Raw genomic sequence first — 42,187 nt, 5'->3', positions numbered from 1 at the left:
TTCCGGCTCCGGGCACCATCTTTTCTTTGGTTTTCTATATCAAGCTGTAATTACTTTTTTAAAGTGCCTGCTGGCCGTTAGAAGCCGACAAAAGCCCTCTTGCTATAAATCAATGCAATAAATATAAATTTATGTGACTGTCATCTTAAGCATTTTCCTTTGCTGGTTCGATTTTAAAGGATTAGGTCGTTTTCGCTAAACGGACTTATTTAAAAATCGGGGTAAAACCAATGAGCCCTCAAAATGTTTTCTCACATATCAATGGACCGGTCGTTTTCTTTGTATGGAACCCTTATGAGGATTGGTCTGTCCGTTATGTCTCAGATAATGTTCAGTGTTTTGGTTACCGCTCCGCTGATTTCATAAATGGCGCAGTTAAGTATTCAGATCTAATTCACCCTGATGATTTACTCAGGGTAAAAGAAGGTAATAAACGTCTTCTTCAGGAAGGTGGTCAGAGCTTTGAGCAGGAGTATCGCGTAAAAAATCAAACGGGTGAGTATTGCTGGGTTGTTGATAGGAGCGTACTGATTGATTTACATGGAGATGAGCCTTGCTGGATTCATGGGTATATTGTTGATGTTACAGAGCAAAAAGCGTCTGGGCTAAATAACTATGCGGCTGAAGATATTTATAAACTGCTTTTTGAGCGTAGCAAAGCTGTTCAGCTCATCATTGATTTTGATACTAGGTTCATCATTGATGCTAATGCAGCAGCGCTGGCATATTATGGTTATAGCTTAGGTGAATTAAAAAACTTAAAAATCACAGACATAAACACATTATCTGCTGATCGGTTTCAAATTGAAGTAGAAAACGCCAAGCGTGATAAGAAGAGCTTTTTTGATTTTCAACATCAGTTAAAAAACGGTGAAATACGTGATGTAGCTGTGCTCTGTGGTTCGTTTAGGTCCAAAGGTAAAGAGTTTTTACATTCAATCGTTAATGATGTTACCGCTCAAAAAAAGGCTGAACGTGAGTTGCAACAAAGCGAGGCTATGCTTCGCTCATTCATCTCCACTACAACCGATGGGTTTATCACGCTTGATAGATCTCTTTTTATTACTGATACCAATCAAGCGTTTTGCAAAATGCTGGGTTATTCTGGCGGCCGTCTTCTCGGTAGATCTATTTATTCCCTTCTCTCGTTCCCAGATACTCGTTTGATTAATACCTTATCGGCGACGTTGCACTCGAATAATAACTGGAGTTTGGGGGCTGCTCTAAAGAGAAAAGGTGGTGGGGTTGTTTACGTGCAGTTTTCAGGAGGAACTATTGTTGATGGTTCGGGTGTTTTTGCATTTATTACAGATATATCTGTGCAAAAAAAATCTGAGATGGCACTGAAAAAACTTTCGTTAGCCGTTGAGCATGCGGGCAGCTCAATCATGATAACCAACAAGCAGGGAGTGGTTGAGTATGTGAACCCAAGTTTTTGTCAAACGACGGGTTACGAATCATCCGAAGTAATAGGGAAAACACCCTCGCTTATTAGTACTGGGCATACGCCCTCTCAAACGCATCGTGACTTGTGGGAAACTATTTTGTCGGGAGATGATTGGCGAGGAGAGACTTACAACAGAACAAAAACAGGAGAGTGCTATTGGTCTTTCATGTCAATCTCGTCAATTTGCGATGAATACGGTGAAATTACTCATTTTGTTAGTGTGAGTGAAGACATGACGGAGCAGAAAGAGGTACAACATAAGCTTGAGCAATTGGCGTTGTATGACCCTTTAACGGGGTTGGCAAATCGTAGATTGTTTTATGATCGCTTAGCGCAGGCTAGAGCTGTTTGTTTACGCTCTTCTGCATCAGTACTGACTTTAATTATGTTAGATCTTGATAAATTCAAATTAATTAATGACACCCTAGGGCATGATGCTGGCGATGAACTGCTGAAAACTATCTCTAAAAGATTGGAGTTATGTGTACGAAAAACCGATACGGTTGCACGTATAGGAGGCGATGAGTTTACGATTATTATACAAAGTGCGAACGGACGCGAGTGTATAAAAAAAATCGCAAATCAGATTTTGCAGTCGATTAGAGCGCCGGTGCTCATCGCTAATCAGCATGTAGAGGTTACTTGTAGCTTAGGAATTAGTTTGTTCTCGCTAGAGAGAGGGGACTCAGGGGATGTTATTAAAAATGCTGATCTTGCTTTGTATAAGGCTAAAAAAGAAGGCGGTGATAATTATCAGGTTTTTTTGAATGAGTTTGAATGCGATGGTGTTGGAAGTGGCGACTAAAATATCCTGAGTTATTTTGCGGGATGATTCATGAAGTAGTGAAGATGAGTAGGCTGGCTCTATTATTATTTTAGTTGCCATAGAGGTGTGATTGTTACAGGTTTTATCATTGATTGGTGGGTATCGAACTTAATAAGATACGTCTTTTTGCTATTGGGCGGGCTCTAAAAGCCCTGTTAGAGCGGAACTTTTCTATCCTGCTGGTTTCTTTAGTAATGCAGGTGTGTCGTATATTGTGCATTTGCGTAATATATTTGCAGTCAAGGGTGGGATTTGTTTCCTGGTGCTGGCGCAATTTGGTAAAGTAGCCGTCCTGAATTCTTCACTTGTTGAATAATTGCTCTGTGGCCCTGATTGACGGCAAATGCTGCGGAGTATAGTAATGTGCCGATTTTGTAAATTAGGATTGCTGAATGGCAGATGTTTGTTTTCAGATGAAAGGCACCGCGGTAACAGCGGTTGTGATGGATCTTTATCATTACTCTTCGGTTGAATTTTTTGAGCAGTTGAAGCAAAAAATTGATTCAGCTCCACAGTTTTTTAATGCATCTCCGCTGGTTCTTAACTTATCTCAATACGATGGTGTTTTGCAGGCTGAGCAACTCGTTCAGGTTGTATCATCGTGTAGGGAGTTAGGGTTGCAGCCTATGGCGTGCAAAGCAGTACCTGATAAGTTGCTAAGTGCTGTGCGGCAAATAGGGATGGCTTCATTGCCTGCATCAAATGCAAGATCTACTGAAATCCAATCTAAGCCTGTTGAAAAAGCAGAGGTTTTGTTGGAGCCCGTTGCGTTTCGGCCTAGTAAAGTTATTACTAAACCCGTTCGGTCGGGTCAGCAGGTGTACGCTGAAGGGGCTGACTTGATACTAATGGCCGCGGTGAGTGAAGGGGCAGAGGTACTGGCTGACGGGCATATCCATGTTTACGGACCCTTACGAGGCCGGGCGTTAGCGGGTGTGAAAGGAGACGCGGAGGCGCGTATTTTTTGTCGTCAGATGGAAGCTGAATTAGTGTCTGTTGCAGGATATTTTATATTAAACGATAAGCTTCGTGAGCAATGTTGGAAACAACCCGCGCATGTGTTTTTAGAAGGTGAGTCCATTCAGGTTGCAGCTATATAGAAAAATGCTGTGGTATGGATCCGCTAAATCAGGTAATTAAGGAATAAAAGTGGCTAAAATTATTGTAGTGACCTCCGGTAAAGGTGGAGTAGGAAAAACAACGACAAGTGCTGCTATTGCTACCGGATTAGCTCTGCGTGGCTTTAAAACGGTTGTAATCGATTTTGATGTGGGTTTGCGTAACCTAGATCTAATCATGGGGTGTGAGCGACGAGTCGTTTATGACTTTGTTAATGTTATCAATAAAGAAGCAAGCTTAAATCAAGCGCTGATCAAAGATAAGCGCACACCAGGTCTGTTTATTTTGCCAGCATCGCAAACGCGTGATAAGGACGCTTTGTCGATGGAGGGTGTGCAGGACGTTTTAAATGAATTAGCTAAAGATTTTGAGTATATCATTTGCGACTCTCCCGCAGGTATTGAGCAAGGTGCTCAGATGGCGTTGTATTTTGCTGACGAAGCAATCGTTGTCACTAATCCTGAGGTGTCGTCTGTACGTGACTCTGACCGTATTCTAGGTATTTTGCAGAGTAAGTCTTTAAAAGCTGAGCAAGGTGGTACGGTTAAAGAGCATTTGCTATTAACCCGATATAATCCTGAGCGTGTTGCAGCAGCGGAAATGTTAAGCGTTGCTGATGTCGAAGATATTTTGGCGGTTCCTTTGTTGGGTGTTATTCCTGAGTCTGAAGCTGTACTTAAAGCTTCTAACCAAGGGGCTCCTGTTATCTTGGATCAAGACTCAGAAGCAGGCCAGGCGTACCTAGATGCAGTATCTCGTTTGCTAGGCGAAGAAGTGGAACATCGCTTTCTTGAGGTGCAGAAAATAGGCTTTCTAAAGCGTTTGTTAGGAGGTAAAAAGTGAGTATTTTTAACTATTTTCTGAAAAAAGAGAAAAAGACATCAGCATCGGTCGCAAAGGAGCGTCTTCAGATTATTGTTGCGCATGAGCGAACTAAGCGTCAGCAGCCTGATTATTTGCCGTTAATGCAGCAGGAAATAATTGATGTGATTCGTAAATATGTGAATATTGAAAAAGATCAGGTTTCAGTGCAATTGGATAATAGTGATGATTGTTCGGTGCTGGAGTTGAATATCACATTGCCGGAGTAGTGGCTACTTTGTAGTTGCTTGGTGAAAATATAAGCAGTGACGAAATTTTCAGTAGTGTTGATGCTACTGTTAATTTCGCTGTTTAAGCGTAGGAGAAAGTAGTGACTCAGTTTCGTCCTTGTATCGATTTGCATCAGGGTAAGGTTAAACAAATTGTTGGTGGGAGTCTGAATGAAGAGGGGGCCACAACAAATTTTGTAAGTGCTTATGATGCTGCATATTATGCGCGTTTATATCGAGAGCATAATCTTACAGGCGGACATGTTATTGCTCTCGGTTCTGGCAATAAGGAGCAGGCATTATTGGCGCTGAGTGCCTGGCCTAATGGGTTGCAGTTTGGCGGTGGTGTGAATAAAGAAAATGCTGCCGAATTTCTTAACGCAGGTGCTTCTCATGTAATTGTGACCTCGTACCTTTTTGATAAAGGGCGTTTTTCTTGGGAGCGTCTTGAAGAAATTAAAGCTGAAACAGGGACACATAAACTTGTTTTGGATTTGAGTTGTCGGCGTACAAATTCTGGCTGGAATATAGCAACGGATCGCTGGCAAACGGTGACAGAAACAAGCATAAACCTTGATACATTACGTGAGTTAGAAAAGCATTGTGCTGAGTTTTTAATTCACGCTGCTGATGTTGAAGGTTTACAGGCAGGTATCGATAAAGACTTGGTAAGGTTGCTTGGTGAAATAGCTACTATTCCCGTTACTTACGCAGGTGGAGCGCGTTCTATGGAGGACTTGCAGCAAGTTAGTTCTTTATCCGACGGGAAGGTTGATTTGACAATTGGTAGTGCGCTGGATGTATTCGGTGGTTCTGGTGTTACGTTAAAATCGTGTATTGATTGGAATAAAAACACTAAGCCCTAAAGTTGTACTGTTAGCCTAGACTAGCTGGTTTTTCTGCAGCACTCGATAAATCTTTCGGCTGGTCTTGGCTAGTTTGTCAATATCTCCTAGGCCTGGCTTTTCTCCTTGTTGTAGTCGCTGCTCCCACTCTCCAATTTCTATATCGAGAAAATCAATTAACTTTTTCGAACACCCTGTACAAATGCCAGAACACAAGTCGCTAACAGGAAGCTCAAAAGGAATAGTGAAGCGTACTTCTTCAATGAGTGCTTCCATGGCGGTTGTTGCGTTCGGTTTCATTAGTTTCTCCATATTTCGCTGTGCTTATTTTAAAGTATTTGTTCGTATCAACATTGATATAAAGCAGTTTTAGAAAAGGATTTTTTATTTATTCCTATTTGGAATCCAAACTATAAAAATTATGAATTTGTATAATTTATGGTGCTCTATTACGATAGCAGTATATTAAAGTTGCACGTTAAGAAAAGAGCATGCACAACTGAGTTCTAGTTAGCCTTTAGCTGATTTAGAAGAGATTATAGCCAGATACAGGAGAGGGTTCTGATGGCAGGTAAGACATTATATGACAAGTTATGGGATCAGCATCTTGTTCGTCAAAATGAAGACGGTAGTGCGTTAATTTATATCGATCGCCAGATCCTTCACGAAGTCACATCGCCTCAAGCATTTGAAGGCTTGCGTATTGCAGGAAGAAAGCTGTGGCGTATTGACGCTAACTTGGCTACGCCAGATCATAACGTACCCACGACAGAGCGGTCAGGAGGCGTTGATTTGATTGTCGATCCAGTGTCACGCATTCAAGTACAAACGCTGGATGACAACTGTGATGATTTTGGTGTTGTCGAATTTAAAATGAATGATAACCGCCAAGGTATTGTTCATGTGGTTGGCCCTGAACAAGGGATGACTCTTCCGGGCTCTACTGTTGTTTGTGGAGACTCTCATACTTCGACGCATGGTGCGTTTGGCGCTTTAGCGCATGGGATAGGTACGTCTGAAGTTGAGCATGTAATGGCAACACAGTGCCTCATTGCTAAAAAAATGAAAAACATGTTGGTACGCGTAGACGGTGAGCTGGGTGTAGGCGTAACAGCAAAAGATGTTGTCTTGCATATCATCGGTGTTATCGGAACAGCGGGTGGTAATGGTTCTGCGATTGAGTTTGGTGGCGAGGCAATTCGTAGTATCTCGATGGAAGGTCGGATGACGATATGCAATATGGCGATTGAGGCAGGTGCAAGAGTAGGCATTGTGGCTGTTGATCAAACGACAATTGATTACTTTAAAGGGCGTCCGTTCTCGCCGACAGATGCTCAATGGGATGCAGCAGCGTCCGCATGGAAAACGCTCGTATCAGATGATGATGCAGAGTTTGATAAAGTCGTTGTTATCAAAGCAGAAGAGATTATTCCTCAGGTAACGTGGGGAACATCTCCTGAAATGGTTGTCAGCGTGAGTGATACAGTGCCTAACCCTGATAAGGAACTCGACCCAACTAAAGCTGATGGTATTCGTCGTGCCTTGCAATATATGGGACTGAATGCGGACCAGAAAATAACAGATATTCAGTTGAATCGTGTTTTTATTGGTTCTTGTACAAATTCTCGTATTGAAGATTTACGAGCAGCGGCGGCTGTTGTGAAAGGACGTCAGGTTGCTTCAACAATCAAGCAAGCGCTCGTTGTTCCTGGTTCTGGCTTGGTTAAAGCGCAAGCAGAGAAAGAAGGATTGGATAAAATATTTGTAGAAGCTGGTTTGGAATGGCGTGAGCCAGGCTGTTCTATGTGTTTGGCAATGAACCCTGATAAGTTGGGGAGTGGTGAGCACTGTGCGTCTACTAGTAACCGTAACTTTGAAGGGCGCCAAGGTTTTGGTGGGCGTACGCACCTTGTGAGTCCTGCAATGGCAGCAGCGGCGGCTGTTACTGGACACTTTGTTGATGTTCGTGAGTTGATGAGCAATTAAGGTCGCAGTGGCTTACTAGAGAAGGAAGAATATAATGAAAAGTTTTACTAAAGTAACGGGTGTAGCTGCGCCATTGGATCGTGCCAACGTTGATACGGATATGATCATTCCTAAGCAGTTTTTGAAATCCATCAAACGTTCAGGTTTTGGTCCAAACTTGTTTGATGAGTTACGCTATTTAGATGAAGGGCAGCCAGATCAGGATTGCGTAGGTAGGCCGTTAAATACTGAATTTGTATTGAATCTAGATCGATACCAAGGCGCAACTGTGTTACTAGCACGTGAAAATTTTGGCTGTGGTTCAAGCCGCGAGCATGCGCCATGGGCATTGGATGATTTTGGCATTCGCTGCGTTATAGCGCCTAGTTTTGCTGATATATTTTATAATAATTGCTTTAAAAATGGCTTGTTACCTATCATTCTTAGTGATGGGCAGGTTGATCAGTTATTTGTCGAAGTAGAAGCTGTTGAAGGGTATCAGTTGGCCGTTGATCTGAAAAATCAAAAGGTGATTACACCAAGCGGTGCTGAAATGGAATTTGAAGTGGACGCTTTTCGTAAGCATTGTTTGCTAAACGGTTTGGATGATATTGGCTTGACGCTTGAAAATGCAGCAGATATCAAAGCGTACGAAACGCGACGTCGCCAGGAAGCACCATGGCTGTTTGACGCCATCAAGTAATAGAAGTAGATAAGTTAAGGATTTTGCAATGAGTAAAAGTGTTCTGATTCTGCCAGGTGATGGCATTGGCCCTGAAATTGTAGAGCAGGCAAAACGTGTTTTAGAACTGGTGAATGTTAAGTTTTCACTTGGTCTTGAGTTTTCTGAAGCGCTCATAGGTGGTGCGGCTATTGATGCAGATGGTGTTCCTTTACCTGAATCAACGTTGGATGCAGCTAAAAAAGCTGATGCTATTCTTCTTGGTGCTGTTGGTGGGCCAAAATGGGATGCTATCCCTGATTTTCAAATTCGCCCAGAAAAAGGTTTGTTGGGCATTCGTTCCAATTTGGGTTTATTCGGGAATCTGCGCCCCGCGATTCTTTACCCTCAATTGGCGCATGCTTCTTCGCTGAAGCCTGAAATTGTATCAGGCTTGGATATTTTGATTGTTCGTGAGCTGACAGGGGGGATTTATTTTGGCCAGCCTCGCGGCGTACGTATCAAAGAAGGTGGCGTTCGTGAGGGATATAATACTTATGTGTACGATGAAAATGAAATTCGTCGTATTGGTCGAGTAGCATTTGAAGCAGCACGTCAGCGCGACAAGAAGTTGTGTTCTGTTGATAAAGCCAATGTGCTAGAAGTGACTGTGCTTTGGCGTGAGATTATGGAAGAGCTCTCTAAGGAATATCCGGATGTTGAGCTAAGTCATATGTACGTAGACAATGCGGCAATGCAGTTGGTTCGCGCACCAAAACAGTTCGATGTTATGGTTACGGGTAATATGTTTGGTGATATATTGTCAGACGCAGCTGCAATGTTGACTGGATCCATCGGCATGTTGCCTTCTGCTTCTTTGGATGTGGATGGTAAGGGAATGTATGAGCCATGCCATGGCTCTGCCCCGGATATTGCAGGCCAAGGTAAAGCAAACCCATTGGCAACGATTCTTTCTGCCGCTATGATGTTACGTTATTCACTCGATCAAGGTGATGCTGCAGATAAAATCGAGGCTGCTGTTAGTCAGGTTTTAGATCAGAATTTACGTACTGCAGATATAATGTCTGATGGCATGACCGCTGTTAGCACTGCTCAGATGGGTGATGCGGTTGTTGCTGCGCTTAACGGATAGTTTTTAACGTTGACAAGAGTGTGACGTGTAGTGGTCGACTTCCTCGGAAGTCGGCTTTTGTGTTTATGTACTTTGTTTATTTAATTGGGGATACCAATGAAACGTGTAGGTTTTGTCGGTTGGCGCGGAATGGTTGGTTCTGTGCTGATGCAACGCATGATGGAAGAGCGTGATTTCGATTTTATCGATGAGCCCGTCTTTTTTACTACTTCTCAAGTCGGTGGAGCGGGCCCGGATGTCGGTAAACCGATTCCGGCACTTAAAGACGCTACTGATATTGAAGAACTAAAAACGATGGACGCTATTATTTCCTGTCAGGGCGGCGACTACACGAAAGAAGTGTTCTCAAAGCTACGTGAATCGGGTTGGCAGGGTTACTGGATTGATGCAGCTTCTTCATTGCGCATGGCTGATGACAGTATCATTGTATTAGACCCTGTGAATCGCCAAGTTATCGATAAAGGGTTGGCTGCAGGTGTTAAGAATTTCATAGGTGGTAACTGTACTGTCTCTTTGATGCTGATGGGCTTGGGTGGTTTATTTAAGTCTGGTCAGATTGAATGGCTAACGTCTATGACCTATCAAGCAGCTTCCGGTGGTGGAGCGCGCCACATGCGTGAGTTGATCAGCCAGATGGGAGTGATTCATAACTCTGTTGCAGATCAAGTAAACGTCAATGGTGCCATTTTAGATATTGATAAGCGTGTTGCTGAAACTATTCGTGGCACAAGCATGCCCGTAGACAACTTTGGTGTGCCGCTAGCTGGCAGTTTGATTCCTTGGATCGATGTGGCGTTGGAAAACGGACAAAGCAAAGAAGAATGGAAGGGGTTTGTTGAAACCAACAAAATTCTTGGCCGTTCTGAAAGCCCTATTCCAATTGATGGAACGTGTGTACGTATAGGTGCGATGCGCTGCCACAGCCAAGCATTTACTATTAAGCTAAAGCAAAATATCCCGATGGATGAAGTTGAGGCAATGATTGCTGAAGCAAATGATTGGGTGAAAGTTGTACCTAATTCGCGTGATATTACAGCAGCGGAGTTAACGCCCGCGAAAGTAACCGGCACATTGAGTGTTCCTGTCGGCCGTTTGCGTAAGATGAATATGGGTGGCCAATATTTGAATGCGTTCAGTGTCGGTGATCAGCTGTTATGGGGAGCGGCAGAGCCGTTACGTCGTATGTTGCGGATCTTGCTTGAACAAGCCTGATAATATTTTGTTTAGTTTATAGTAGCCCGACATTGTTCGGGCTGTTTTGTTTTGAGGGTAAGATGGATAGACAGTTTAATATCGCAGTAGTGGGTGCAACGGGGCTGGTAGGTGAGAATATCCTGAGCATACTTGAAGAGAGAGCTTTTCCAATAGGCGATCTATATCTTTTAGCGAGCGAGCGTACTATTGGTACGAAAATATCGTTTAAAGGAGAAACTGTAAAAGTCCAAAATATTGTTGATTTTGATTTCAGCCAAGTACAAATCGCTTTTTTTGCCGCTCCTGAAGATATCGCCACTCAGTATGCGCCAATTGCTGCTGATGCGGGTTGTGTTGTTATCGATACTAGCGCTGCTTTTTGTAATGATCCTGATGTTCCATTGGTGGTTCCTGAAGTTAACGCCTATAGAATTGCTGATTTTTCCATTCGGAACATGATCAGTATTCCAGATGCTTCGATTACACAGATGTTGATGGTTTTGGCACCAATTCATCGTTCTGTTGGTATTGAAAGTATCACGGTGTCTACGTACCAAGCTGTTTCTGGTGCGGGTCGAAAAGGCGTGGGCGAGTTAGCAAAGCAAACAACGCAATTACTGAATGCAAGGGAGATTGAAGCACATGTATTCAGCAAGCAAATTGCATTCAATGTAATTCCACAAACGAGCGGTTTTCTGGAAAACGGCTATACTCAGGAAGAGATGAACTTAGTATGGGGGGCGCAAAAAATTCTTGATGATGCTTCCGTTCGAGTTAACCCTACCTGTGTTCGTGTTCCTGTATTCTTTGGCCATAGTGAATCTGTCTCAATAGAGACACAAGCTTATATCAGTGCTGAAGAAGTGGTAGAAACGTTACAAGCAATAGAAGGTATTGAAGTAATTGGTCGAAATTCTGAAGTGGATTTTGCTTCGCCAGTGACGGACGCTGCTGGTAGTGATGCTGTATATGTGAGTCGCATCAGAGAAGACTTATATGGGCATCAGAGTTTAAGTTTATGGATTACGGCCGATAATGTTAAAAAAGGTTCTGCTTTGAATGCAGTACAAGTTGCTGAATTAGTAGTAAATGACTACCTATAAAGGCACTAAATAAGAGGTATAACTGAGAAATATGGGTGTAAATGAAAAAAATACACTCTTATTGCCTCAGTTTCTTGACCGATTGCTACTTTTTAACAATACTTTGAACAAACATCGGATCGGCAACTTGCTGATTATGCAAGAAATAATCGGTAAGTAACTTAAGGAAAATAAAATGCTGCGCAAACTTGCTTTAAGTCTGGCTGTTGCAGGTGCTCTTGTATCAACGCAGGTAAACGCGTTAGGGCTTGGTGATATTAAGATTAAATCAGCTCTAAATGAGCCTCTAAGTGCAGAGATAAAACTGCATCAGATACGAGATTTAAACCCTTTACAGATACGGCCAAGAATGGCCAACCAGGATGAATTTGCACTAGCAGGCCTAAGCCAGCAAAGGGCTCTGTCTGATATTCGCTTTCAGGTGAAAGTTAACCCAAACGGTACCGGTGTTATACTTTTAACCTCCAGAGAGCCGGTAAAAGAGCCGTTTATAAATTTTTTGGTGGAAGTTAATTGGCCTAGCGGTAGGTTGGTAAGAGAATACACACTTTTATTAGACCCTCCTGTTTTTGATCCATCGCCCACTCAGAAAATAGTAGCGCCGGCAGTATCTACTCCAATAAATACGCGTTCGAGCACGCAGGTAAATACGCCTTCAACTCGCCAAACGGAAAGCGCTTCCAACATTCGATCGCGAGCGGACAAGAAAACCCAAGCATATGTAGATGTACAGGATACTTTGTGGGGATTAGCGATTGAAAATCGTGTTGCTCCAGATGTGTCGTCTTACCAAATGATGGTGGCGATGCATAAAAAGAACCCTCAAGCGTTTCCTGATGGAAATATCAACAACCTGAAAGCGGGTGTTGTTATTAATCTCCCTACAGAAGCTGAGGCGCGTGCTGTCAGTTCCGCGCAAGCGGCAGTAGAGGTTCATCGGCAAACAGCCTTGTGGAAGCAAGGAGGGGCTCCTGCACAGGATAAAGCTCCCATTGATGGATCGAAAAAAAGTTTAAAGAGTGAAGCCGCAGAGTCTCAAGAAACTAACGATGCAGATGCTGGTCAGTTAAAAGTTGTGACGCCTGCTGAGTCAGTAAATAAAGATGATGCGGCAGTCGATGGTCAAAATAGTCAAACTAAAGATCTCGATAAGCAACAGCTTATTGAGAAAAATGAGTCATTAGAAAACCAGCTGGCTGTTTCGATGGAGTCAATAGACCGACTGGAACGGGACAACGTAGATCTAAATGATAAATTGGATGCTATTCAGGAGCAATTAGACTCATTACAGAGGCTGATTCAGCTGAAAGATCAGCAACTAGCTACATTGCAAAGTGAAGTTAGTAAACCCCCTTTACCTGTTACGCCACCACCACCGCCACCACCAGAAAAAAGCCTCATAGACAAAATACTTCAGGCGCCTGAGTACCTTGCGGGTATTGGTGGAGGGCTTATCGCTGTGCTTGCTGGCTTGTGGTTAATGATGCGGCGCAAGAAAAAAGCAGAAGATGCGGTTGAGGAAGAAGAGTTTTTCAATGCTGTTGATCTTGATGAGAGTAGTGATCTTGATGAAGAGTCTCAGCTTGCTGAACTCGAAGAGGCTTCAGATGATTTGGCTGAAGCAGCTGCTGAAGCTGCCTCCGACGAGCGTAGTGAGAATGTCGCTTCAGGTGAGTTTGATTTAAATGATGATCTTGATGATCTTGATGATCTGAATTTAGATATGGATCTAGATTTAGATGATTCGTTTGATGATGATCTTGATGTAATGGCAATAGAAGATGCTATTGACGACAACTCTGCTGATTCAGATGAGAGTGATATAGATGATGGTGATGATTTGTTGGGCTCAATTTTGGATGAGTCTGATGATGATGAGTTTGATCTTGGGTTAGATGAGTTGGCTGATATGGATAGCGCCACTGATCTTGACTTGGAAGAGCAAGAGCCCGCAGAGTCTTCAAGCGATGATGAATTTGAATTAGGCGAGCTTTCGGATAGTGCGTTAGCGGCTGACACTGCTTTAGATGACTTGTTAGCTGAAGATAGTGCTGAGGAAGAGGCGATAGAGAAAGCCCGTTCAGGCCTAGGAATGGTTGATTCAGTTTCACAAGATGATGAAATTGACGAAACGCTCGAGTCGTTGGGGCTAGGTGAGTTGGATGATGAGCTGGTAACTGCTGATGAGCCAGCTGACGAAGAAGATGATGATCTTGAGTTCAATCTAAGTGATGTTGAGCCGGACGAGCCAAGCCAAGAAATGAAAGATCTAGAAAGTGAGCTAGATGAGCTTGATTTTGAATTAGATAATCTTGACCTAGATATGTCTGAAGAGACAGCAAAATCGGGTGCGGCGCTTGAGTTAAATGAGAGCGATTTGGATCTTGAGACTGACTTGATGGCAGATTTAGATTCTCTTCTAGAAGACGACGCCCAGGAAGAAGTCGCGGATACATCAAGCAGTAACGACAGTGGTATTGCTGAAACACTGGCCTCTTTGGATGAAGAGTCAGCAAGTGTTGATGATTTAGATGACTTCGGTGATTTAGATGATGTATTAGGATTTGAGGAAGAGGATGTTGTTGGTGAAGAGCCTATAGTTGAAGAGGCGGCGACACTTCTTGATCAAGATATTGTTGAAGCTGATGACTTTTCAGAGGATGCCGCTGATTTATTGGATGATTTAGAACCGCAGGAATCAGATTCCTCTGAGTCTAATGATGAGCCGATGGACTTGGCTGGGTTTGATCTAGATGATCTTAGTGGCGATGATTCGTTAAATGAATTGCCGGGCACGCCTTCTGATGAAGAAGTTACTCGTGAATTAACCTCAAATATTGAACATGATTTAGATGCTGAGCTTGATGATGAGCTAGAAGCGCTGCTCAATAGTACTGATAATGACATTGCTCTTGAAGAATCCTTGTCTGATGATGAACCGTCTCTTGATGCCTTAGGCTTCTTGGATGGGGCTGATGAAGTTGAAACAAAACTTGATTTGGCTAGAGCTTACATTGATATGGATGATGTTGAAGGTGCTAAAGATATCCTTGAAGAGATAGCTCAAGAAGGTAATGACTCGCAGAAAGCTGAAGCTACAGAGTTGTTAGGGGGGCTTGTTTGACGCAAGACGCCATACAGCTAAACAGTGAAAAAGGGGCGGCTTCGGTCGCCCCTTATCGGTATGCGCTTTGTGTAGAGTACGCGGGAGCCGGTTACAATGGTTGGCAGATTCAAAAGAATGATGAGGTTCCTACTATTCAGGGGCATATTCAAAAAGCGCTTTCTGTTGTTGCTAATGAACCTGTATCTGTAGTTTGTGCAGGTAGAACAGATACGGGTGTAAGCGGTACTTATCAAATAATCCATTTTGATACTCACGCTAAACGAGAACAGCGTGCATGGGTATTGGGTGGAAATAGCAACTTGCCTGATGATATTGCTATTCGTTGGGCTGTTCCTGTTGATGACACATTTCATGCGCGGTTTAGCGCTCAGGAGCGGCGCTATCGTTATTTAATCTACAGCACTAGAATCAAGCCTGCATTGCTCTCCAAAGGTGTTACATGGACTTATAAGCCATTAGATATTGATAGAATGCGGGAAGCCGGTGCCTATTTGGTGGGTCGGCATGACTTTTCTTCGTATCGAGCCGTTGCGTGCCAAGCAAATAGCCCGGTAAGAGATGTAAAAGCATTAAATGTTTATCGCTCAGGTAAGCTAATTGTTATTGATGTACAGGCAAATGCGTTTTTGCATCATATGATTAGAAATATAGCTGGCGTGCTTATGAGTATTGGAGCCGGTGAGGCCGAGCCTATATGGGCGCAGCAAGTTTTGGAAGCAAGAAATCGTTGTGCAGGAGGAATAACTGCACCTCCATCAGGTTTATATTTTGTTGATGTGCAATACCCGCAAAGCTATTCATTACCTAAATCTGAACTAGGTCCCTATTTCCTTAATATTACTGGCTAACGTTGAGCCGCTAGTTCTGTTAGAATTCCCTCTTTGCCTAATCATATATCGACTAAATCATGGCAGCACGCGTAAAAATTTGCGGCATCACTCGAATCGAAGACGCGCTAATAGCGATAGCCGCTGGAGCGCATTCTTTGGGCTTTGTTTTTTATAAGCCTAGTCCACGATATGTTGAGCCTTCTGTTGCTGCGAATATCATTTCACTACTTCCGCCTTTTATCACGAGTACTGCGCTTTTTGTTGATGAAGAGCCGGTCGTTATTAACGAAACACTATTGCTTTCAAAAGTCGATCTCCTACAGTTTCACGGTAAAGAAACGCCAGAATTTTGTGAACAGTTTGATCGCCCATATATAAAAGCACTACGAATGAAACCGGGTCTTGATTTAATGCATCAAGCTGAGATTTACTCTTCGTCCCGTGCTATTTTGCTTGATGCATATAAGGCGGGGGTGCCGGGAGGGACGGGTGAATCTTTTGAGTGGGATCGTATACCTCGGTCCATGCGTTCTAGTATTATTTTAGCGGGTGGTTTGTCTGCCGATAATGTTGCACAAGCAATAGAACAAGTAAAACCCTACGCTGTTGATGTGAGTGGCGGGGTAGAAGAGTCAGCGGGTCTTAAAGACGCGAATAAAATTAATTGTTTTTTTAAAGAGGTGGCACGTGCCAACAACAACTGAGCTGGCTGCTTTAATGCAGTTGCCTGATGAGAAAGGCCACTTTGGGCCTTACGGTGGTCGTTTTGTATCCGAAACACTAATGGGGGCTCTTCAGGATCTTGAAAGAGTATATGAAAAACTGTCGGCGGATGCGGATTTCCAAAAAGAGTTTGATTACGATTTAGCTCATTATGTTGGTCGTCCATCGCCGTTGTATTTTGCCGAGCGTTTGACGCAAGAAGTAGGTGGCGCAAAAATCTACTTAAAGCGTGAGGATTTAAACCACACTGGTGCGCATAAAATTAATAATACGATTGGCCAAGCTTTGTTAGCCAAATTTATGGGCAAGCCGCGTATTATCGCTGAAACAGGTGCCGGGCAGCATGGTGTGGCTTCTGCTACCGTTGCGGCTCGTCTTGGTCTTGAGTGTAAAGTCTACATGGGTGTAGATGATGTTCATCGTCAGTCGTTGAACGTATATCGTATGAAATTGTTGGGTGCAGAGGTCGTTGCTGTTAAGTCAGGAACGCGCACGCTTAAAGATGCTATGAATGAAGCGATGCGTGATTGGGTAACCAATGTCGATAATACTTTCTACATTATAGGTACAGCAGCAGGTCCGCATCCTTATCCTAAATTGGTACGTGACTTTCAATGTGTTATTGGACGCGAAGCGCGCCAGCAATGTTTTGAGCACGAAGGGCGTTTGCCTGACGCTCTTGTTGCTTGTGTTGGTGGTGGTTCCAATGCAATTGGTTTGTTCTATCCGTTTATAGAAGACGCCGATGTGCGGATGATCGGTGTTGAGGCAGGTGGTTACGGTGTCGAAACTGGGCAGCACGCAGCACCTTTATGTGCGGGTCGTCCGGGAGTATTGCATGGGAATCGAAGCTATTTAATGTCAGATGATGCTGGGCAAATTTTGGGTACGCACTCTGTCTCGGCGGGTTTAGATTACCCAGGTGTTGGCCCTGAGCATGCATGGCTGAAAGATTCAGGGCGTGCAGAGTATGCCGCGATTACCGATGATGAAGCATTGGATGCTTTTCGCATGTTAACAAGAGTTGAAGGTATCATGCCTGCTTTAGAGTCCAGTCATGCTGTTGCTCATGCAATGAAAGTCGCTAAAGAGATGGATAAAGATCAGATAGTTGTGGTCAACCTATCAGGTCGTGGTGATAAAGATATTCATACCGTTGCTGGTATTGATGGTATTGAAATTTAGTAGCTAAGGAGATTTTGAGAATGGGTCGTATTAATCAATGTTTCGAATCTCTTAAAGCGGATGGCAGAAAAGCGCTCATTCCGTTTGTGACTGCAGGAGATCCTCAGCCGTCAGTTACTGTGCCATTGATGCATGCTATGGTCGATGCTGGCGCAGATATCATCGAGCTAGGAGTGCCTTTTTCGGATCCTATGGCTGATGGGCCTGTTATCCAGTTGGCATGCGAGCGAGCATTAAGTCATGGTACACGTCTCCTCGATATATTGGAGATGGTTAAAGAGTTTCGTGTGATAGATAAGAAAACACCTGTTGTATTAATGGGTTACCTAAATCCAATAGAAACGCTTGGATACGAAAGCTTTGCTAAGCAATCTAGTGACGCAGGTGTTGATGGTGTATTGACAGTAGATCTCCCACCGGAGGAATCTGTTGAATTTGCTGGCATCATGAAAAAATATGCGCTAGATGTGATTTATTTGTTAGCGCCAACAACAGAAGAGAGTCGTGTTCAGCAAGTTTGTGAGTTTGGATCAGGTTATGTCTATTACGTGTCAGTTAAAGGCGTAACTGGTTCAGCGGCATTGGATGTTAATGAAGTTGCCAGCAAACTTGAAGTGATACGTCGCCATACTGATATGCCAGTAGGTGTCGGCTTTGGCATTCGTGACGGGGAGTCTGCTGCTGCAGTTTCTAACGTTGCTGATGGGGTTATAGTAGGAAGCGTATTGGTTAATGCGATCGCTGAAAATGTATCCCAGCCAGAACAGATTTCTATTGATGTCGCTGCTATCATTGCGCAAATGCGCAGTGCTATGGATGCCTGAGAATAACGAATTATCATACTGGATTTAGATAAGAATGAGTAACTGGTTAGATAAAATTGTCCCGTCGCTCGCCCGTTCTGAAAATAAAAGAGCGAGTGTTCCTGAAGGTCTTTGGAAGAAATGCCCTAAATGTGAGGCTGTTTTGTATCTTCCGGAGTTAGAAAAAAACCTTAATGTTTGCACTAAATGCGATCATCACATGCGCTTAGCTGCACGTCAGCGTTTGGAGTTTTTTTTAGATAAAGATTCCTATACAGAGCTGGCTGCAGAAGTAGAGCCAGTTGATCGTTTGAAGTTTAAAGATACAAAAAAATATAAAGACCGACTATCAGCAGCGCAAAAAGCCACTGGCGAAAAAGATGCGTTGGTTGCTATGCGTGGCTCCTTGTTATCTATGCCTGTTGTTGCTGTTGCTTTTGACTTCCGTTTCATGGGTGGCTCAATGGGTGCTGTTGTTGGTGAGCGTTTCGTGCGTGCTGTTAATATAGCGCTTGAAGAAAATATTCCACTTATATGCTTTTCGGCGTCTGGTGGTGCTCGAATGCAAGAAGCGCTGATCTCTTTAATGCAGATGGCTAAAACGAGTGCAGCATTACAGAAAATGCGCCAAGCAGGTATTCCTTATATATCAGTGCTTACTGATCCTGTTTACGGTGGCGTTTCTGCTAGTTTAGCAATGTTAGGAGACCTGAATATTGCTGAGCCAAAAGCGTTAGTTGGATTTGCTGGTCCACGTGTTATTGAGCAAACCGTACGAGAGAAGTTACCAGAAGGCTTTCAAAGAGCTGAGTTCCTACTGGAGCACGGCCAGGTTGATATGATTGTTTCACGTTTAGAAATGCGCGAACGCTTGTACTCAATCTTGTCAATGTTTATGCATCGTTTTGTAGAACCGGCTGTTGAAGAAGTGGCTATGGTGGAAACAGTAGAGCTTTCGGAAGAGCATGTAGATACTTCTGATGAAGAGCGCTCTGATAAAGACTCCAGCTCATAAACTAGATAGTTTAGGCCGGTCTTGCCGGCCTTTCTTTTGGTAAACTATTTTAATGAATAGATCAGAATTCTCACTTGAACAATGGCTAAGTTGGATGGAGCAAAGCCACCCGGTAGCCATTGATCTTGGTCTTGGGCGGGTGCAAGCCGTATTTAATAGATTGTCATTAAATTTTGATAATGTGCATGTTGTTACGGTAGCTGGCACTAATGGTAAAGGCTCCACTGTTGCTATCTTGGATGCTATTTATCGCCAATCAGGGTATAGAACAGTCTGTTATACATCTCCTCATTTACAAATATATAATGAACGAGTCCGCTTAAACGGGCTGTTAGTAGATGACCGCACTTTAGTTGATGCTTTCAATGCAATTGATGTGGCATGTGAAGATGTTTCTTTAACATATTTTGAAATGGGAACGCTTGCTGCCTTATGGATTGTGGCAGAACAGCAGCCTGATGTAGCGCTATTAGAAGTGGGTCTGGGGGGGCGTTTAGATGCCATCAATGTAGTGGATGCTGATGTATCAGTCATCACCACCATTGATGTAGATCATGTTGACTGGCTTGGTAGTGATCGTGAAAAAATTGGTTGGGAAAAGGCCGGTGTTTTTAGAAAAGATAAACCTGCGGTATGCGGTGAGTTAAATCCTCCTCTCTCTATAGAAAATTATGCCTTAGAGCTCGGTAGTCGTTTACGACAAGTTAACAAATCTTTTGAATATCAGGTACAAGGTAATCACTGGACTTGGCGCGGATGTGATATTAACGATGAGTCTTTGTTTTTCGATGACCTGCCGTTGCCTCGTTTACCTCTACAAAATGCTGCCACTGCTATACAGACAGTTTTAATGTCTGATTTAAAATGCACTCCTGCAAATATCGCGATGGGATTGCGAGATGCGAAAGTTTCAGGCCGTATGGAATCTGCTGAATATCAAGGTCGTCATTTTATTCTTGATGTAGCGCATAATCCACAATCAGCTACCTACTTAGCGGAGCAGTTAATAGCGCTTGAAAACAATAACGTTCAGTTAGTTTTAGGTATGTTAGCGGATAAAGACTGTGCTGCTGTTATCAAGGCGTTATCACCTGTTGTGGCATGTTGGCATTTAGTCACTTTAGATGTTCCAAGAGGGCAAACAGCTGAACAGCTAAGTGTTCACGTCTCTAGTATGAGTGACGCAACTATTATTTGCCATGATACGGTTGCATCGGCTATTGATACACTGATAGGCAATGAGGGCGACACCAACTTGATTGTAGTTGCTGGCTCTTTTTATACAGTAGGGGATGCTTATCCCGTTCTTCAGAGAGAACTGCTTTAATGGACGATAGTGTGAAAAGGCGGCTGTTAGGCTTGTCTGTGATTGTGCTCGCTGCTGTAATTCTTTTTCCTTTATTTCTTACCGGTGAAGGGTATAGGGAAAGGCATTTAGAAAGCCGCATACCTGTAGCACCTGATATGCCTGAAATTGTAGATATGAAGCCACAAACTCAGTTGCTTCCGGACACGTCAAAACTTGCTCCGGTACAGGGTTCTCCCGAGAAGGTTGTGGTATTAGTAGAAGATGTTCCTGAAAAAGAAGTGCAGGTTAAAGAGAAACGGCCAGTAGTCAGTACGAGTAATGATAAGCCTCAATTGGATGAGCAAAATGTACCGGTTGCTTGGACGTTACAGCTTGCTAGTTTTAAGGACGAATCAAATGCGCGAGCTCTACGTAAACAGCTAGTTGAAGCTGGGCACAAAGTTTATACGAGAAAGAATGCGAATCTCTTTAAAGTTTATGTAGGACCGGATATGCAGCGTGAACGTCTGGAGAAGCTCAAAGAGTTGCTTCAAAATGACTTCGGCCTTGATGGAATAATTTTCAGATTCACGACTCAGTGATTGGGTTCATCTTAACCCTCTGTTAGAATGCGCGCAAATTGGATAGGTAATATGAAAAATGAACTGGGCTGACTGGGTAATCCTCGGAATTGTAGGGATTTCAGGACTCTTTAGTATCAGGCGTGGCTTTGTAAAAGAAGCATTGTCGTTACTAACATGGGTCACTGCATTTGTGATTGCGCGGCTTTTCACTGATGCTTTAGCGACTGTTTTGACTGACTATATTCAAACACCATCATTTCGTATTGTATCCGCGTTTGCCATACTGTTTATATTGACGTTGATTGTTGGCGCTTTAGTCAGCAATTTGGTTGGTTTACTGGTTGAGGCGACGGGGTTAAGCGGTACTGATAGAATCCTAGGTATGGGCTTTGGATTAGCGCGAGGTGCCATAGTGGTTGTTGTGCTTGTTGCTTTGCTGGGAGAGACGCCGGCAGTGCAAGATGCTTGGTGGAAGGAATCGCAGTTGATTCCTCATTTTGCTTTAATGGAAACATGGTCCAAAGAGGTTGCAACTGAGGTTGGTCAATTGATTTGGAACGCAGGACGTTAATAAGACAGTGGTCTACATTTAAGATCAAATAGTTTTTTCTGATTCCTCTTGAGGTAGTGTACATGTGCGGTATTGTTGGGCTAGTAGCCAAATCCCTTGTTAATCAGACAATTTTTGATGCGCTGACTGTGCTTCAACACCGCGGACAGGATGCCGCTGGTATGGTGACCTGCGAAGGAAACCGATTTTTCCTACGTAAGGATAACGGATTGGTTAATGAGGTGTTTCGCACACGTCATATGAAACGTTTAATGGGCAATGTGGGTATCGGGCATGTTCGCTACCCAACAGCAGGCAGCTCAAGTGCTGCTGAGGCCCAGCCGTTCTACGTTAACTCTCCCTATGGCATCGCTTTGGCTCACAATGGCAATTTGACCAATGCTGAAGAACTTGTCGAGCAAATGTTTCGTGAAGATTTACGTCACATCAACACAACTTCTGACTCTGAAGTATTGCTTAATGTGTTTGCACATGAATTGCAGCACCAGAGAAAATTAAAGCCGGAACCTGAAGATATTTTCGAAGCAGTTTCTAAGGTACATAAGCGAGTAAAAGGTGGTTATGCCGTTGTTGCGGTTATTACTGGCTATGGTGTAGTGGCGTTTCGTGACCCCAATGGCATTCGCCCACTTATTTATGGAACGCGATCAACACCCGACGGTGAAGAATGTATGGTCGCTTCTGAAAGTGTTGCATTGGATATTGCAGGCTTTACCCGTGTTCGCGATATTGAACCAGGTGAAGCAATATTCATTGATATGGATGGTAATGTTTTCACAAAGCAATGCGCAGAAGACACTAAGATTACTCCCTGTTTGTTTGAATTTGTTTATTTAGCTAGACCAGACTCTATTATTGATAACGTTAATGTCCACCAAGCGCGTATGCGCATGGGCATTAAGCTTGCTGAAAAAGTTAAAAGCTTACGACCCGACCACGATATTGATGTGATTATGCCAATACCTGACACTAGCCGTACCTCTGCTCTTGAGATGGCAAAGCATTTGAATGTTACATTCCGTGAGGGTTTTATTAAGAACCGATATATTGGTCGTACCTTTATAATGCCTGGGCAAACGCAGCGTAATAATTCAGTTCGTCGTAAACTTAATCCGATCGAGCTTGAGTTTAAGGATAAAGTTGTCATGTTGGTCGATGACTCGATTGTTCGTGGAACGACATCAAAACAGATAGTTCAGATGGCAAGAGATGTGGGTGCTCGTAAAGTATATTTTGCTTCAGCAGCGCCTCCCGTTCGTTTTCCAAATGTGTATGGTATTGATATGCCATCCCCAGAAGAATTTATCGCCCACAACCGGTCGGTTGATGAAATCGGCGAGGCTATAGGTGCCGATTGGATGATCTTTCAGGAACTGGATGATCTCAAGGATTCTGTATCAGAAGGTAATTCAGATACTATCAGTGACTTCGATTCATCAGTATTTGATGGTTACTACGTAACAGGTGATATTGATACGCCTTACTTGGAGCGCTTAGATCAGAAGCGCAAAGATGCAGCTAAAATAGTACCTGAAACGGTCGATCATGAAGATGAAGCTCCTGCTGATCTTCATACTGAAATTTCATAAGAGTGATCTCTAAAATGTCTAAACCAGGTTTTGAGCGAGAAGAAAGAATTCAGTTCGCACTGCCAGATGCAGGGCTTTCAACCTTGGCTATTAGGGCGGGACAAACGCGGACGTCAGAGGGTGAGCATAGCGATGTTATTTTCCCTACATCCAGTTTTGTTTACTCAAGTGCGCGAGAAGCGGCTGCGCGTTTTAGTGGTGATGAAGAAGGCAATATTTATTCACGCTTTACTAACCCAACCGTTAATGCTTTTGAAAAGCGAATGGCTGCGTTAGAAGGCGCTGAAAGAGCAGTAGCAACGTCATCAGGCATGGCTGCCATTCTGAGTATTGGGTTGTCTCTTTTACAGCAGGGCGATCATGTTGTCTGCTCACGCAGCGTCTTTGGTTCAACTATTTCGCTATTTGAGAAATATCTTATTCGTGCTGGCATTACCACTAGTTTTGTTGATCCTAAAGATTTAAGTGCATGGGAAGCAGCGATACAGCCAAATACACGTTTGTTGTTTTTAGAGACACCTTCAAACCCACTTGGAGAGTTAACGGACATCCAAGCTTTAGCTGATATTGCACATAATAATAATGCCTTAGTCGCAGTTGATAACTGTTTCTTGACGCCTATCTTCCAGCAGCCGTTAAAGTCTGGTGCTGATATCGTTATCCACTCGGCGACTAAGTATTTAGATGGCCAAGGACGATGTGTTGGAGGTGTTGTTGTTGGATCAGATGCTCTTATGGAAGAGGTTTTTGGTTTTATCCGCACTGGCGGAGCATGCATGAGTCCATTCAATGCTTGGGTGTTCCACAAAGGATTGGAAACCTTGAAAGTCCGTTTGGAAGCTCATGCAAAAAGTGCGCTAGAGTTAGCCACTTGGTTGCAACAGCAGCCAGGGGTTGAGCGAGTTTATTACACTGGTTTAGAGAGTCACGCTCAACATACGTTGGCAATAAAGCAGCAGACCGGTTTTGGTGGTGTGCTATCGTTTGAGGTAAGCGGTGGGCAAGACGCTGCATGGCGTTTTATTGATTCTACGAAATTAGTATCGATTACGGGTAATTTTGGTGATGTGAAATCTACGATTACACATCCGGCAACGACAACTCATGGACGAATGACTGATGAGGCGAAAGCCGATGCAGGTATTAAGAAAAACTTAATCCGTTTATCGGTAGGCCTCGAAGATATCGAAGACATTCGCACTGATATGCAGAGAGGTTTAGATTCGCTCTGATTATTGAGTTTGGGCACTATAGATTGCTTCAATACGATGTAAAGAGCCTGTCGGTCTTGACCAGCTGCTTATTAAATTGTAGTGATCTACTGTAAAACTCAGGGTGTCAAATACTCGACGGCTTTCGAGTAGATTTAATACTAAATGCTCGTCACTCTTGTGAGTGTAAGCCAGTGTAATATGAGGTTTAAAAGGTCTCCCTTCAAAGCCCATATCAATGTCGTGTAACGCACTTAGAATTTTTTGGTGGAGTAACACTACTGGTTCCTCAGGGTTAATACCTAGCCAGATGTCCCCGCTACGAAAACTTCCAAACCGATCACAATGTAATGTAAACGGTTCAAAGGAGATGTTTTCTAGTTGCTGGTTTAGTGCCGGAAGCCACTTCTTTTTGATTGACCCTAAGAATGCCAAGGTGATATGAAGCCTTTCTGGTGGCGCCCATTTTACACCGTGGAAATTACAATACAGCTGAGATATCTGCTGTTGAACGGTGTCGGGTAGGTCTATAGCAATAAAAAGACGCATCCGATATCCCTTAATTATATAGTGAATAAAGCATAGACATGAACGCTGATAAAGTGAATACGCAGACGGGTAAAATCATACTTGCTCCCATGGAAGGGGTTGTAGATGCGACCATGCGCCATCTTATAACTCAGTTAGGTGGGGTTGATCTGTGCGTTACGGAATTCATACGTATTACCGGTTATGTTTTGCCTGAGAAAGAGTTTTTGAAATCGGCACCTGAGTTGGCTAATCAAGGAAAAACACCTGCTGGCGTGCCGGTTGTTGTGCAGTTATTAGGAAGTGAACCTGAGTTGTTAGCGATGAATGCTGTTAGTGCTGCGAAAATGGGTGCTCCAGCCATTGATTTGAATTTTGGTTGTCCATCAAAAACGGTTAATAAACATCGCGGTGGTGCGGTGCTGCTCGATGAACCAGCCTTAATACATAAGATAGTGAAAATGGTCAGGCAAGCGGTGCCCGATGATGTCCCTGTGACAGCAAAAATGCGGCTAGGAAACTTGGATAAGTCACTAGCAATTGATAACGCCATTGCTATCCAAGAAGCAGGTGCTGATAGTTTGGCCGTTCATGCAAGGACCAAGGTGGAGGGGTATAAACCACCTGCTCATTGGGAGTGGATAGGGCGAATAAAAGAGAGTGTGAATTTACACGTTGTTGCTAATGGTGAAGTTTGGAACTGCGAAGACTATCAACGCTGTAAAGACCTCAGTGGTTGTGACGATGTGATGATTGGTCGAGGCCTTATTGCACGCCCCGAGTTAGGTCTAATGATCAAAAGTTATCAGCTTGGCCAAAGCGGGGGGGCAGCAGCATGGTCACAGATCATTATGCTCTTACTGGAGTATTTTTCATTTGTTGAGCAAAAACTACCCCCTAAATATGTGCATGGTCGTATAAAGCAATGGCTGCATATGATGCGCCCTCAGCGTGAGGAGGCGGAAAAATTGTTTTTTAGCGTGAAAACTATTAATGATCTTGGTGATTTACGTGCTTGCCTAGAGCGCGAGCTTTAATTTTCATCAATGAAAATGGGTTGGCGTTTAGGGCCCCAATTACCTGGGTTTTTTCCAAAAATACCCGGAATGACTGTTTCGCATTGACCGCATTTGCCATCATGGATATACCAGCTGTCTAGCTGGTATCCATTACGCTCAATCAACAAGGTTTTGCAGTTGTGGCAATAAGTAGAACTGGCTTGCACGTGTTGTATGTTTCCAATGTATACATAACGAATCTGGTTTTGTAGAGCGATGCTGCGCGCTCTTAATAATGTTGCTAGTGGTGTAGCTGGAATATTTTGCATTTTCCAGTCAGGGTGAAATGCTGAAAAATGTAATGGTACGTCTTGTCCTAAGTTCTTACTTACCCAACTACATAACGCTTCAATCTCTTCGTTAGAGTCATTTTTGTTTGGTATTAACAGCGTTGTGATTTCAAACCAAATAGAGGTTTCGTGCTTAAGGTACATCAGTGTATCTAGTATCGTACTGAGTTTCCCGCCGCAAATGTGCCGGTAGAAATGATCGGTAAATGCTTTTAAATCAATGTTTACTGCATCAAAAGATGAAAAGAAGCGAGGACGAGCGGCATCGCTTATATATCCAGCGGTGACTGCAATACTCTTTATATCTGCCGCTCTACATGCGGCGGCGACATCTTCAGCGTACTCTAAAAAGATGACAGGGTCATTATAAGTAAAAGCAACAGCGCGACACTTATTGTCCGTGGCCGCTGTGGCAAGTTGTTTGGGAGTGGCGTTATTGCAAAGGAGATCCATGCCTCTTGCTTTGCTAATATCCCAATTCTGGCAAAATTTGCACGCTAGGTTACATCCGGCTGTTCCAAAAGACAGAACGGGTGTGCCCGGTAGGTAGTGATTTAGTGGTTTCTTTTCGATGGGGTCAATGCAGAAGCCACTAGATCTACCATAGGTGTGTAGTTGCATCAGTCCGTTTACATTGCCACGAACATAACACACGCCTCTTTGCCCATCTTTCAATGTGCAGTGATGAGGGCATAGGTCGCACTGAATGCGTTTGTTATCCAGTGGATGCCAGAAAAGAGTCTCTCTTTGATCTGGATTCATAAGCAATGCAGGTTTAGTATCTAAAGTGTACTGATAAGAGTATCCATAAACGCCAATATAAAACATATTGGTCGGGGAGGGTAGCGTATGAAGATTCGACCTGCCGCTGTTGCCGGGCTTTTCTATCCCGAAGATAAAGCTGCTTTATGCAGTGTGCTTGCTGATTTAATGCCGGACAACCCGCTGGAAAATGTGCCGCTCTATCAGCGACAGAGCCCTATGGCATTGATTGTGCCTCATGCAGGTTATATCTATTCTGGTGCCGTTGCAGCACTTGGATATAGGCTTCTTAAGAAATGCTCAAGTTTTAATAGTATCTATTTATTTGGCCCTAACCACCGAGTCCCTTTAGAGGGGTGTGCCGTTCCCCTAAGTGATTATTTCTCCACGCCATTAGGTAATGTTGACGTTAACCGCAAGGCTATTAAAGCGCTTTTGGAGTACTCGATAGTAATCGAATCAGATGTGGTTCATGCTCAGGAGCATTGCTTAGAAGTTCAACTGCCTTTCCTTCAGTATCTGCAAATTAATGGCCCGGTAGTGCCTGTTATTGTAGGGGAATGTGCCGTTTCTGATATTGCTTGTATTATCGAGCCTTTATTGATTGATCCAACTACATTGGTGGTTGTCAGTACTGATCTCAGTCATTTTCACTCTTACAAAAATGCACAGAAAGTTGATGCGCATACCGATCTTAAAATAATGAATGCTGACCATGATTTAAAACCTACCGAGGCATGTGGATGTAACGCGTTAAATGGCTTGCTTCTGGCGATAAAGCATCAGAATCTCACTATCAAAAAATTATCTCAATGTAATAGTGGTGATACGGCGGGAGCTAAAGATCGCGTCGTTGGATATGCAGGTTATGGTATTTTTTAATATGAATGCAGAAGAGACGACGAGATTATTAGCATGTGCGCGAGCGTCTATTACACAGGGGGTAATTGGAGGGGGAGAGCAGCGCCCCACTAGCTTGGATCAAGAGGAACTAGGCGCTTGCTTTGTGACACTGTCATTGAACGGGAGTTTACGTGGGTGTATTGGATCACTTGAGGCCAGTCGCCCTTTAACTGTGGATGTGTGGGAAAATGCCTATAGTGCAGCGCTTAATGATCCTAGGTTTCCTCCATTAGATATGGACGAGTTGGGCCGTGTGAAAATAGAAATTTCAGTCATCACGCCTGCATTGTTACTAAGTATTGATAGTGAACAGGATTTGATAGATAAAATACGTCCTGGCATTGATGGCTTGCTATTAGAAGATGGTTCTCATAGAGCGACATTTTTGCCTGCCGTATGGGAAGTTTTACCCAATGTTCGAGATTTTATAGTGCACTTGAAGCGTAAAGCGGGGTTTGCAGATAATTATTGGAGTGATTCTATCAAGTTTTCTGTTTATCAGGCGATTAAGCTTACGGAGTAACTTTTGAATTGCTCTGTGAAGAACTTTATTAGCCTTAATCGTTCATAATAAGAGTTAACGCTTTTTTTGTTGTATTAACCAACTACTTTCAATAAAGAATATATTCCATGCTATCTATTTTTAAATATCGCCCACTCATTGAAACATCAAGTGCTGATTGGATTTACGATACATTTGAGTGGGCCATACAAAATTTTGATAAAAAAGAGTTTTTTCAACGTAGCCAATTAATACAGCCCACTAATGAATTTTTTCCAGGGAGTGTCGATAGTGTTCATGCTAAAGCGGAGAATATATTCAGGCATACGCTGAAATATGCCGGGCTAGAGCATTGGCCTTTCAGACTTCAATCACCGGAAGTATTTGAAAACTTGCCTGTTCAACAAATGGCACTAATTGATGTCGAGCGTAATTCATGTGACGAAGTTTTGCCTGTCGCTATGTATGAGTGCCCGTTTAATATCACTTATAACCGACAACAGACATTGAAGCCTGAAGATTTATCATCAAGCTTTGCTCATATAATTGCCCAACATTTGATGCTTCAGTCTCATCAGCTTCCGCCTGGCGGGGTTGACTACCTTATAGAAGGAAGTGAAATCACCGCTGTTTACATGGGTTTCGGTGTTATGTTGGCTAACTCGGCTTATACATTTAGAGGGGGGTGTGGTAGTTGCTACAACGCACAAGCAAATCGGCAAGCGAGTTTATCTGAAAGTGAAATAGTATTTTCTTTAGCGCTTTACTGCCGTTTAAAAGAAATACCAGACCCGCAAGTCTTTGCTTGTCTAAAAAAACATTTGAAAAGCGATTATAAGCAAGCATGCAAGCAAATCGATAAACGTCCCGAAGTGTTAGCAAGGCTGCTGGAATATAAAAGGGGTGCTTTTTAATGTCTACGTTAAAGTATCTAACCGCTTATGCTCCTGAGCTGCAACAGCAAGTACAGCAGATGATTGACCAACAACGATTGGCTGGTTTCTTGCTAAAAAAGTACCCGCAAGTACATGACGTTAGTAATGATAAGTATTTGCGTGAGTATGTTATGGCACTTAAAAATCGATATTTAAAGAAATCGGCTCCACTTAGTAAAGTGACTTATGATAGTAAAATTCATGTGATTAATAATGCTTTAGGGCTGCATAGCTATGTTTCCCGAGTGCAGGGGGCAAAGCTAAAAAGTAAAAATGAGATTCGTATCAGCGTAATCTTTAAAAAAGCACCTGAAGTTTTTTTAAATATGATCGTAGTTCATGAATTAGCGCACTTGAAAGAGAAGGAGCATAACAAAGCATTTTATCAATTATGCCAGTATATGTTGCCGGACTATCACCTACTAGAATTTGAAATGCGGCTCTATCTTACGTACTTAGAGTTAGATGGCGCGCTTTATTCCTAAAGTAATGTAGAATGCCCATCCACTAAAGTACACCGAGAAATGCAATGGATTACGAATTTACTTTTGATGAGTTGGGACGTCCAGTGGCCAAGTTTTCTATGGGAGCAGAGGCTATAGGTCGGTGGTTTTCGGAAGAATTAGGAGGGGATCGACAGCAGATGGACCAGCTAGTGCTTCTTATAGAAGAGATAGAGCTTGGGAATATGATTGATCACCAGCAATCGGGACAAGAGTTTCAGTTACGACTTAATAAAAATGAAGTCGAAGTTGTTGCTTTGGCTTTGGGACTTGATGTGGATGAAGAGCTACCAGAAGAAACCAATTTGTATGATGAAGAGTCTTATGCAGGGTGCGGATTACCTGATTTTAAACAAGCACTGATATCGTGGCAGTCATTTGTTAGTTGAGAGTACTGGTAATAGATAATTACCATATTTGCACAGATAGCTTTACAATAGTCCGAAAATTATTTCCTAAAACTGCAGTGGCATCATGAATCGAAAGAAGAAAATTAACAGCATTCTTATTAAAAGAGCCAAAAAAGCCAACAGTAAGGTGAATCCTAGCAATAAACCACGATATATTTCTAAAGAAGAAAGAGCTAAGCAAGAAGCCGCAGAGTAAGCTTGGTTCTTGTGCATAAAACTTGCCTAGCGTAGATACTGGCGCTTAAAAAACACTACTCAGATAGACCTTCGCTCTAAAGCTCTGTGAGCGTTGAAAGCAAGTTATTGACTTTATCATAAGTTTCTTGGTATTCCATTTCACTTATTGAGTCAGCAACAATTCCTCCACCCGCCCAGCAATGTACTTTGTTGTTCTCAACTAATAAGGTGCGAATAGTAATGCTTGTGTCTATTTGTCCTGTTAACCCAATATAGCCTATGCTTCCGCAGTAAATACTGCGGCGATGAGGCTCTAATTCATCGATGATCTCCATCGCTCTTATTTTGGGCGCGCCGGTTATTGATCCACCGGGAAAGCACTCTTTAAGTAGGCTAATAGGTGATGCATTGGGTTCAAGAGTCCCGGTCACTGTGCTCACTAAATGGTGCACATTTTTGTAGCTCTCAATAGCAAAGAGAGAGGGTACTTTTACACTGTGGTGTTGGCATACTTTGCTAAGATCGTTACGCAATAGATCAACAATCATGACGTTCTCAGCTTTATCTTTACTTGAGTTCTTTAGTTCATTGGCTAGCTGAAGGTCTGTTGTTTCGTCACCGCCTCTTGGGCGAGTACCTTTTATAGGTTGGGTGATGACGTGACCTTGCGTGTCCGTTGATAAAAACTTTTCTGGTGATAATGATAAAACAGCACCATGTTCGGTATCAAAATAAGCGGCGTAATGTGTAGGTGCAGCGCGGCGAAGTTGTTTGTATGCTTCCCATGGATCTCCATCGCATTTAGCGCTGAAGCGCTGTGCTAAATTAACTTGGTAGCAGTCGCCAGCATGAATGTAATCGTCAATCTTCGCTAGGCTTGTATGGTATGCCTGCTCATCTAGGTTACTGACAAACTTACTGGTCAATTGGAAAGGCTTTTTCACCGAACGAATGGACGTCGATGCTTTTTTGGAAATTTTACGAAGGGCTGTTTCGTCAACAAGGTGAGAACCATAAAGGTTTGCTGTTTTTATTTCATGATCTATCACTATAGACCAGCCATATAAACCGACTTGCATCTCAGGTAATAGCGTGTCGTCTATGGCTTGCTCAGGTATGCGCTCTATCGCCCGCCCTAAGTCATAACTAAAGTGCCCTACTAGCCCACCATTAAAAGGAACGTTTTCTGGTAGGTGCTTCGGATCTGTATGCGAATATTGGTAAAGCTTCTCAAGTGCGGCAAATGGATCAGTATCTGGACTGATACTGATGGGTAAGTTTGTCCCTGAAAGTAAGCCTTGGCGGTAGCTGAGTTCGCATAGGGGTGCAGCGACCAAAATATCAAAACGGCCTCGTTCGCTACACGGTTTTCCGCTATCAAGAAGAATGGCGTTACCTAAGTCTCTGATACGCTCATAGTAGTCAGTCGTGCTGACATGGTATGGCAGTGCAATGCATCTAAGCAATCGATCGAACCTTATAGTTATACGGTTATTCTGAAACTGTTATATAAAGAAGGGCATTTTACGCATCCTACTTATGGATAGCGAGAGTTACTCCTACTCTATCTTTATCTGCACAATGGAAGGCGTATACTGGATTGTAGACAATTTATATAGGGATGGTTTTATTCATGCGCAGCAACCAAAATGTCTCTCAAAGAGAGTTGCATTTACCCGATCAGATTATTACCTATCGTATCGTTAAAAATCCGAATGTGAATAACGGGAAAAAGCTCGTATTGCTACATGGTGCAGGTGTGGCGGGAAATGATACATGGGTGTTAATTGCTTCTATGCTAACTCAATGGGAGGAGGTGTTGATACCTGATCTGCGAGGGATGGGAGATACACACTATCCAGATAAGCAAGATTATCCATTCAGTGCTCAAATGCTGGTGGCTGATTTGAGTGCCGTCGTGGATCATGTGAATTGGTGGCACTTTGATTTGGGAGGGTACTCGCTAGGCGGGATGGTGTGTATGTTATATAAGCAACAACATTCTGACCGAGTCTGTAAGCAATTCCTTTTAGAGTCAGCGTTACTCGATAGACCTTGTTGGGATTCAACTGCTTTGTTACGTCAACGGTACAGTGAGGCTGCAGATCATCTACGCAGTAATAACCATGATGAGGGCATTCGTAATTTCATGAATACTATTTCTCCAAACAGGAGAACTTCAGTGCAGATTGATGACTTAACGGCTTCTCGGCTAGGGAAGCGCCCGTTGGGATTTGCGTATGCGCTAGATTGCGTCACTGATGCAATAAATTTGATTAATAGAGAAGAACTTGTGGCCGCTCAAGGGGATGTAACAAGCCTCATTGGCGGCTTAAGTGTCGATTTAATGCACCAATATCATCGAGATATGGCAGAAGGTTTGCCCAATTGGCATTATTTTCTTGTAAAGGGAACAGATCACTCTTTGCCATTTCAGAAGCCTCGTCAGATTGCCAAGATAATGAACGAAGAAACTTTACGATATAGAAGTTTATAAGTAAGGGTAAACTCTTAAACTTTTGTATTGTGTTGACAACTTTATTCTTTTTTACGGTTGACGCGCTTAAAAACGCACGCTATCGTTGTATTAAATAAAGATTGTCGACAATCCAAAAACTGATTGTTAATGGCAGATATGAAAATATGAATGAAGCACCGATAGAAAGCCGAACACTCGCTGACAAAGTGTGTGAGCAAATTATCAATGCCATTGTTGTAGGAGACTTTCCTCCTGGGCAAAAGATAAGTGAACCAGAATTGGCTCGTATCTATGGCATTAGTCGCGGTCCGTTGCGCGAAGCAATGCGTAGGCTAGAGGCATTGCGCCTAATTGAACGTAAGCCTCATATTGGTGCTCGAGTTGTAAAACTTAATGAAAAAGAGTTAATCGAAATCTATCGGGTTCGAGAGGCTTTAGAAGGTATGGCTTGCCGCATGGCTGCGGAGTTTATGCCAGATGAAGAAATTGCTCGTTTGCGATCATTATTAGACGAACATGATCGGTCAATAACGCAACTGGATGGACAGTCGTATTTTCAAAAGGAAGGCGACCTAGATTTTCATTACCGAATCGTGCAGGGCAGCAAAAATGAAACATTGTTGGAACTGCTCGGTAGTGACCTGTATCACTTGGTACGTATGTACCGCTATCAATTCAGTGTATCGAGTTCACGTCCCAAGCGCGCACTCAAGGAGCATCGTCAGATTGTCGATGCTATTGAGGCGAGGGATCCTGAACTAGCAGAGATTCTAATGCGCCGGCATATTAGTGCTGCGCGTAAGAACATAGAAGAGAAGCTGAACACCGCAACTGACCTCAAAGGGGAAAAAAATGGCTAAACTTACTGCAGGCGGTCGATTCCGCAAAGCGCTATTAGAAGCAAAACCACTTCAAATTGTAGGCACCACTAATGCGTACCATGCGATGATGGCTGAGCGTGTTGGCCATAAAGCTATCTACCTTTCGGGTGGTGGTGTTGCCAATACTTCTTATGGTTTGCCTGATTTGGGTATGACCTCCATGAATGATGTTCTGGAAGATGTTCGTCGTATCAGTAGTGCTGTTGAAACTCCTTTATTAGTTGACATCGATACAGGCTGGGGTGGGGCGTTTAACATTTCTCGCACAGTTAAAGAGATGACTAAAGCCGGCGCTGCTGCTGTTCACATAGAAGATCAGATTGCACAAAAGCGTTGCGGCCATCGTCCAAATAAAGAAATCGTTTCTTCTCAGGAAATGGTTGATCGCGTTAAAGCTGCTGTTGATGCGAAAACAGATGATGACTTTTTCATTATTGCACGTACTGATGCTTTCCAAATGGAAGGTTTAAACTCTGCAGTAGATCGTGCTCAAGCATGTCTTGAAGCAGGTGCTGACGGTATCTTCGCAGAAGCTGTTCACACACTAGAAGATTACAAAGCGTTTGCAGATGGTATTAACGGAGCTCATTTACTCGCGAATATTACTGAATTCGGTGCTACGCCGTTGTTTAACACAGAAGAGCTTGTGGCAAATGGTGCTTCTATGGTGCTGTACCCGCTTTCAGCTTTCCGTGCGGCGAATAAAGCAGCACTGAATGTTTATGAAGCATTACTGCGTGATGGTGATCAAAAAGCAGTAGTTGATACGATGCAAACGCGTATGGAGCTATATGATTTCTTAAACTATCATGATTTTGAGCAGAAGCTAGATGCGCTTTTTGCTGAAGGTAAAAACAAGTAATTAACAAATTTGTTAAGAGCTTTATCGTACGATTAAAATTAAATAATTAGAAAAACTGGTACGGGAGGCGAAGCCTCCCAATGACAGAAGGAGAAACCAGATGGCAGAAGCAAAAAAACTAAGTGGTGCGGGCCTGCGTGGTCAGTCTGCTGGTGTTACTGCACTCTGTACTGTGGGGCAAACCGGTGCAGGTCTGACCTATCGTGGGTACGACATTAAAGAGCTGGCTGATAAAGCACAATTTGAAGAAGTTGCATATCTGTTACTGTACGGCGCTTTGCCAACACAAGCAGAGCTAGATGCATATAAAGCACGTCTAAAAGGCATGCGTACATTACCAGCAGCATTGAAAACTGTTTTGGAACAGATTCCTGCGGATGCACATCCAATGGATGTTATGCGTACGGGTTGCTCAATGCTGGGTAACCTAGAAACTGAGCTGAGCTTTACTGATCAGCTTGATCATATTGATCGTATGCTGGCCGTATTCCCAGGCTTGATCAATTACTGGTACAACTTCAGCCATAACGGCAAGCGCATTGACGAAAATACCGGCGCCGATTCTATCGCTGAGCAGTTTTTATGGACGCTACACGATAAAAAACCAGAGCCTTTGCATGTCGATGTAATGCATGCTTCTCTGATTTTGTATGCTGAGCATGAGTTTAATGCATCGACGTTTACTGCACGTGTTTGCGCTTCTACGTTGTCGGATATTCATAGCTGCGTAACGGCAGCGATTGGTTCGCTACGCGGCCCACTTCATGGTGGCGCGAACGAAGCTGCGATGGATATGATTGAAAACTGGAAAACTCCTGATGAAGCAGAAGCTAAAATCATGGGTATGTTAGAGCGCAAAGACAAAATTATGGGATTTGGGCACGCAATCTATAGTGAGTCTGATCCACGTAATGCCATTATTAAAGAATGGTCTAAGAAATTATCTGAACAAGTTGGCGACTCTAGCTTATATGCAGTTTCTGAGCGTGTTGAAGCAATAATGTGGCGTGAGAAAAAACTCTTTTGTAATGCTGATTTTTTCCATGCTTCTGCTTACAACTTCATGGGTATTCCTACCAAATTATTTACGCCGATCTTTGTTTGTTCACGTGCGGCTGGTTGGACGGCCCATGTGATGGAACAGCGTGCAAATAACCGGATTATTCGTCCAAGTGCTGACTACACAGGTCCTGAATCTGCGCAGTGGGTTGCTATCGAAAACCGTGGTTGATTGATCGAGTAAGGGCTGATTCTTCAGCCCTTACAGTTTTTATGCGCTAACAGATATCTGCTTGGCCATAATTAATTTTGCTTTAGAAAAGGTTGGGTTGGCTTCCATTCACTAATACGCCTGCCCCGTCTCTCTGAACCATACTTAATGGAGTTCAGACGCAATGAATACTGAATACCGCAAATCATTACCAGGTACAAAGCTAGATTACTTCGATACGCGTGCAGCAATCGAAGAGATTCAACCTGGATCTTATGCAAAACTACCTTATACTTCCCGCGTATTGGCTGAGCAGCTGGTTCGCCGCTGTGAGCCTGAAGCATTAACTGATTCACTAAAACAGCTTATCGAATTTAAACGTGAACTGGATTTTCCTTGGTATCCGGCACGTGTTGTTTGTCATGATATTTTAGGACAAACAGCCTTGGTTGATTTGGCTGGTTTGCGTGATGCGATTGCTGATCAAGGTGGTGACCCTTCTAAAGTTAACCCTGTTGTGCCTACACAGTTAATCGTTGATCACTCCCTTGCTGTTGAAGCGGCAGGTTTTGATCCAGATGCATTTGAAAAGAACCGTTCAATTGAAGACCGTCGTAACGATGATCGTTTTCACTTTATCGAGTGGTGCAAGACTGCATTCGATAATGTCGATGTAATCCCTGCTGGTAACGGCATCATGCACCAGATTAACTTGGAGAAAATGTCCCCAGTTATTCAAGCGCGTGATGGTGTTGCTTACCCAGATACTTGTGTCGGTACTGACTCTCACACGCCACATGTTGATGCGTTAGGTGTTGTTGCGATTGGTGTTGGCGGACTTGAAGCTGAAACCGTTATGCTGGGCCTACCGTCCATGATGCGCCTACCGGACATCATTGGTGTAAAGCTTACGGGTAAGCGCCAGCCTGGCATTACTGCTACAGATATCGTATTGGCTATCACCGAGTTTTTACGTAACCAGAAAGTTGTTTCTGCTTACCTAGAGTTCTTTGGTGAGGGTGCTAAAAACCTAACGATCGGTGACCGTGCCACTATCTCCAATATGACGCCTGAGTTTGGTGCGTCTGCGGGTATGTTCTATATTGACGAGCAGACCATCGACTATTTGAAACTGACGGGGCGTGAGCCTGAGCAAGTTGCTCTTGTTGAGCAGTATGCCAAACTGACAGGTTTGTGGGCAGATGATCTAGAAAGTGTTGAATATGAGCGTGTTCTTGAGTTTGATCTGTCGACTGTTGTCCGCAACATGGCTGGTCCGTCGAACCCGCACCGCCGTCTACCAACGTCTGCGCTAAATGAGCGCGGTATCGCCAGTGACGACATGTTGGCTGCGGCTAAGGTTGAAGAAGCTGATGGTTTGATGCCTGATGGCGCGGTAATTATCGCCGCGATCACTTCGTGTACTAACACCTCTAATCCACGTAACGTAGTGGCAGCAGGTTTAGTCGCTAAGAAAGCAAACGAATTAGGCCTTGTTCGTAAGCCTTGGGTTAAGTCGTCATTTGCGCCAGGCTCTAAAGTGGCCAAGTTGTATTTAGAAGAAGCGGGTTTGTTGTCTGAGATGGAACAACTAGGTTTCGGTATTGTTGGTTATGCCTGTACTACGTGTAATGGCATGAGTGGCGCATTGGATCCTGTTATTCAGAAAGAGATCATCGATCGTGATTTGTACTCTACAGCGGTGCTTTCTGGTAACCGTAACTTTGACGGCCGTATTCACCCGCATGCAAAGCAAGCGTTCTTGGCTTCGCCTCCGCTAGTTGTCGCTTATGCGATTGCCGGTACGATACGTTTTGATATTGAAAAAGATGTATTGGGTAATGATAAAGACGGTAATCCAATCACTCTGAAAGATATTTGGCCTAGTGATGAAGAGATCGATGCGATTGTTGCGAAGGCCGTTAAACCTGAGCAGTTTAGCCAAGTTTACATCCCAATGTTTGACTTAGGAGCAGTAGAGAAATCTGCAAGTCCGCTATATGACTGGCGTCCACAGACTACTTACATCCGTCGTCCTCCTTATTGGGAAGGTGCTTTAGCAGGTGAGCGTACGATGAAAGGTATGCGTCCATTGGCTGTACTTGGCGATAACATCACAACTGATCACTTGTCTCCATCAAATGCAATTCAAGCATCAAGTGCTGCAGGTGAATATTGCGCCAAAATGGGCTTGCCAGAAGAAGATTACAACTCTTATGCAACACATCGAGGTGATCACCTAACGGCACAGCGTGCAACGTTTGCTAACCCTAAACTGCTAAACGAAATGTGCCTTGATGAAAAAGGTGATGTTAAGCAGGGGTCGTTGGCGCGTATTGAACCAGAAGGCCAAGAAAGCCGCATGTGGGAAGCGATTGAAACCTACATGGAGCGTAAGCAGCCGTTAATTATCGTTGCGGGTGCTGACTATGGTCAGGGCTCATCACGTGATTGGGCTGCAAAAGGTGTACGTCTAGCAGGTGTTGAAGCGATCATGGCTGAAGGCTTTGAGCGTATTCACCGTACGAACCTTGTTGGTATGGGTGTATTGCCACTTCAATTTAAAGAGGGTGAAACACGTAAAACTTACGCGATTGATGGTACAGAAACCTTTGATGTAGAAGGCGATGTCTCTCCTCGTGCAGAGCTTACCGTCATCATTAATCGTGCCAATGGTGAAACAGTTAAAGTGCCCATGACTTGTCGTTTGGATACTGCAGCTGAAGTGAATGTGTACAACGCCGGTGGTGTACTACAACGTTTTGCTCAGGATTTCTTAGAAGCAACCGTTTAAGCATTACATACGATCGGTAAGTGTTGTTTTGTCTTCAAACAGTACACAGTCATTGCTGTGTACTGTATGAGGGGCAGCGCATACCGGTCTACTTAAGCAACACGATTTTAATAACCACAAGAAAACTTTTAATTACCTCTGCTGTGTAGGTTGGCTGCAATGCCGCTGAACCGTAGTTGACGTTATTAAGATTTTTCTGAACCGTGGTGCTGATGATCATTAGCGCCCGATAAGATAGGACAATTATATTATGTCGCAAGTACCTCAAATTAAAATTCCTGCTACCTATATCCGCGGTGGAACGAGTAAAGGTGTGTTTTTTCGCCGCCAGGACCTTCCTGAAGCTGCTCAGGTACCTGGTGCTGCGCGCGATAATATACTTATGCGCGTTATCGGTTCTCCAGACCCATATGGTAAGCAAACTGATGGAATGGGCGGAGCTACGTCGAGTACAAGTAAAACAGTTATTCTAGATAAGAGTAACCAACCTGAACATGATGTCGATTATCTGTTTGGTCAAGTAGCTATAGATAGAGCTTTTGTAGATTGGAGTGGTAACTGCGGTAATCTAACAGCGGCGGTAGGTGCATTTGCTATTAGTGGTGGTTTGGTTGATGCAAACCGCATTCCTGAAAATGGCGTGTGTATTGTTAGGATTTGGCAGGCAAATATTAAGAAAACAATTATTGCTCATGTGCCTATCACTAATGGTGAAGTGCAAGAAACAGGTGATTTTGAGCTGGATGGTGTGACGTTTCCTGCAGCAGAAGTTCAAGTTGAGTTTATGGACCCGGCAGATGGTGATGGGGCTATGTTTCCTACTGGCAACCTCGTTGATGATCTTGACGTCCCGGGCGTTGGTACGTTTAAAGCAACGATGATTAATGCAGGCATCCCTACCATTTTCCTTAACGCAGATGAAATTGGTTACAATGGAACTGAGCTTCAAGAGGCTATTAATGGCGACCCGGTGGCACTAGAGCGCTTTGAGACCATAAGGGCCTACGGAGCTGTCCGCATGGGTCTTATTAAAGACATATCAGAAGCGGTTGCTCGCCAACATACACCTAAGGTCGCTTTTTGCGCACCTGCACAAAACTATGTTTCTTCTAGTGGAAAGCAAGTCACCACTGATGATATTGATGTGGCTGTTCGTGCACTTTCTATGGGTAAATTACACCATGCTATGATGGGCACGGCGGCTGTTGCTATTGGTACAGCGGCTGCTATTCCCGGTACATTAGTCAATATTGCTGCGGGTGGTGGAAATCGCAATGCTGTCACGTTTGGCCATCCTTCAGGTACTTTAAAAGTAGGTGCTGAAGCTGCAAAAGTTAATGGCGAGTGGACAGCGACTAAAGCCATTATGAGCCGTAGCGCTCGTGTGCTAATGGAAGGCTGGGTGCGTATTCCTGGCGATGCTTTCTAACGAAGTTAATTAGTAAAAAACCATTAACCCGGTCATTACTGCAATGGCCGGGTTATTGTTTTCCGGTTGAAGTGGGGATGTGGTAGATCCAACTCCCTATCAGGAAGGGTCTGCTTCTACTTCTTTGGCCCCACATGGTTTCATGTGGGGTTTTTTTAAACGGTTTATTCAAATAATAAATAGATTCAAAGTATTGGTAAAAGCTTAGCTCTGTGTTGTTTTTCGCAAGGCTGTTCTCCAATAAGTAACAAGCTTTCTTCCGCAAAACCAATACCTGCCTCGGTATAGAAGTTGAAGACATTATTGATGCCCGCTTTGATTAATTGGTCGCGCTCATCCTGATAGCGTGCAATTGCTGCAATCTGACCCTTGTAGTGAGCATTTCGAAGCTGAATGGTTATATTTTTATCATCTTCAATGGAGGGGAGTGCCAGTAGAATAAGTTTTATGCCTGAAGTATCAAAGCTTTCCCATAGGTCGGCATCTTCACCGTCTCCAAAAAATACATTCATACCTAGTAGCTGATATTCTTTGACTCTAATCCTGTCTGCATCCATGCCAACTACGCGTTGATCAACAATATTTTGTAACGCTTTAAATGCTCCTTTACCGACACGCCCTAAGCCGATTACTAGAATTTCTGCATGAGGGGGTTGGATGAATAAGTCTTCCTTTAAACGAGTGTGACTTTCGAAATGCTTGATTTTTTCTTTGTATATTCGATAAATCTGATGAGCATGCCTATAAAAAAGACTCGTAAGAATGAAAGATATCGATACGGACAAAGCAAGAATTACAAGCCACTCTTTATTTAACCACCCTGAGTCTACACATAGTGCAGCTACTATTAAGCCAAATTCACTAAAATTACTCAGTGCTAAGGCGGAGAGGAAGGATGTTCGACCTCGTAAATTTAAACGTAAGAATATAAAGAAAAACATAAGAAATTTTATAAGAATTACACAAGAAACGAGAGAGGCCATGCCAAGCATTTCCCAGTTGGGGAGTGCAGTGAAGCCAATGGAGAGAAAGAAACCGATTAGAAACAGGTCTTTAAAGCTGAGGAGGGATTTTGTTAGCTCGCTTGCTTTTGAGTGATGGCTCAATAATACACCAAATAAGAGAGCGCCCAGATCACCTTTAACGCCTACTAAAGTGAATAGCTCGTAGCCACCAAGGGCAAGAAAGAAGCCTGTTAAAGGCAGCATTTCGCCATGCCCAGCCCTATTGAGCAACGCATCAAAAAGGGGGCGGATGAATACGAGAGCAAATAACCCTAACGCCCAAATAGAAGGGATTTTCCCGGTAGCAAAAACTAAAAATATAACAGCAGCTATGTCTTGCATAACCAACACGCCGATAGCAATCTGACCATGGCGAGTTTTCATTTCCCCGCTTTCTTCTAGCAACTTTATAATACAGACGGTGCTACTAAAACTTAATGCAAAACCGAGAAGGGCTGCGGTTTGTAAGCTTATATCTAAAAAAAATGGAAAAGATGCAAGGGCTAAGAGTAGAGAAAAAGAGCCAAATAAAAGTGTCCAAATACCCATGTGAGACAAAGTGCTGGCCCATATTTCTCGTTTGAGTAGATCGGAAACATGCAATTTAAGACCGATAGTGAACAGCATGAGTGTAATGCCCAGATCAGCCAGAGTACTGAGAGAGTCTGTTGGCTCGACACCAATAAAATGGAGTACAAAACCGGCAAACAAGAAACCTATAAGGGGAGGGAGAGAGATCAGCTTGACCATGAGCCCACAAACAAAAGCAAACAAAATCCAGATAAAGTCCATAGTTTCCTACATTTTTAGATCAATGGGTTTGTGGAGCGTCGCACTATGATAAGATATTCTTTTTTAAATCATAGTCGTAACTGCCATATTATTATTGCATTTTTTCATTAGTTATTGGCGTATTCAGTGTTTTGAGGAACAAGCATGTTTAAGAAGCTGAGATCAATGTTTTCATCCAGCGAAGAGGCACAAAAAGAAGTTGCTGAAGCAGTTGACAGTCAACAGGGTTCCGTTGCCAGTGATGGCTTGGAAGTAGCATCCGAAGTTGCTGCACAAGAGGCAATAGAAAAGGATGCTCTGGCAGATGAGCAGAAAGATATCCCGCAAGCAGATGAACA

Annotated in this window: 40 protein-coding genes; 35 read left to right on the top strand and 5 right to left on the bottom strand. The window is 43.4% G+C overall.

Features of this window, described 5'->3' with window-relative positions; all coding sequences use genetic code 11:
* The first annotated feature begins 230 nt into the window (after positions 1 to 230).
* The 5 genes from QZZ55_RS14780 (at position 231) to hisA (ending at position 5,349) form a co-directional block, all read left to right on the top strand.
* Entirely contained in the window at positions 231 to 2,252 is a 2,022-nt protein-coding gene (locus tag QZZ55_RS14780; RefSeq protein ID WP_293268138.1) for a PAS domain S-box protein, read from the top strand.
* A 413-nt stretch (positions 2,253 to 2,665) separates the two neighbouring features.
* Positions 2,666 to 3,373, top strand: coding sequence for a septum site-determining protein MinC (gene minC, locus QZZ55_RS14775; RefSeq protein WP_293268137.1), 708 nt, complete (start codon positions 2,666 to 2,668; stop codon positions 3,371 to 3,373).
* Between the two features lie 49 nt (positions 3,374 to 3,422).
* Positions 3,423 to 4,235, top strand: a complete 813-nt coding sequence (gene minD, locus QZZ55_RS14770) for a septum site-determining protein MinD (protein WP_293268136.1) — start codon at positions 3,423 to 3,425, stop codon at positions 4,233 to 4,235.
* Entirely contained in the window at positions 4,232 to 4,483 is a 252-nt protein-coding gene (gene minE / locus QZZ55_RS14765; RefSeq protein ID WP_293268135.1) for a cell division topological specificity factor MinE, read from the top strand. Before minD ends, minE begins: the two co-directional genes overlap by 4 nt.
* A 101-nt stretch (positions 4,484 to 4,584) precedes the next feature.
* A complete protein-coding gene (gene hisA, locus QZZ55_RS14760) occupies positions 4,585 to 5,349 on the top strand; it encodes a phosphoribosylformimino-5-aminoimidazole carboxamide ribotide isomerase (protein WP_293268134.1) in 765 nt (254 codons plus the stop codon).
* Between the two features lie 15 nt (positions 5,350 to 5,364).
* Here the strand turns inward: hisA and QZZ55_RS14755 are convergent, their stop codons facing one another.
* Entirely contained in the window at positions 5,365 to 5,628 is a 264-nt protein-coding gene (locus QZZ55_RS14755) for a hypothetical protein (protein ID WP_293268133.1), read from the bottom strand.
* A 264-nt stretch (positions 5,629 to 5,892) separates the two neighbouring features.
* Here QZZ55_RS14755 and leuC point away from each other — a divergent pair, with 264 nt between their 5' ends.
* The 16 genes from leuC (at position 5,893) to QZZ55_RS14675 (ending at position 24,351) form a co-directional block, all read left to right on the top strand.
* On the top strand, positions 5,893 to 7,314 hold the full coding sequence (gene leuC / locus QZZ55_RS14750; RefSeq protein WP_293268132.1) for a 3-isopropylmalate dehydratase large subunit: 1,422 nt from the start codon (positions 5,893 to 5,895) through the stop codon (positions 7,312 to 7,314).
* Between the two features lie 34 nt (positions 7,315 to 7,348).
* On the top strand, positions 7,349 to 7,996 hold the full coding sequence (gene leuD, locus QZZ55_RS14745; protein ID WP_293268131.1) for a 3-isopropylmalate dehydratase small subunit: 648 nt from the start codon (positions 7,349 to 7,351) through the stop codon (positions 7,994 to 7,996).
* A 28-nt stretch (positions 7,997 to 8,024) separates the two neighbouring features.
* Entirely contained in the window at positions 8,025 to 9,107 is a 1,083-nt protein-coding gene (leuB, locus tag QZZ55_RS14740; protein WP_293268130.1) for a 3-isopropylmalate dehydrogenase, read from the top strand.
* Positions 9,108 to 9,203: 96 nt separating this feature from the next.
* Positions 9,204 to 10,319: an aspartate-semialdehyde dehydrogenase gene (gene asd, locus QZZ55_RS14735; RefSeq protein WP_293268129.1), complete on the top strand. Its 1,116-nt coding sequence runs from the start codon at positions 9,204 to 9,206 to the stop codon at positions 10,317 to 10,319.
* 62 nt (positions 10,320 to 10,381) lie between these two features.
* Positions 10,382 to 11,404: an aspartate-semialdehyde dehydrogenase gene (locus QZZ55_RS14730; protein ID WP_293268128.1), complete on the top strand. Its 1,023-nt coding sequence runs from the start codon at positions 10,382 to 10,384 to the stop codon at positions 11,402 to 11,404.
* A 175-nt stretch (positions 11,405 to 11,579) separates the two neighbouring features.
* Positions 11,580 to 14,528, top strand: a complete 2,949-nt coding sequence (locus tag QZZ55_RS14725; RefSeq protein WP_293268127.1) for a FimV/HubP family polar landmark protein — start codon at positions 11,580 to 11,582, stop codon at positions 14,526 to 14,528.
* Positions 14,525 to 15,379: a tRNA pseudouridine(38-40) synthase TruA gene (truA, locus tag QZZ55_RS14720; RefSeq protein ID WP_293268126.1), complete on the top strand. Its 855-nt coding sequence runs from the start codon at positions 14,525 to 14,527 to the stop codon at positions 15,377 to 15,379. The genes QZZ55_RS14725 and truA overlap by 4 nt, the downstream gene beginning before the upstream one ends.
* Before the next feature lie 59 nt (positions 15,380 to 15,438).
* Positions 15,439 to 16,065 (top strand): phosphoribosylanthranilate isomerase, encoded by a 627-nt coding sequence (locus QZZ55_RS14715; protein WP_293268125.1) that lies wholly within the window; start codon positions 15,439 to 15,441, stop codon positions 16,063 to 16,065.
* 13 nt (positions 16,066 to 16,078) lie between these two features.
* A complete protein-coding gene (gene trpB / locus QZZ55_RS14710) occupies positions 16,079 to 17,269 on the top strand; it encodes a tryptophan synthase subunit beta (protein WP_293268139.1) in 1,191 nt (396 codons plus the stop codon).
* 20 nt (positions 17,270 to 17,289) lie between these two features.
* Complete coding sequence (trpA, locus tag QZZ55_RS14705) at positions 17,290 to 18,093, top strand: tryptophan synthase subunit alpha (RefSeq protein WP_293268124.1); 804 nt, start codon at positions 17,290 to 17,292, stop codon at positions 18,091 to 18,093.
* A 34-nt stretch (positions 18,094 to 18,127) separates the two neighbouring features.
* Positions 18,128 to 19,087, top strand: a complete 960-nt coding sequence (gene accD, locus QZZ55_RS14700; protein WP_293268122.1) for an acetyl-CoA carboxylase, carboxyltransferase subunit beta — start codon at positions 18,128 to 18,130, stop codon at positions 19,085 to 19,087.
* Positions 19,088 to 19,139: 52 nt separating this feature from the next.
* The gene (gene folC, locus QZZ55_RS14695; protein WP_293268120.1) at positions 19,140 to 20,414 is read left to right on the top strand and encodes a bifunctional tetrahydrofolate synthase/dihydrofolate synthase; all 1,275 of its coding nucleotides are present in this window, start codon (positions 19,140 to 19,142) and stop codon (positions 20,412 to 20,414) included.
* Positions 20,414 to 20,977, top strand: a complete 564-nt coding sequence (locus tag QZZ55_RS14690) for an SPOR domain-containing protein (protein WP_293268119.1) — start codon at positions 20,414 to 20,416, stop codon at positions 20,975 to 20,977. Before folC ends, QZZ55_RS14690 begins: the two co-directional genes overlap by 1 nt.
* 58 nt (positions 20,978 to 21,035) lie before the next feature.
* Positions 21,036 to 21,530: a CvpA family protein gene (locus QZZ55_RS14685; RefSeq protein WP_293268118.1), complete on the top strand. Its 495-nt coding sequence runs from the start codon at positions 21,036 to 21,038 to the stop codon at positions 21,528 to 21,530.
* Between the two features lie 62 nt (positions 21,531 to 21,592).
* Positions 21,593 to 23,119 (top strand): amidophosphoribosyltransferase, encoded by a 1,527-nt coding sequence (purF, locus tag QZZ55_RS14680; RefSeq protein WP_293268116.1) that lies wholly within the window; start codon positions 21,593 to 21,595, stop codon positions 23,117 to 23,119.
* Positions 23,120 to 23,133: 14 nt separating this feature from the next.
* Positions 23,134 to 24,351: an O-succinylhomoserine sulfhydrylase gene (locus QZZ55_RS14675; protein WP_293268114.1), complete on the top strand. Its 1,218-nt coding sequence runs from the start codon at positions 23,134 to 23,136 to the stop codon at positions 24,349 to 24,351.
* On the opposite strand, the gene thpR is transcribed toward QZZ55_RS14675, so the two are convergent.
* Complete coding sequence (gene thpR, locus QZZ55_RS14670) at positions 24,352 to 24,879, bottom strand: RNA 2',3'-cyclic phosphodiesterase (RefSeq protein ID WP_293268113.1); 528 nt, start codon at positions 24,877 to 24,879, stop codon at positions 24,352 to 24,354.
* Between the two features lie 38 nt (positions 24,880 to 24,917).
* On the opposite strand from thpR, the gene QZZ55_RS14665 reads away from it, so the two are divergent.
* Positions 24,918 to 25,895: a tRNA-dihydrouridine synthase family protein gene (locus QZZ55_RS14665; RefSeq protein WP_293268112.1), complete on the top strand. Its 978-nt coding sequence runs from the start codon at positions 24,918 to 24,920 to the stop codon at positions 25,893 to 25,895.
* On the opposite strand, the gene amrS is transcribed toward QZZ55_RS14665, so the two are convergent.
* A complete protein-coding gene (gene amrS, locus QZZ55_RS14660) occupies positions 25,892 to 26,968 on the bottom strand; it encodes an AmmeMemoRadiSam system radical SAM enzyme (protein WP_293268111.1) in 1,077 nt (358 codons plus the stop codon). The two genes, QZZ55_RS14665 and amrS, sit on opposite strands and share 4 nt — an antisense overlap.
* A gap of 87 nt (positions 26,969 to 27,055) precedes the next feature.
* On the opposite strand from amrS, the gene amrB reads away from it, so the two are divergent.
* The 6 genes from amrB to QZZ55_RS14630 all read left to right on the top strand — a co-directional run bounded on the left by amrB (position 27,056) and on the right by QZZ55_RS14630 (position 30,417).
* A complete protein-coding gene (gene amrB / locus QZZ55_RS14655; protein ID WP_293268110.1) occupies positions 27,056 to 27,850 on the top strand; it encodes an AmmeMemoRadiSam system protein B in 795 nt (264 codons plus the stop codon).
* The gene (amrA, locus tag QZZ55_RS14650) at positions 27,837 to 28,394 is read left to right on the top strand and encodes an AmmeMemoRadiSam system protein A (RefSeq protein WP_293268108.1); all 558 of its coding nucleotides are present in this window, start codon (positions 27,837 to 27,839) and stop codon (positions 28,392 to 28,394) included. The genes amrB and amrA overlap by 14 nt, the downstream gene beginning before the upstream one ends.
* Positions 28,395 to 28,501: 107 nt before the next feature.
* The gene (locus QZZ55_RS14645; RefSeq protein ID WP_293268107.1) at positions 28,502 to 29,287 is read left to right on the top strand and encodes a hypothetical protein; all 786 of its coding nucleotides are present in this window, start codon (positions 28,502 to 28,504) and stop codon (positions 29,285 to 29,287) included.
* Complete coding sequence (locus tag QZZ55_RS14640; protein WP_293268105.1) at positions 29,287 to 29,793, top strand: M48 family metallopeptidase; 507 nt, start codon at positions 29,287 to 29,289, stop codon at positions 29,791 to 29,793. The genes QZZ55_RS14645 and QZZ55_RS14640 overlap by 1 nt, the downstream gene beginning before the upstream one ends.
* 44 nt (positions 29,794 to 29,837) lie before the next feature.
* Positions 29,838 to 30,200 carry a YacL family protein gene (locus tag QZZ55_RS14635; protein ID WP_293268104.1) on the top strand — a complete coding sequence of 121 codons (363 nt, stop codon included), beginning with the start codon at positions 29,838 to 29,840 and terminating at the stop codon, positions 30,198 to 30,200.
* A gap of 85 nt (positions 30,201 to 30,285) precedes the next feature.
* Positions 30,286 to 30,417 carry a DUF2986 domain-containing protein gene (locus QZZ55_RS14630; RefSeq protein WP_293268102.1) on the top strand — a complete coding sequence of 44 codons (132 nt, stop codon included), beginning with the start codon at positions 30,286 to 30,288 and terminating at the stop codon, positions 30,415 to 30,417.
* Positions 30,418 to 30,493: 76 nt separating this feature from the next.
* On the opposite strand, the gene pabB is transcribed toward QZZ55_RS14630, so the two are convergent.
* Positions 30,494 to 31,864, bottom strand: a complete 1,371-nt coding sequence (gene pabB, locus QZZ55_RS14625; RefSeq protein ID WP_293268101.1) for an aminodeoxychorismate synthase component I — start codon at positions 31,862 to 31,864, stop codon at positions 30,494 to 30,496.
* Between the two features lie 167 nt (positions 31,865 to 32,031).
* Here pabB and QZZ55_RS14620 point away from each other — a divergent pair, with 167 nt between their 5' ends.
* From QZZ55_RS14620 to prpF, 6 genes are all read left to right on the top strand, one after another.
* Positions 32,032 to 32,895 carry an alpha/beta hydrolase gene (locus tag QZZ55_RS14620; protein ID WP_293268100.1) on the top strand — a complete coding sequence of 288 codons (864 nt, stop codon included), beginning with the start codon at positions 32,032 to 32,034 and terminating at the stop codon, positions 32,893 to 32,895.
* A gap of 146 nt (positions 32,896 to 33,041) precedes the next feature.
* On the top strand, positions 33,042 to 33,737 hold the full coding sequence (locus QZZ55_RS14615; protein ID WP_293268099.1) for a GntR family transcriptional regulator: 696 nt from the start codon (positions 33,042 to 33,044) through the stop codon (positions 33,735 to 33,737).
* A complete protein-coding gene (gene prpB, locus QZZ55_RS14610) occupies positions 33,730 to 34,620 on the top strand; it encodes a methylisocitrate lyase (protein ID WP_293268098.1) in 891 nt (296 codons plus the stop codon). The genes QZZ55_RS14615 and prpB overlap by 8 nt, the downstream gene beginning before the upstream one ends.
* 100 nt (positions 34,621 to 34,720) lie before the next feature.
* Positions 34,721 to 35,851 carry a 2-methylcitrate synthase gene (prpC, locus tag QZZ55_RS14605; protein WP_293268097.1) on the top strand — a complete coding sequence of 377 codons (1,131 nt, stop codon included), beginning with the start codon at positions 34,721 to 34,723 and terminating at the stop codon, positions 35,849 to 35,851.
* Between the two features lie 163 nt (positions 35,852 to 36,014).
* Entirely contained in the window at positions 36,015 to 38,624 is a 2,610-nt protein-coding gene (gene acnD / locus QZZ55_RS14600; protein ID WP_293268095.1) for a Fe/S-dependent 2-methylisocitrate dehydratase AcnD, read from the top strand.
* A 250-nt stretch (positions 38,625 to 38,874) separates the two neighbouring features.
* Positions 38,875 to 40,053, top strand: a complete 1,179-nt coding sequence (prpF, locus tag QZZ55_RS14595) for a 2-methylaconitate cis-trans isomerase PrpF (protein WP_293268094.1) — start codon at positions 38,875 to 38,877, stop codon at positions 40,051 to 40,053.
* A 185-nt stretch (positions 40,054 to 40,238) separates the two neighbouring features.
* On the opposite strand, the gene QZZ55_RS14590 is transcribed toward prpF, so the two are convergent.
* Entirely contained in the window at positions 40,239 to 41,849 is a 1,611-nt protein-coding gene (locus tag QZZ55_RS14590) for a cation:proton antiporter family protein (RefSeq protein WP_293268093.1), read from the bottom strand.
* Between the two features lie 144 nt (positions 41,850 to 41,993).
* On the opposite strand from QZZ55_RS14590, the gene QZZ55_RS14585 reads away from it, so the two are divergent.
* Positions 41,994 to 42,187: hypothetical protein (locus QZZ55_RS14585; protein WP_293268092.1), on the top strand; the 194-nt coding region annotated here is incomplete at its 3' end.

Source organism: Neptunomonas sp. (assembly GCF_016744175.1).
Taxonomy (GTDB): domain Bacteria; phylum Pseudomonadota; class Gammaproteobacteria; order Pseudomonadales; family Balneatricaceae; genus Neptunomonas.
The sequence above is the reverse complement of the archived record's forward strand: the minus strand, read 5'-3'. Positions and strand labels throughout refer to the sequence as shown.

What these genes read in the sequence shown, in the direction of transcription:
- QZZ55_RS14780 (WP_293268138.1), top strand. Translation starts at nt 231, where the DNA reads ATGAGCCCTCAAAATGTTTTCTCACATATCAATGGACCGGTCGTTTTC.
- minC (WP_293268137.1), top strand. Translation starts at nt 2,666, where the DNA reads ATGGCAGATGTTTGTTTTCAGATGAAAGGCACCGCGGTAACAGCGGTT.
- QZZ55_RS14755 (WP_293268133.1), bottom strand. Translation starts at nt 5,628, where the DNA reads ATGAAACCGAACGCAACAACCGCCATGGAAGCACTCATTGAAGAAGTA.
- leuC (WP_293268132.1), top strand. Translation starts at nt 5,893, where the DNA reads ATGGCAGGTAAGACATTATATGACAAGTTATGGGATCAGCATCTTGTT.
- leuD (WP_293268131.1), top strand. Translation starts at nt 7,349, where the DNA reads ATGAAAAGTTTTACTAAAGTAACGGGTGTAGCTGCGCCATTGGATCGT.
- leuB (WP_293268130.1), top strand. Translation starts at nt 8,025, where the DNA reads ATGAGTAAAAGTGTTCTGATTCTGCCAGGTGATGGCATTGGCCCTGAA.
- asd (WP_293268129.1), top strand. Translation starts at nt 9,204, where the DNA reads ATGAAACGTGTAGGTTTTGTCGGTTGGCGCGGAATGGTTGGTTCTGTG.
- QZZ55_RS14730 (WP_293268128.1), top strand. Translation starts at nt 10,382, where the DNA reads ATGGATAGACAGTTTAATATCGCAGTAGTGGGTGCAACGGGGCTGGTA.
- QZZ55_RS14725 (WP_293268127.1), top strand. Translation starts at nt 11,580, where the DNA reads ATGCTGCGCAAACTTGCTTTAAGTCTGGCTGTTGCAGGTGCTCTTGTA.
- QZZ55_RS14715 (WP_293268125.1), top strand. Translation starts at nt 15,439, where the DNA reads ATGGCAGCACGCGTAAAAATTTGCGGCATCACTCGAATCGAAGACGCG.
- trpB (WP_293268139.1), top strand. Translation starts at nt 16,079, where the DNA reads ATGCAGTTGCCTGATGAGAAAGGCCACTTTGGGCCTTACGGTGGTCGT.
- trpA (WP_293268124.1), top strand. Translation starts at nt 17,290, where the DNA reads ATGGGTCGTATTAATCAATGTTTCGAATCTCTTAAAGCGGATGGCAGA.
- accD (WP_293268122.1), top strand. Translation starts at nt 18,128, where the DNA reads ATGAGTAACTGGTTAGATAAAATTGTCCCGTCGCTCGCCCGTTCTGAA.
- folC (WP_293268120.1), top strand. Translation starts at nt 19,140, where the DNA reads ATGAATAGATCAGAATTCTCACTTGAACAATGGCTAAGTTGGATGGAG.
- QZZ55_RS14690 (WP_293268119.1), top strand. Translation starts at nt 20,414, where the DNA reads ATGGACGATAGTGTGAAAAGGCGGCTGTTAGGCTTGTCTGTGATTGTG.
- QZZ55_RS14685 (WP_293268118.1), top strand. Translation starts at nt 21,036, where the DNA reads ATGAACTGGGCTGACTGGGTAATCCTCGGAATTGTAGGGATTTCAGGA.
- purF (WP_293268116.1), top strand. Translation starts at nt 21,593, where the DNA reads ATGTGCGGTATTGTTGGGCTAGTAGCCAAATCCCTTGTTAATCAGACA.
- QZZ55_RS14675 (WP_293268114.1), top strand. Translation starts at nt 23,134, where the DNA reads ATGTCTAAACCAGGTTTTGAGCGAGAAGAAAGAATTCAGTTCGCACTG.
- thpR (WP_293268113.1), bottom strand. Translation starts at nt 24,879, where the DNA reads ATGCGTCTTTTTATTGCTATAGACCTACCCGACACCGTTCAACAGCAG.
- QZZ55_RS14665 (WP_293268112.1), top strand. Translation starts at nt 24,918, where the DNA reads ATGAACGCTGATAAAGTGAATACGCAGACGGGTAAAATCATACTTGCT.
- amrS (WP_293268111.1), bottom strand. Translation starts at nt 26,968, where the DNA reads ATGAATCCAGATCAAAGAGAGACTCTTTTCTGGCATCCACTGGATAAC.
- amrB (WP_293268110.1), top strand. Translation starts at nt 27,056, where the DNA reads ATGAAGATTCGACCTGCCGCTGTTGCCGGGCTTTTCTATCCCGAAGAT.
- amrA (WP_293268108.1), top strand. Translation starts at nt 27,837, where the DNA reads ATGGTATTTTTTAATATGAATGCAGAAGAGACGACGAGATTATTAGCA.
- QZZ55_RS14645 (WP_293268107.1), top strand. Translation starts at nt 28,502, where the DNA reads ATGCTATCTATTTTTAAATATCGCCCACTCATTGAAACATCAAGTGCT.
- QZZ55_RS14640 (WP_293268105.1), top strand. Translation starts at nt 29,287, where the DNA reads ATGTCTACGTTAAAGTATCTAACCGCTTATGCTCCTGAGCTGCAACAG.
- QZZ55_RS14635 (WP_293268104.1), top strand. Translation starts at nt 29,838, where the DNA reads ATGGATTACGAATTTACTTTTGATGAGTTGGGACGTCCAGTGGCCAAG.
- QZZ55_RS14630 (WP_293268102.1), top strand. Translation starts at nt 30,286, where the DNA reads ATGAATCGAAAGAAGAAAATTAACAGCATTCTTATTAAAAGAGCCAAA.
- QZZ55_RS14620 (WP_293268100.1), top strand. Translation starts at nt 32,032, where the DNA reads ATGCGCAGCAACCAAAATGTCTCTCAAAGAGAGTTGCATTTACCCGAT.
- QZZ55_RS14615 (WP_293268099.1), top strand. Translation starts at nt 33,042, where the DNA reads ATGAATGAAGCACCGATAGAAAGCCGAACACTCGCTGACAAAGTGTGT.
- prpB (WP_293268098.1), top strand. Translation starts at nt 33,730, where the DNA reads ATGGCTAAACTTACTGCAGGCGGTCGATTCCGCAAAGCGCTATTAGAA.
- prpC (WP_293268097.1), top strand. Translation starts at nt 34,721, where the DNA reads ATGGCAGAAGCAAAAAAACTAAGTGGTGCGGGCCTGCGTGGTCAGTCT.
- acnD (WP_293268095.1), top strand. Translation starts at nt 36,015, where the DNA reads ATGAATACTGAATACCGCAAATCATTACCAGGTACAAAGCTAGATTAC.
- prpF (WP_293268094.1), top strand. Translation starts at nt 38,875, where the DNA reads ATGTCGCAAGTACCTCAAATTAAAATTCCTGCTACCTATATCCGCGGT.
- QZZ55_RS14590 (WP_293268093.1), bottom strand. Translation starts at nt 41,849, where the DNA reads ATGGACTTTATCTGGATTTTGTTTGCTTTTGTTTGTGGGCTCATGGTC.